Annotated in this window: 53 protein-coding genes, 4 tRNA genes and 1 pseudogene (1 of these 58 only partly in view); 33 read left to right on the top strand and 25 right to left on the bottom strand. The window is 62.0% G+C overall.

Annotated elements, in window-relative coordinates; translation table 11 throughout:
- A protein-coding gene (panB, locus tag NKI21_RS07960; protein ID WP_352629436.1) for a 3-methyl-2-oxobutanoate hydroxymethyltransferase crosses the window boundary here: on the bottom strand, nucleotides 1-89 show its beginning. 754 nt of this gene lie to the left of the window's left edge; 89 of the gene's 843 nt are visible here — the first part of the coding sequence; it begins with the start codon at nucleotides 87-89; its stop codon lies off the left edge, out of view.
- Between the two features lie 229 nt (nucleotides 90-318).
- On the opposite strand from panB, the gene NKI21_RS07955 reads away from it, so the two are divergent.
- From NKI21_RS07955 to NKI21_RS07945, 3 genes are all read left to right on the top strand, one after another.
- Entirely contained in the window at nucleotides 319-717 is a 399-nt protein-coding gene (locus tag NKI21_RS07955; protein WP_013531353.1) for an NADH:ubiquinone oxidoreductase subunit NDUFA12, read from the top strand.
- Nucleotides 718-840: 123 nt separating this feature from the next.
- Complete coding sequence (locus tag NKI21_RS07950; protein ID WP_023812136.1) at nucleotides 841-1434, top strand: DUF2155 domain-containing protein; 594 nt, start codon at nucleotides 841-843, stop codon at nucleotides 1432-1434.
- A gap of 75 nt (nucleotides 1435-1509) precedes the next feature.
- The gene (locus tag NKI21_RS07945) at nucleotides 1510-1896 is read left to right on the top strand and encodes a hypothetical protein (protein ID WP_023812135.1); all 387 of its coding nucleotides are present in this window, start codon (nucleotides 1510-1512) and stop codon (nucleotides 1894-1896) included.
- A gap of 28 nt (nucleotides 1897-1924) precedes the next feature.
- Here the strand turns inward: NKI21_RS07945 and aat are convergent, their stop codons facing one another.
- The 6 genes from aat to NKI21_RS07915 all read right to left on the bottom strand — a co-directional run bounded on the left by aat (nucleotide 1925) and on the right by NKI21_RS07915 (nucleotide 7236).
- Nucleotides 1925-2542, bottom strand: coding sequence for a leucyl/phenylalanyl-tRNA--protein transferase (gene aat, locus NKI21_RS07940; protein ID WP_023812134.1), 618 nt, complete (start codon nucleotides 2540-2542; stop codon nucleotides 1925-1927).
- 12 nt (nucleotides 2543-2554) lie between these two features.
- Nucleotides 2555-3898 (bottom strand): acetyl-CoA carboxylase biotin carboxylase subunit, encoded by a 1344-nt coding sequence (gene accC, locus NKI21_RS07935; RefSeq protein ID WP_023812133.1) that lies wholly within the window; start codon nucleotides 3896-3898, stop codon nucleotides 2555-2557.
- 10 nt (nucleotides 3899-3908) lie between these two features.
- The gene (gene accB, locus NKI21_RS07930; protein ID WP_023812132.1) at nucleotides 3909-4367 is read right to left on the bottom strand and encodes an acetyl-CoA carboxylase biotin carboxyl carrier protein; all 459 of its coding nucleotides are present in this window, start codon (nucleotides 4365-4367) and stop codon (nucleotides 3909-3911) included.
- A gap of 26 nt (nucleotides 4368-4393) precedes the next feature.
- On the bottom strand, nucleotides 4394-4828 hold the full coding sequence (gene aroQ / locus NKI21_RS07925; RefSeq protein ID WP_013531359.1) for a type II 3-dehydroquinate dehydratase: 435 nt from the start codon (nucleotides 4826-4828) through the stop codon (nucleotides 4394-4396).
- 148 nt (nucleotides 4829-4976) lie between these two features.
- Nucleotides 4977-5780, bottom strand: coding sequence for a DsbA family protein (locus NKI21_RS07920; RefSeq protein ID WP_352760332.1), 804 nt, complete (start codon nucleotides 5778-5780; stop codon nucleotides 4977-4979).
- A 61-nt stretch (nucleotides 5781-5841) separates the two neighbouring features.
- Complete coding sequence (locus tag NKI21_RS07915; RefSeq protein ID WP_352439931.1) at nucleotides 5842-7236, bottom strand: M48 family metalloprotease; 1395 nt, start codon at nucleotides 7234-7236, stop codon at nucleotides 5842-5844.
- 145 nt (nucleotides 7237-7381) lie between these two features.
- Between NKI21_RS07915 and NKI21_RS07910 the strand changes: the two genes are divergently transcribed.
- Nucleotides 7382-8530 (top strand): pyridoxal phosphate-dependent aminotransferase, encoded by a 1149-nt coding sequence (locus NKI21_RS07910; RefSeq protein ID WP_127291397.1) that lies wholly within the window; start codon nucleotides 7382-7384, stop codon nucleotides 8528-8530.
- Nucleotides 8531-8534: 4 nt separating this feature from the next.
- Complete coding sequence (locus tag NKI21_RS07905) at nucleotides 8535-9464, top strand: glutaminase (RefSeq protein ID WP_352865188.1); 930 nt, start codon at nucleotides 8535-8537, stop codon at nucleotides 9462-9464.
- Nucleotides 9465-9635: 171 nt separating this feature from the next.
- On the opposite strand, the gene NKI21_RS07900 is transcribed toward NKI21_RS07905, so the two are convergent.
- Entirely contained in the window at nucleotides 9636-12575 is a 2940-nt protein-coding gene (locus NKI21_RS07900; protein WP_352751390.1) for an Rne/Rng family ribonuclease, read from the bottom strand.
- 653 nt (nucleotides 12576-13228) lie between these two features.
- Between NKI21_RS07900 and NKI21_RS07895 the strand changes: the two genes are divergently transcribed.
- The 8 genes from NKI21_RS07895 (at nucleotide 13229) to NKI21_RS07860 (ending at nucleotide 21756) form a co-directional block, all read left to right on the top strand.
- A complete protein-coding gene (locus NKI21_RS07895; RefSeq protein ID WP_023812126.1) occupies nucleotides 13229-14491 on the top strand; it encodes an N-acetylmuramoyl-L-alanine amidase in 1263 nt (420 codons plus the stop codon).
- Between the two features lie 213 nt (nucleotides 14492-14704).
- Nucleotides 14705-17161, top strand: coding sequence for a penicillin-binding protein 1A (locus NKI21_RS07890; RefSeq protein WP_352795787.1), 2457 nt, complete (start codon nucleotides 14705-14707; stop codon nucleotides 17159-17161).
- A 118-nt stretch (nucleotides 17162-17279) separates the two neighbouring features.
- A protein-coding gene (gene prfB / locus NKI21_RS07885) for a peptide chain release factor 2 (protein WP_352865183.1) occupies nucleotides 17280-18411 on the top strand; the annotation gives its coding sequence in 2 pieces (ribosomal slippage) (nucleotides 17280-17345 and nucleotides 17347-18411; 1131 coding nt in all).
- A gap of 78 nt (nucleotides 18412-18489) precedes the next feature.
- The gene (locus NKI21_RS07880) at nucleotides 18490-18909 is read left to right on the top strand and encodes a GFA family protein (RefSeq protein WP_127291381.1); all 420 of its coding nucleotides are present in this window, start codon (nucleotides 18490-18492) and stop codon (nucleotides 18907-18909) included.
- Between the two features lie 286 nt (nucleotides 18910-19195).
- Entirely contained in the window at nucleotides 19196-19573 is a 378-nt protein-coding gene (locus tag NKI21_RS07875; RefSeq protein ID WP_128305863.1) for a hypothetical protein, read from the top strand.
- Nucleotides 19574-19730: 157 nt separating this feature from the next.
- A complete protein-coding gene (locus tag NKI21_RS07870; protein ID WP_352679403.1) occupies nucleotides 19731-20099 on the top strand; it encodes a GFA family protein in 369 nt (122 codons plus the stop codon).
- Between the two features lie 175 nt (nucleotides 20100-20274).
- Nucleotides 20275-20925 carry a YiaD family glycine zipper/OmpA-like lipoprotein gene (locus NKI21_RS07865; protein ID WP_013531371.1) on the top strand — a complete coding sequence of 217 codons (651 nt, stop codon included), beginning with the start codon at nucleotides 20275-20277 and terminating at the stop codon, nucleotides 20923-20925.
- A 225-nt stretch (nucleotides 20926-21150) separates the two neighbouring features.
- Nucleotides 21151-21756: a hypothetical protein gene (locus tag NKI21_RS07860; RefSeq protein ID WP_352865179.1), complete on the top strand. Its 606-nt coding sequence runs from the start codon at nucleotides 21151-21153 to the stop codon at nucleotides 21754-21756.
- Between the two features lie 73 nt (nucleotides 21757-21829).
- Here the strand turns inward: NKI21_RS07860 and NKI21_RS07855 are convergent, their stop codons facing one another.
- Both NKI21_RS07855 and NKI21_RS07850 read right to left on the bottom strand, forming a co-directional pair.
- A complete protein-coding gene (locus NKI21_RS07855; protein ID WP_352865176.1) occupies nucleotides 21830-23416 on the bottom strand; it encodes a DEAD/DEAH box helicase in 1587 nt (528 codons plus the stop codon).
- Nucleotides 23417-23618: 202 nt separating this feature from the next.
- Nucleotides 23619-24392: an NAD kinase gene (locus NKI21_RS07850; RefSeq protein WP_023812117.1), complete on the bottom strand. Its 774-nt coding sequence runs from the start codon at nucleotides 24390-24392 to the stop codon at nucleotides 23619-23621.
- A gap of 720 nt (nucleotides 24393-25112) precedes the next feature.
- Here NKI21_RS07850 and NKI21_RS07845 point away from each other — a divergent pair.
- The 4 genes from NKI21_RS07845 (at nucleotide 25113) to NKI21_RS07830 (ending at nucleotide 29835) form a co-directional block, all read left to right on the top strand.
- On the top strand, nucleotides 25113-26084 hold the full coding sequence (locus NKI21_RS07845; RefSeq protein ID WP_352865173.1) for an NAD-dependent epimerase/dehydratase family protein: 972 nt from the start codon (nucleotides 25113-25115) through the stop codon (nucleotides 26082-26084).
- A gap of 358 nt (nucleotides 26085-26442) precedes the next feature.
- The gene (locus NKI21_RS07840) at nucleotides 26443-27477 is read left to right on the top strand and encodes an extracellular solute-binding protein (protein WP_352865171.1); all 1035 of its coding nucleotides are present in this window, start codon (nucleotides 26443-26445) and stop codon (nucleotides 27475-27477) included.
- Between the two features lie 88 nt (nucleotides 27478-27565).
- Nucleotides 27566-28993 carry an amidase gene (locus NKI21_RS07835; RefSeq protein WP_352865168.1) on the top strand — a complete coding sequence of 476 codons (1428 nt, stop codon included), beginning with the start codon at nucleotides 27566-27568 and terminating at the stop codon, nucleotides 28991-28993.
- A gap of 140 nt (nucleotides 28994-29133) precedes the next feature.
- Nucleotides 29134-29835 carry a TetR/AcrR family transcriptional regulator gene (locus NKI21_RS07830; RefSeq protein ID WP_352865166.1) on the top strand — a complete coding sequence of 234 codons (702 nt, stop codon included), beginning with the start codon at nucleotides 29134-29136 and terminating at the stop codon, nucleotides 29833-29835.
- 5 nt (nucleotides 29836-29840) lie between these two features.
- On the opposite strand, the gene NKI21_RS07825 is transcribed toward NKI21_RS07830, so the two are convergent.
- The 5 genes from NKI21_RS07825 to NKI21_RS07805 are packed head-to-tail and all read right to left on the bottom strand — an operon-like array spanning nucleotide 29841 to nucleotide 34448.
- Complete coding sequence (locus NKI21_RS07825) at nucleotides 29841-30599, bottom strand: MBL fold metallo-hydrolase (RefSeq protein WP_352865163.1); 759 nt, start codon at nucleotides 30597-30599, stop codon at nucleotides 29841-29843.
- Between the two features lie 20 nt (nucleotides 30600-30619).
- Complete coding sequence (locus tag NKI21_RS07820; protein WP_352865160.1) at nucleotides 30620-31684, bottom strand: ABC transporter ATP-binding protein; 1065 nt, start codon at nucleotides 31682-31684, stop codon at nucleotides 30620-30622.
- The gene (locus NKI21_RS07815) at nucleotides 31681-32463 is read right to left on the bottom strand and encodes an ABC transporter permease (RefSeq protein ID WP_352865157.1); all 783 of its coding nucleotides are present in this window, start codon (nucleotides 32461-32463) and stop codon (nucleotides 31681-31683) included. Before NKI21_RS07815 ends, NKI21_RS07820 begins: the two co-directional genes overlap by 4 nt.
- 1 nt (nucleotide 32464) lies before the next feature.
- Nucleotides 32465-33343, bottom strand: coding sequence for an ABC transporter permease (locus tag NKI21_RS07810; RefSeq protein ID WP_352865154.1), 879 nt, complete (start codon nucleotides 33341-33343; stop codon nucleotides 32465-32467).
- 13 nt (nucleotides 33344-33356) lie between these two features.
- Nucleotides 33357-34448: a polyamine ABC transporter substrate-binding protein gene (locus NKI21_RS07805; RefSeq protein WP_352865151.1), complete on the bottom strand. Its 1092-nt coding sequence runs from the start codon at nucleotides 34446-34448 to the stop codon at nucleotides 33357-33359.
- Between the two features lie 91 nt (nucleotides 34449-34539).
- Here NKI21_RS07805 and NKI21_RS07800 point away from each other — a divergent pair, with 91 nt between their 5' ends.
- Both NKI21_RS07800 and NKI21_RS07795 read left to right on the top strand, forming a co-directional pair.
- Complete coding sequence (locus NKI21_RS07800) at nucleotides 34540-35154, top strand: TetR/AcrR family transcriptional regulator (RefSeq protein ID WP_352865148.1); 615 nt, start codon at nucleotides 34540-34542, stop codon at nucleotides 35152-35154.
- 124 nt (nucleotides 35155-35278) lie between these two features.
- Nucleotides 35279-35848 (top strand): DUF2569 family protein, encoded by a 570-nt coding sequence (locus NKI21_RS07795; protein WP_128305852.1) that lies wholly within the window; start codon nucleotides 35279-35281, stop codon nucleotides 35846-35848.
- 555 nt (nucleotides 35849-36403) lie between these two features.
- Here the strand turns inward: NKI21_RS07795 and NKI21_RS07790 are convergent.
- From NKI21_RS07790 to NKI21_RS07775, 4 genes are all read right to left on the bottom strand, one after another.
- A complete protein-coding gene (locus NKI21_RS07790; RefSeq protein WP_352439950.1) occupies nucleotides 36404-36787 on the bottom strand; it encodes a hypothetical protein in 384 nt (127 codons plus the stop codon).
- Nucleotides 36788-37288: 501 nt separating this feature from the next.
- A complete protein-coding gene (locus NKI21_RS07785) occupies nucleotides 37289-37561 on the bottom strand; it encodes a DUF6894 family protein (protein WP_023812099.1) in 273 nt (90 codons plus the stop codon).
- A gap of 515 nt (nucleotides 37562-38076) precedes the next feature.
- Entirely contained in the window at nucleotides 38077-38730 is a 654-nt protein-coding gene (locus NKI21_RS07780; RefSeq protein ID WP_128305850.1) for an outer membrane protein, read from the bottom strand.
- Between the two features lie 457 nt (nucleotides 38731-39187).
- Nucleotides 39188-39263: transfer RNA gene (locus NKI21_RS07775), tRNA-Thr, on the bottom strand.
- A gap of 155 nt (nucleotides 39264-39418) precedes the next feature.
- Between NKI21_RS07775 and NKI21_RS07770 the strand changes: the two genes are divergently transcribed.
- The 3 genes from NKI21_RS07770 (at nucleotide 39419) to NKI21_RS07760 (ending at nucleotide 40797) form a co-directional block, all read left to right on the top strand.
- Nucleotides 39419-39586: a hypothetical protein gene (locus NKI21_RS07770; RefSeq protein WP_352439964.1), complete on the top strand. Its 168-nt coding sequence runs from the start codon at nucleotides 39419-39421 to the stop codon at nucleotides 39584-39586.
- A 239-nt stretch (nucleotides 39587-39825) separates the two neighbouring features.
- Nucleotides 39826-40044 carry a hypothetical protein gene (locus NKI21_RS07765; RefSeq protein WP_352439965.1) on the top strand — a complete coding sequence of 73 codons (219 nt, stop codon included), beginning with the start codon at nucleotides 39826-39828 and terminating at the stop codon, nucleotides 40042-40044.
- Between the two features lie 447 nt (nucleotides 40045-40491).
- Nucleotides 40492-40797: a BA14K family protein gene (locus tag NKI21_RS07760; protein ID WP_023812095.1), complete on the top strand. Its 306-nt coding sequence runs from the start codon at nucleotides 40492-40494 to the stop codon at nucleotides 40795-40797.
- A 78-nt stretch (nucleotides 40798-40875) separates the two neighbouring features.
- Here NKI21_RS07760 and bhcR read toward each other — a convergent pair whose 3' ends face one another.
- Nucleotides 40876-41697, bottom strand: coding sequence for an HTH-type transcriptional regulator BhcR (bhcR, locus tag NKI21_RS07755; protein ID WP_127295745.1), 822 nt, complete (start codon nucleotides 41695-41697; stop codon nucleotides 40876-40878).
- A 214-nt stretch (nucleotides 41698-41911) separates the two neighbouring features.
- Between bhcR and gcl the strand changes: the two genes are divergently transcribed.
- From gcl to NKI21_RS07740, 3 genes are read left to right on the top strand one after another with little or no spacing between them, the layout of a single operon-like run.
- Nucleotides 41912-43693: a glyoxylate carboligase gene (gcl, locus tag NKI21_RS07750; protein ID WP_352439967.1), complete on the top strand. Its 1782-nt coding sequence runs from the start codon at nucleotides 41912-41914 to the stop codon at nucleotides 43691-43693.
- A 10-nt stretch (nucleotides 43694-43703) separates the two neighbouring features.
- Entirely contained in the window at nucleotides 43704-44501 is a 798-nt protein-coding gene (gene otnI / locus NKI21_RS07745) for a 2-oxo-tetronate isomerase (protein ID WP_352439968.1), read from the top strand.
- A gap of 42 nt (nucleotides 44502-44543) precedes the next feature.
- On the top strand, nucleotides 44544-45461 hold the full coding sequence (locus tag NKI21_RS07740) for a 2-hydroxy-3-oxopropionate reductase (RefSeq protein ID WP_352439969.1): 918 nt from the start codon (nucleotides 44544-44546) through the stop codon (nucleotides 45459-45461).
- Between the two features lie 209 nt (nucleotides 45462-45670).
- On the opposite strand, the gene rlmB is transcribed toward NKI21_RS07740, so the two are convergent.
- Nucleotides 45671-46519 (bottom strand): 23S rRNA (guanosine(2251)-2'-O)-methyltransferase RlmB, encoded by an 849-nt coding sequence (gene rlmB, locus NKI21_RS07735; RefSeq protein WP_352439970.1) that lies wholly within the window; start codon nucleotides 46517-46519, stop codon nucleotides 45671-45673.
- A 198-nt stretch (nucleotides 46520-46717) separates the two neighbouring features.
- Between rlmB and NKI21_RS07730 the strand changes: the two genes are divergently transcribed.
- Both NKI21_RS07730 and NKI21_RS07725 read left to right on the top strand, forming a co-directional pair.
- Nucleotides 46718-46802 (top strand) — tRNA-Tyr (locus tag NKI21_RS07730).
- A gap of 89 nt (nucleotides 46803-46891) precedes the next feature.
- Nucleotides 46892-46965 (top strand) — tRNA-Gly (locus NKI21_RS07725).
- Between the two features lie 74 nt (nucleotides 46966-47039).
- On the opposite strand, the gene NKI21_RS07720 is transcribed toward NKI21_RS07725, so the two are convergent.
- Nucleotides 47040-47504, bottom strand: a complete 465-nt coding sequence (locus NKI21_RS07720; protein WP_352439971.1) for a YidB family protein — start codon at nucleotides 47502-47504, stop codon at nucleotides 47040-47042.
- 130 nt (nucleotides 47505-47634) lie between these two features.
- Here NKI21_RS07720 and NKI21_RS07715 point away from each other — a divergent pair, with 130 nt between their 5' ends.
- Complete coding sequence (locus NKI21_RS07715; protein ID WP_023812088.1) at nucleotides 47635-47892, top strand: GlsB/YeaQ/YmgE family stress response membrane protein; 258 nt, start codon at nucleotides 47635-47637, stop codon at nucleotides 47890-47892.
- 78 nt (nucleotides 47893-47970) lie between these two features.
- On the opposite strand, the gene NKI21_RS07710 is transcribed toward NKI21_RS07715, so the two are convergent.
- Together NKI21_RS07710 and NKI21_RS07705 are read right to left on the bottom strand one after the other, a co-directional pair.
- A complete protein-coding gene (locus NKI21_RS07710; RefSeq protein WP_164778452.1) occupies nucleotides 47971-48108 on the bottom strand; it encodes a hypothetical protein in 138 nt (45 codons plus the stop codon).
- 175 nt (nucleotides 48109-48283) lie between these two features.
- Nucleotides 48284-49171: a DMT family transporter gene (locus NKI21_RS07705; RefSeq protein ID WP_352439972.1), complete on the bottom strand. Its 888-nt coding sequence runs from the start codon at nucleotides 49169-49171 to the stop codon at nucleotides 48284-48286.
- 312 nt (nucleotides 49172-49483) lie between these two features.
- On the opposite strand from NKI21_RS07705, the gene tuf reads away from it, so the two are divergent.
- The 4 genes from tuf (at nucleotide 49484) to NKI21_RS07685 (ending at nucleotide 53268) form a co-directional block, all read left to right on the top strand.
- Nucleotides 49484-50659 carry an elongation factor Tu gene (tuf, locus tag NKI21_RS07700; protein WP_095090666.1) on the top strand — a complete coding sequence of 392 codons (1176 nt, stop codon included), beginning with the start codon at nucleotides 49484-49486 and terminating at the stop codon, nucleotides 50657-50659.
- 155 nt (nucleotides 50660-50814) lie between these two features.
- A complete protein-coding gene (locus NKI21_RS07695; RefSeq protein ID WP_023814282.1) occupies nucleotides 50815-52470 on the top strand; it encodes a COG3904 family protein in 1656 nt (551 codons plus the stop codon).
- Between the two features lie 101 nt (nucleotides 52471-52571).
- Entirely contained in the window at nucleotides 52572-53054 is a 483-nt protein-coding gene (locus NKI21_RS07690) for a group II truncated hemoglobin (protein WP_023814283.1), read from the top strand.
- A 138-nt stretch (nucleotides 53055-53192) separates the two neighbouring features.
- Nucleotides 53193-53268, top strand: a tRNA-Trp gene (locus NKI21_RS07685).
- Nucleotides 53269-53611: 343 nt separating this feature from the next.
- Here the strand turns inward: NKI21_RS07685 and NKI21_RS07680 are convergent.
- On the bottom strand, nucleotides 53612-54691 hold the full coding sequence (locus NKI21_RS07680; protein WP_023814284.1) for a LacI family DNA-binding transcriptional regulator: 1080 nt from the start codon (nucleotides 54689-54691) through the stop codon (nucleotides 53612-53614).
- Between the two features lie 215 nt (nucleotides 54692-54906).
- On the opposite strand from NKI21_RS07680, the pseudogene NKI21_RS07675 reads away from it, so the two are divergent.
- A pseudogene (locus tag NKI21_RS07675) lies at nucleotides 54907-55748 on the top strand (ABC transporter substrate-binding protein).
- The last annotated feature ends 106 nt before the right edge of the window (nucleotides 55749-55854 follow it).

Genomic DNA, 55854 nt, shown 5'->3' with positions numbered 1-55854 from the left:
GTCAGGCAAACGATCGGCGTGCCGCCCTTGCGGTGGCGAATCGCCTCGGCGCTGATGCGAATGTCGGTGGTCGGCAATTCCGTGGCCAATCGTCACCTCCTTTGGCCTCAAGCCGGGCTGGATGCAGGCATGGGCGCGCAGAGCTTTAGAAATACCGTAAAGGCTTGGCAAGCGTGCATGCAGTGACCGGCAGGATCACAGGCTTGTGTCGGGTTTCCGGCAAGCCATTTGCGCGCACGCCGTGGCAAAAGCCTTGCCTTCGGCAAGGCCTGACGCCATAAGCAGGAAAACGGGCGCTGCCGGCGCGAGGGTTTTGAAATGAAGACTTTCCTTACGCAGTTTTTCACCTGGTGGAACAGCCAGACGATTGGAACGCGCCTGCACACCTGGCGGTACGGCAAGAAGGTCGGCCAAGACGAAACCGGCAATTTCTACTACGAAGGCGGCATCGATTCGGAAGGCCGCACGCGCCGCTGGGTCATCTACCGCAATTATTCGGAAGCTTCGGCGATACCGCCCGGCTGGCACGGCTGGATGCACCACCGCGTCGACGTCGCGCCGTCCAGCGAGGACTACAAGCCGCGCGACTGGCAAAAGCCGCATCAGCCCAATCTGACCGGCAGCCCGGCGGCCTATCGCCCGAAGGGCTCGGTGCTGACCAATCAGCATCGTCCGCAGGTTACCGGCGACTACGACGCCTGGACGCCCGGGTCGTAATGGTAGGGTGCAGGCCGGTGCTTTATCGCCACAATTGGTGTTTAGCTGCTTGCTGATCAGAAAACGGCGACTAGCCTTGGCGATCGACAGAATCACCCGGGCGCGAACCACCGGTATCCTTGCATGAGCTTTTTCAACCTGACATCGATGGGCGGTCTGACGCTAGCCGCCGGTCTTGCCGTCAGCACCGCGGCGTTTGCCGCTTCGCCGACCCCCGCCGCCCCCGCGCCGGCGCCAGCCCCGGGATCGGACCGGGTTACCAACGCCGTTGCCGAGTTTGCCGGTATCGACAAGATCACCGGCCGCATCATCACCTTCGATGTCTATATCGACGAGACGGTGCAGTTCGGTGCTTTGCAGGTGACGCCGCGCGTCTGCTATTCGCGGCCACAGACCGAAGAACCGAAGACAGATTCCTTCGTCGAGGTCGACGAGATCACGCTGGACCGCAAGATCCGCCGCATCTTCACCGGCTGGATGTTTGCCGAAAGCCCCGGCCTCAATGCCGTCGAGCATGCCGTCTATGACGTCTGGCTGAAGGCTTGCAAGCAGAAGTCGGATGTGCCGGCGCCCGATGGCGCCAAGGCAGACTCGACCAAAGCCGAGGCGCCCAAGCCCGCCGCGGCCAAACCGAAAGCCGCGACCGCTCCGGACGTGACAGAGCCTGGCGTGACGGAGCCGGACGCTTCGGACCCCGATACGACCGACACCAACTGATCCTCCGGAACCGTCCTTGCCACCATACGTTGGGGCACGGATGAGCGCGCATTTATGCGCAGGGAGGATCTTCCGATGTCAGACAGCAAGCGGATCACGGCCGGCAAGACAGAGTTGCTGGAACTCGAAAAGGGATTCTGGACGGGCGACGCGGCCTACTATGCGGCCAATGCCGACACCGAATGCTTGGTGGCGTTTCCGCAGATGGCACAGGCGATGGACAATGCGGATCTCGCCAAGACCGCAACCAAGCCCAACCGCTGGCGCGACCTGAAAATCGACCTCAAGGGTATTATCGAGCCGGGCAGCGACATCATCATGCTGACCTACGAGGCACATGCGACACGCGAGAACGGCGAACCTTACGCCGCGCTGGTCAGCACCGGCTATGTCCATCGCGTCAACGGCTGGAAGATGATGTTCCATTCGCAGACGCCATTGGAAGCCGCCACTGGGAAGTAGGCTCAATCTTCAGGGATAGAATTGGGCGTCAGGGATAGAATACGGCCTCGCCCTTCAGCGCGTCGGCCAGCATCTTTTCATATTTGCCGCGCGGCACGTCGACGGCGCCGAAGCGCTTGAGGTGCTCGGTGGTGAACTGCGTATCGAGCAGCGCGAATCCGCGTGCCTTCAAGCGCTCCACGAGATAGAAAAGGCAGGTCTTGGAAGCGTCCGTCTCCCTGGCGAACATGCTCTCGCCAAAAAACACCCGGCCGAGCGACACGCCATAGAGGCCACCGACCAGCCGGTCCTCGCGCCACGCCTCGACCGAATGACAATGGCCTATCCGATGCAACTCGACATAGGCTTCGCGGATCGGCGCATTGATCCAGGTCGAGCGCCGTTCCACCCGCTTCTCGGCGCAACCGTCGATCGTGGCTTCGAAATCGAAATCGAAACGGATGTCGAAGGGGTTCTTCTTGATCGTTTTCCTCAGGCTCTTCGGTGCGTGAAAACCATCGAGCGGGATGATGCCGCGAGTCTCCGGCCGCACCCAGAACACCTCCGGGTCGCCGGCACTTTCTGCCATTGGGAAGACGCCCGAGGCGTAGGCCTTGAGCAGCAGGTCGGTGGGGATGCGATAGCCGGGCGCGTAGGGGCGGGTCATCGCGTCTCCGCGCTACTCTTCCTTGGCCAGATATTTTTCCAGCCAGTGGATGTCATAATCGCCATTGGCGATGTCGGCATTGCCGACGAGATCGCGAAACAGCGGCAGCGTCGTCTTGATACCGTCGACGACGAACTCGTCCAGGGCGCGGCGCAGGCGCATCATGCACTCGACGCGATTACGCCCATGCACGATCAGCTTGCCGATCAGGCTGTCGTAATAGGGCGGGATCTTGTAGCCGGAATAGACGCCGGAATCGACGCGGATGCCCAGGCCGCCCGGTGTGTGGAAATGGGTGATCGTGCCGGGCGAGGGGGTGAAGGTGCGCGGGTCCTCGGCGTTGATGCGGCATTCGATGGCGTGGCCGTTGAACTTTATGTCCTCCTGCTTCACCGAGAGGCCGCCGCCGGAGGCGACGCGGATCTGCTCGTGCACGAGATCGATGCCGGTGATCGCTTCGGTCACCGGATGCTCGACCTGCAGGCGCGTGTTCATCTCGATGAAGTAGAACTCGCCATTCTCGTAGAGGAACTCGATCGTGCCGGCGCCGGAATAGCCGAGGTCGGCGATCGCCTTGGCGCAGATGCCGCCGATGCGGGCGCGCTCTTCGGCATTGAGGGCGGGAGAGGGCGCCTCTTCCCAGACCTTCTGGTGGCGGCGCTGCAAGGAACAGTCGCGCTCGCCGAAATGCACGCCGCGGCCAAAGCCGTCACCAAACACCTGGACTTCGATATGGCGCGGCTTTTCCAGATATTTTTCAATATAAACGGCATCGTCGCCGAAGGCGGCACCGGCTTCGGTGCTCGCCGTCTGCAGGGCGATCTCCAGGTCAGCCTCGGTGAGGGCGACCTTCATACCGCGCCCGCCACCGCCGGCCGATGCCTTGATGATCACGGGATAGCCGATCTCGGCGGCAATGCGCCTGGCTTCCTTCTGGTCGGTGACGGCGCCGTCCGAACCGGGCACAACCGGAATGCCGAGGCGCTTGGCGGTTCGCTTGGCCTCGATCTTGTCGCCCATGATGCGGATATGGTCGCCGGACGGACCGATGAAGGTGATGTTGTGCGCGGCCAGTATGTCGGCGAACTTGGCGTTCTCCGACAGGAAGCCGTAGCCCGGATGCACGGCGTCGGCGCCGGTGATTTCGCAGGCCGCAACGATCTGATGGATGTTGAGATAGCTGTCGCGCGATGGCGGCGGACCGATGCAGACGCTCTCGTCCGCGAGCCGCACATGCATGGCGTCGGCATCGGCGGTCGAATGCACCACCACCGTCTGGATGCCGAGTTCCTTGCAGGCGCGCAGCACCCGGAGGGCGATTTCGCCGCGATTGGCGATGAGGATCTTCTGAAACATCAGGCCCGCTCTACTCGATCACGACGAGCGGCATGCCATATTCGACCGGCTGCGAATCCTCGAAAAGGATCGCGGTCACCGTGCCGGCGCGTGGCGAGGGGATCTGGTTCATCGTCTTCATTGCTTCGATGATCAGCAGCGTCTGGCCTTCCTTGACCTTCTGGCCGACTTCGATGAATGCCTTGGCGTCCGGCGACGGCGCCAGGTAGGCCGTGCCGACCATCGGCGAGGTGACTGCGTTCTTGGAAATATCTGCCACAACGGGCAGAGCTACGGAGGCAGCTTGCGCTGCTGCCGGCGCATAGGCCTGCTGCGGCGCTGCGATTGCATGAACAGCCGGCGCCTGCCGCGAGACGCGCACCTTCAGGTCGCCCAGTTCAACCTCGATCTCGGTGAGGTTGGTGTCGTTCAGTATGCCCGCCAGATCGCGAATCAGTTGCTGGTCAACACCGGTCTTCTTTATCGACATTTTCGAGCCTTCTGTTTGTTGGCCGGTCATAGGCGTGCGGCCAGCGCCTGTAGCGCCAGCGTATAGCCGAGCGGCCCAAAGCCACAGATCATGCCGACGGCGACCGGCGCGACCATGGAGACGTGGCGGAATGGTTCCCGCGCATGGATGTTGGAAAGATGAACTTCGGCCACCGGCAACGGTGCGACGGCGCGGATGGCGTCGTGGATGGCAATCGAGGTGTGGCTGTAGGCGCCCGGATTGATGACGATGCCGACAGCCTTGTCGCCGGCTTCCTGAATCCAGTCGACAAGGTCGCCCTCATGGTTCGACTGGCGGAAATCGATCTCGAACCCCAGCGCCGTGCCTGCCTGCTTGCAGTCGTCGGCGATCGCGGCAAGCGTCTTGCCGCCATAGATGCCCGGCTCGCGCTTGCCGAGCGCGTTGAGATTGGGACCGTTCAGGACGAAAACCGTTTTCAAAAAGCCGACCTTTCCCGGCGCCGTCATCAAGCCGGCGCGCTGGGCCCTCTATAATGGGCATAACCGCCCGCGGAAAGAGCGCAAGTGCGTTCTTTCACTGTCCACAACAGGCGGAAATGTGCCCGTGAGAAATAGCTGGCGAGCAAGATCAGAGCGCGGCTTTCGCCGCCTCGATCTTTTCAGCCAGCACTTCCTGCCCGAGCGCCCCGAACACCACCTCGTTGCCGACGACATAGGACGGCGTTCCGGTGATCGCCAGCTTGTTGGCAAGATCGTAGGTCTTGGCGAGGGCCTCGTTGATTGTCGGGTCCTTCATCTTCTCGCGCAGCGCCGCTTCGTCGGCACCGAGCGATAGCGCGACCTTCATGGCCGCCGCCTCGGTGGCGCGCCCCTGGCCACCGAGCAACGCATTGTGGAACTCGCCGTACTTTTCCGGGTGCATCAGGTGGAAGGCCATCGAGACCACGCTCGCCTTCTGCGAATCCGGTCCGAGGATGGGGAATTCCTTGAGCACGAAACGCAGGTCCGGATCGGTCTTGGTCAGCGCCTGCATGTCGTCGATGGCGCGTTTGCAGAAGCCGCAATTGTAGTCGTAGAACTCGACGATGGTGACCTTGCCGTTGGGATTGCCGACGACGCCGTCGAAGGCGGAGTTGAAGATCTGGTCCTTGGCATCCTTGATCACGCCGAGATGAGCGATGCGCTGCTCTTCCTTCTGCTTGGCCTCAAGCGCATCCTGGACCTCCAGGAGGACTTCCGGGTTTTTCAACAAATAGTCGCGGATGATGCCTTCGACCTCGGTGCGGTCGATCTTGGTATCGGCCGCGGCCGTCTCGACCGGCTGCGCGGTACCGGCCTTGGCGATCTGCGGGTTTCCGGCAACGAATCCGAAAGCCAGCATGGCCAGGGCGGCCGCAACCCCCGTGGTGCCCAGCAGCAGTGCCTTTTTCATCGTTCCTGTTCCTTCTACCTGTTTTCCGGTCTGGCTATGTCGTGGCGCGCGACCGGAAGGTTCACTTGATCTTGGTTGACGGCCTGTAGTTTATGATATCCTGGGCGCGAAGCCAGCGCGGCTCGCCGCGTTTCATCTGCTGTTGCGCCCGCATGGCGAAAATCTTCGCATCCTTGTAGTTGCCGGAATAGAAATGGCTTTCGGCGGTGGCAAGTTCAGCGCCCGGTATGTCGCCCAACTCGCCATAGGCCTGTGCCAGATAGCGATATCCGGCTGAATTTTCCTTGTCGCGACCGAGGCCATTGTTGATCTGCACGACGGCTTTTTTGAGGGAGTCGGGCGTGCCGACGGCCATCAGCGCCTGACCCACTGACACCGGCAGCAGACCGGACCGAGCCGAATCGAGGCTGACCGCCTTGGCGTAAGCGTCCGCAGCTTCCTTGGGTTTGTTTGCTTTCATCAGGATGTCGCCGCGCAGTTCCTGGAAGTAGGCATTTTTCGGCTGCGCTTTGATCAGTGCATTGGTCTTGGCGAGAGCGGCGGCGATGTTGCCGAACAGGTAGGTCGACTGGGCGTCGCCGTACTGCGCGGCGAGGGTTCCTTGCATCTTTCGCATCAGCCGCGACGCGGCCGCCTGGCCTTCCATGTAGACGGCGATCTTCACCCGCATCATGTCATGGCGCTGCTGCAGCGCGGGCGGGTCCGGCCTATCGACATTGGGGTCCTGTTTCACCAGCACTTCGAGATTGGCGATGCGGTCCTGCGGCATCGGATGGCTGATCCGATACGGATCGACCTGGGCGCCCGAAAGCGACAGTGCGGTCTGGAAGCGGCGGAATGTCTTCAGCATGCCCATGCCGGACTGGCCGGTGGCGTTGAGATAAGTGATCGCCGAGCGGTCGGCCGTCATCTCCTCGGTGCGCTGGTAGGCGAGGATGCTGCGCTGTGCCATCTCGCCGCCGCCAGCGGCCACGCCCATGCCAGCGCCGGCGAGACCGCGGCTGCTGGTTGTGGCACCGGCGACAATGGCGCCGGCGCCAAGCAATGTCGCGATGACGGCCATCGTCTTGGCTCGTTCGAGTTGGTCGCGCAGCTTCTGCTGGTGGCCGCCGGCGATATGGCCGGCTTCGTGCGCGATGACGCCGATGATCTCGTTGGGCGTTTCAGCCGTCATCAGCGCGCCGGTGTTGATGAACAGCCGGCGCCCGGTGACGAAGGCGTTGAAACTCTGGTCGTTGACCAGAACGATGTCGATGCCGTCATTCGCCAGGCCGGCCGCCCTGAAGATCGGCCGCGCGTAGTCGCGCACCAGCGCCTCGATCTCGGCGTCGCGCACCACCGGCACGTTCTGGGCGAAGGCACTGACCGAGCTCGCCATTGCAACGGCAACGCCAAGCGAAAGCGTCGCGAAGACGCGCGCTGCCTGGGCAATCGTCGATCTGGGTCGGCTCAACATGATGGCTCCACTGGTAGACGAGCGGGCGAAAGATGAAAAGTCGGCGCCGGAAACTTCCTCAACTTGTGATCCTCACATCAATCGGGCATTTGTGCGGCACATGCGCCAGTGCCTGGCGCCGTCAGTCATCGGGAATACTGGTTAAATGGTCGTTTCGCTCTCACGCCGTGGCAAAGTCGAGCCCTTCCATGCTATGGACATTCTGGCAGAGGCGAACCGGCTGAAGTCCCAGGGCGTGCCGGTTGTTTCGATGGCCGTCGGCCAACCCTCCGATCCCGCACCGGTTCTGGTTCGCGCCGCAGCCGCCAAGGCGCTGCAGGATGGGCGCATCGGCTACACCGACGCGCTGGGACTGGCAGGTTTGCGCAAGGCGATCGCCGGACACTACGCCGATCACTACGGGCTTGATATCGAGCCCAGCCGGATCGCGGTGACCACTGGATCGTCGGCCGCCTTCAACCTTGCCTTCCTGGCGATGTTCGATGGGGGCGACCGGGTCGCCATCGCGGCACCCGGTTATCCTGCCTATCGCAACATCATGGCTGCACTCGGCATCGAGGTGGTCGAGATCGAGCTCGGCGACGCCGCCTACCTGCATGCCGGCCATCTCGAGACCGCGCATCGTGAAAAGCCGCTGAAAGGCGTTCTCTTCGCCAGCCCCGCCAATCCAACCGGCGCGGTCATACCGGCCGATGAACTGGCGGTTCTGGTGAGGACGGCGCAAGACCTCGGCATCGCCGTCATCTCCGACGAAATCTATCACCGGCTGGCCTATGCCGCCCCCGACACCACGGCGCTGGCCTATGGCGGCGACGTGACGGTGATCAACTCCTTCTCCAAATATTACTGCATGACGGGCTGGCGCATCGGCTGGATGGTGCTGCCGCAAGAGCTGGTGCGGCCGGTCGAGCGCGTCGCCCAGAGCCTCTACATCTCGCCGCCGGAACTGTCGCAGATCGCCGCGATCGAAGCGTTCAGGGCGACCGAGGAGCTGGAGGCGGTAAAAGGCCGCTACGCCTGGAATCGCGAGCTTTTGATGAAACGCCTGCCGGAACTCGGCTTTCCGCTGGCGGCGCCCATGGACGGCGCCTTCTATGCCTTCTGTGACGTCACCAGGCATACCAATGACAGCATGGCCTTCGCACGCAAGATGCTGGCTGAGGCGCATGTGGCGGCAACGCCCGGCCGCGACTTCGACACTCAGGCTGGGCACCGGACGATGCGGTTTTCCTATGCCGGCAGCCACGACGACATGGTCGAGGCAATAACGCGCATCGAACGCTGGTTGAGGTAGCAACATGCCGGAACTTGATCAGGCATTGGCCGAAGTCGCCGCCGAAATGGCCGATCGCACCGATCGCGGTGATGTCGCTTCCTACATTCCGCAGTTGGGCAAGGTCGATCCGAAGAAATTCGGCATCGCAGCGGTCACCAATGACGGCCGCGTGCTGATGGCGGGGGACGCCGACCAGGCCTTTTCCATCCAGAGCATCTCGAAAGTGTTCACCCTGACACTGGCGCTCGGCAATGTCGGCGACGCGCTGTGGCAGCGGGTCGGGCGCGAACCGTCAGGCAATCCGTTCAACTCGATCGTGCAGCTCGAGCATGAGAACGGCATTCCGCGCAATCCGTTCATCAATGCCGGCGCCATCGTCATTTCCGACATCCTGCTTGCCGGCCACCAGCCGCGCGAGGCGATCGGCGAGATCCTGCGCTTCATCCAGTTTCTCGCCGACGACGAGACTGTTATCATCGACCGCGAGGTCGCGGCGTCCGAACGGGCCACCGGCTATCGCAACTTCGCGCTTGCCAACTACATGAAATCCTTCGGCAATCTCCACCACGCGCCGGAGCTGGCGCTGGGCGTCTACTTCCACCACTGCGCCATCGCCATGAGCTGCCGGCAATTGGCGCTCGCCGGCCGTTTTCTCGCCAATGGCGGCAAGAACCCGGCGACCGGGCATTCCGTGGTGTCGGCCGAACGGGCGCGCCGCATCGGCGCGATGATGCTGACCTGCGGTCACTATGACGGTTCCGGCGATTTCGCCTTCCGCGTCGGCATTCCCGGCAAGAGCGGCGTCGGCGGCGGCATATTGGGCATCGTGCCGGGCGTGGCGTCGCTTGCCGTCTGGTCGCCGGGCCTCAATGCCAACGGCAACTCCAAGCTGGGGTCGATCGCGCTGGAAAAGCTGGCCAGGATGATGAACTGGTCGATCTTCGCGCCGTGATGCATGTCGCCCAAAAGTGCGCAGCGGTTTTGGGACAACGACATGCTTGGAATCAAAGAAGCGTTTTAGCCTTTCGCGATCCAGCATAACGCCAGATAAGAAAATCCCGCACCGTCTTCGAGACGGCGCGGGATTTTTTTGTCAAAGAACTAGCTCATGCGATTGAAAGGCTTAGAAAAAGCCCTTCCGCTGCCACCATCCGCCGCGTTTCGGCTTGTCCTCGGTCTTGTCCTCAGCCTTGGCCGCGGGTTCTTCCGCTACGGTCGAAGACACCACGGGCTCGACCGGCGCATTCACCGCCGCCGGCTTGCGCCGCGACGGGCGGGCCTTCGGTGCCTTCTCCACAGCCGCTGCTTCGTCGGACGCCGTGGCCGGCGTCTCGACCGGTGCTTCCGCCTCGGCAGCCGGCTCTTCGGCGACGATTTCGGCCGCGGCCTTCTTCGGCTTGGCGGCACGACGTGGCTTCTTCGGCTTCTCCGTGCTCGGCGCGTCGTCATTGGCCGGAGCAAGCGCCACCGGCTCTTCGGCTGGTGCAGCAACGACCGGCTCGCTGGCGATCACCTCGGTTGCCGAGACTTCGCCTTTGGACGCGTCGGCTGCTTCGCCAGCACTTGCCTCGGCCTCGCCTTCACCGTCTTCGCGGCGATTGCGCTTGCCGCCGCGCTTGCCGCGCCGGCGCTTTTTGCCTTGGCCTTCGTCCGAAGCCTCAACTGTCTCGGACGTTTCGGCAACACCAACAGGGGCGTTGTCGTCCGTTTCCGTGTCGCCGTCGCTGGCGGCCGAGTCTGGGTCCGAAAACTCGCCGGCCGGAGCCGAGACGGAAGCACCGTCCGCCGGGGCGCCATGTTCGCGATCGCGATCCTTGCCGCCGCGCCGACGCCGGCGCTTGCGGCGCTTGCGGTCGCGGCCTTCGCCTTCCTCGCCACCGGCGGCAGCAGGTCGGGGTTGTTGCTGCGGCTGCTGGCGTGGCTGTTCGGCCTGGACCGGCGCCTCGTCATCCTCCTCCTCGGCGACGACAATCTCGTCCTCGGGCTCTTCCGGCTCGACATAGGCCGGGAAGCTGCGCGCCTCGACAAAGCCTTCCGGCTTTTCAGCCAGCGCGCCGCGGAAGATCGCATAGTGCTGCGAACCGACCGAATCGTCGGCCTCGACGGTGATCGTCAGCCCGAAGCGGCTTTCGAGTTCGACCAGCGTGCCGCGCTTATGGTTGAGCACGTAGAGTGCGGTCGCCGCCGGCGTCCGTACCGTGATGTGGCTGCGCGAATCCTTGAGCAGGAATTCCTCGATCGCCCGCACCACCATCAGCGCGACCGACGAATCGGAGCGCACATGGCCGGTGCCGCCGCAATGCGGGCAAGGCTTCATGGTCGATTCCAGCACGCTGGCGCGGATGCGCTGGCGGGACATCTCCATCAGGCCGAAATGCGAGATGCGGCCGACCTGGATGCGCGCACGATCGTTCTTGAGGTGATCCTTCAACCGCTTCTCGACGGAGCGGTTGTTGCGGTTCTCCTCCATGTCGATGAAGTCGATGACGATTAGGCCGGCGAGATCGCGCAGCCTGAGTTGACGCGCGACTTCCTCGGCCGCTTCCAGATTGGTGTGGAGCGCGGTGTCCTCGATCGAGTGCTCCTTGGTGGAGCGGCCCGAATTGACATCGATGGCAACCAGCGCCTCGGTCTGGTTGATGATGATGTAGCCGCCGCTCTTCAGCGTCACCTGCGGCTGCAGCATGCGGTCTAGCTGTGCCTCGATGCCGTTGCGCACAAAGATCGGCGTCGTGTCGCGGAACGGCTGAACCACCTTGGCGTGGCTCGGCATCAGCATGCGCATGAAGTCCTTGGCCTCGCGGTAGCCTTCCTCGCCGGAGACAAGAATCTCGTCGATATCCTTGTTGTAGAGGTCGCGCACCGAGCGCTTGATCAGGCTGCCTTCCTCGTAGACCAGGGCAGGGGCCGTGGACTGCAAGGTGAGATTGCGGACATTTTCCCAAAGCCGCATCAGATATTCGTAATCGCGCTTGATCTCGGCCTTGGTGCGGCTCTCGCCGGCGGTGCGCAGGATCACGCCCATGCCCTGCGGCACTTCGAGATCGGCAACGACCTCCTTCAGGCGCTTGCGGTCGACCGCGCTGGTGATCTTGCGCGAAATGCCGCCGCCACGCGCCGTGTTCGGCATCAGCACCGAATAGCGGCCGGCAAGCGACAGGTAGGTGGTCAGTGCCGCACCCTTGTTGCCGCGCTCTTCCTTGACGACCTGCACCAAGAGGATCTGCCGGCGCTTGATCACTTCCTGGATCTTGTACTGGCGGCGCACCGGCTTGCGGCGGTTGCGCACTTCCTCCAGCGCGTCCTCGGCGCCGACCGATTCGACCTCGTGATCGTCCGGATGCGAGGACTGCACTTCTTCCAGCATGCCGCGATCATTGTCGCCGGAGGTCGCTTCGCTGCCTTGTTCGGCCTGCGGAACGGCTTCGGAAACCACATCGGCCTCGACCGAGGCGGCGATCGACGTCGGGCCGCCTTCGCGGGTTTCGCCTTCGTCCTGCTCGGCGGAATCCTCGCCATGTTCGGACGCATCGGCATGTTCGGACGTATCGGCCGCATGTTCGATGATCTCGGACGTGTGCGAGATCTCTTCGAAACCAGCGTCGGCCCCTTCTTCTGCCTCGTCGGCAGCGTCGTTTGCCTCGCCGGAATCGGCTGCATCGCGCTTGTGCTCACCCCGGTCACGGGGCTTTCCGCCGCGCCGGCGGCCGCGCCGTCCGCGATCGCGGCTCTGACGGTCATCGCCGTCGCCGTCCTCGTTCTCCTCGTCCTCGGCCTCCTGCGCTTCCGCGCGTAGCAGTGCCTGACGATCGGCGACCGGAATCTGGTAGTAATCGGGGTGAATTTCACTGAAGGCGAGAAAACCGTGGCGGTTGCCGCCATATTCGACAAAGGCTGCCTGAAGGGAGGGCTCTACGCGCGTTACGCGGGCTAGGTAGATGTTTCCTTTGAGCTGCTTCTTGTCCTGGGATTCAAAGTCGAATTCTTCAATACGGTTACCGCGTACGACGACAACGCGTGTTTCCTCCGGGTGGGAGGCGTCTATCAGCATTTTGTTGGGCATTATTTCGTTTCCCCCCGGCAGCCGTCAGCCGCAGCTTGCGAGGCAAAGCCTGCTGCTGCGTGTCTGGAATGTGGGTGCCGGATATTTGAACGTCCGCCGGCCGCCGCTTGAGCGCCATGGCGGTGCCGCCCGCAGCCATAATGGCGCGGTTTGATGCGGACCTTTCCATGATTGCGCTTGAAGCCATCGTCACCAACAGAACCTTTTGAACCAAAGCCCGGATGAACCGGACCAGCTTGTTTGCTCATACAGAGCCGGCGCGGGAACAAACCCGGCCGTTTTCCTCACGCAGGCGATTCCCCCGCCACGGGAGCACGCCTGCGAAATTCGTCGCGATCACCTGAACCCTTTTCGCCTGAAGCGAAAGGAGCCGCCTTTACATCTGACCCTGTAGCAAGAAGCTGCGGAGGAGGGCGGTTCCAGGATTGCAGTGATCCACTATCGCTTTTATGATTTGGCGGGATGGAAGGCAACCCCGATTTCCGATGCCGGCAAAAAGCCGTTCCGTAGCGTAAGCCAGGCTTGCGGCCTTGCATGAAAAGGCTTGGTTAACCTTCTCTGGATACCAATCGTTAATCGAGTTCGCGGCCTAACCGGCATATGGACGAAATGACCGGGCGCCGGGCGCCAAACCGGGAGCGACTGGAAGAGAGATGGGATTGGCGGACTTCACAGACAAGGGATGTCGTGTCGGCGGCCGGATCCTGGCCGCTTTCTGCCTCTTGCTGCTGCTGGCGGTCTCATCTGCCCTGTCCTCAAATGCCAATGCCGCCGACGCTCCGCTCGTGGCAAAAGGTTACAAGATGGCCGGCGATGCCACCAAGATGCGCATCGTCATGGACTTCGATCGCGAACCCGGTATCAAATGGTTCCTGCTGCGCGGTCCCAACCGTCTTGTCATCGATCTCGCGAATACGAGATTCGCCGTTGATGCCAAGGATTTGAAGGCGCGGGGCCTGGTCAAGAGCGTGCGCCTGGGCGCCCTCGGCGAGGGCGTTTCGCGGCTGGTCCTCACCGGCAAGGGTCCCTTTGCGGTCGACAAGCTCGATGTGCTCAAGAACGAGGACGGTACCGGCTACCGCATTGCCATCGACATGTCGGCGGCATCCGAGCGCGAGTTCGATGTGGCGCTGGCCAATCAGGCGCTGACCACCGGATCGACCGTTTCGACCGACAAGGGAGGGCGGGTCGGCACCGGGCCGGTCTCCAATCCAGGCCATCGGTTCACCGTCGTCATCGATCCCGGCCATGGTGGCATCGACGGCGGTGCCGAGGGCCTGAACGGCACCATCGAGAAGAATGTCACGCTGGCCTTCGCCACGGAGCTGCGGGACAAACTCGCAGCCATCGGCAATTATGATGTGTTCATGACGCGCGACACAGACGAATTCCTGCGTCTGGACGATCGCGTGCGCATTGCCCGTCAGCATGAGGCCGACCTGCTTATTTCGATCCATGCCGACACGATCAGCGTCAAAGGCATTCGCGGCGCCACCGTCTACACCGTCTCCGACAAGGCTTCGGATCCCGAGGCGCAGGCGCTTGCCGACCGAGAAAACCTCTCCGACCAGTTCGCCGGCATGGAAATCAAGAACGACAACAAGGAAGTCACCGACATCCTGATCGACCTGATCCGCCGCGAAACGCACAATTTCTCGATGAGTTTCGCCCACACGCTGGTCGGCCAGTTGTCGACCAGCGTCGGCCTGATCAACAATCCCCAGCGTTCGGCGGGCTTCAAGGTGCTCAAGGCACCCGACGTGCCGTCAGTGCTGGTCGAACTCGGTTATCTCTCGAACGCCAAGGACGAGGCGCAGTTGCTCAACGCCGACTGGCGCGGCAAGGCGGCCCAGAGCATAACCAACGCCGTCGCGCTGTTCGCGTCGGCCAAGGCCGGACCGGGAACCGGAGGTTGACATGACCGGCGGCGCCTGCAACCAGAGGCGGCGTTGCGCGACGACAACACCCAGTGCTTTTATTTCCGGCTCGCGACCGCGAAATCAGGCATTGCCGTATTTTGTCCACATGGCGGCGACAAGGGTTTTCGATTACGGATTGGGACCGGCTCGAAAGCTTGCGCGAAAGGCGGCTTCGTTTAGGAAATTCCCGAACCAAGGACTGGAGCGGGTATGATTCGTCTCATTGGCTATTTTTTCGGCATCGGCACGACGCTGGCCCTTCTGGTCGCGGCGGGCGTTGCCATCTATATCGGCCATTTGTCGAAGGATCTGCCCGACTACGAGGTGCTGGCCAAATACGAGCCGCCGGTGACCACCCGCATCCACGCGTCTGACGGCGCGCTGATGGCCGAATACGCGCGCGAACGGCGCCTGTATTTGCCGATCCAGGCCATACCGGACCGCGTCAAGGCGGCCTTCCTGTCGGCCGAAGACAAGAATTTCTACAACCACCCAGGCATCGATGTGACCGGCCTCGGCCGCGCCATCATCGTCAACCTGCAGAATCTCGGCTCGGGCCGGCGTCAGGTCGGTGCCTCGACGATCACCCAGCAGGTGGCGAAGAACTTCCTGTTGTCCTCGGACCAGACCTACGAGCGCAAGATCAAGGAGATGATCCTCGCCTTCCGCATCGAGCAGGCCTATCCCAAGGATCGCATCCTGGAACTCTACCTCAACGAAATCTTCTTCGGCTTCGGCGCCTATGGCGTCGCCGGTGCGGCGCTGACCTATTTCGACAAGTCGGTCAACGAACTGTCCGTGGCCGAGGCCGCCTACCTGGCCTCGCTGCCCAAGGGGCCGAACAACTACCACCCTTTCAAGCATGCCGATCGCGCGATCGAGCGCCGCAACTGGGTCATCGACCAGATGGTCGAGAACGGCTACGTCACGCGTGAGGAAGGCAACAAGGCCAAGGCCGAGCCTCTGGGCGTGACGCCGCGGCGCAGCGGCACCTATCTGTTCGCCGGCGAGTATTTCACCGAAGAGGTGCGCCGTCAGATCATCGCCCGCTACGGCGAGAATGCGCTCTACGAAGGCGGCCTCTCCGTCCGCACCACGCTCGATCCGAAGATCCAGCTCATTGCCCGCAAATCGATGCAGAACGGGTTGATGAAATACGACACGCTGCGCGGCTATCGCGGGCCCGTGACATCGATCGACGCCTCGGGCGACTGGGGCGTGCCGCTTGGCGCCGTCAAGGGGCTGGAGGATGTCCCCGAATGGTCGCTCGCCGTCGTGCTCGACAGTTCGGCGACCGGGCTGTCGATCGGCCTGCAGCCGGCACGGCAGGCGTCGGGCGAGATCGTCAAGGAGCGCGTCGAAGGCACCATCAGCAAGGAGGACATGGGTTTTGCCATGCGCCATGTGGTTGCCGGCAAGACCGTCAAGGCCAAGTCGCCGGCGGAGGTGCTGAAGCCGGGCGACGTCATCTTCGTGCAGAAAAACGATGGTGCCGATGGCGCCTACAGCCTGCGCCAGGTGCCCGAAGTGGAAGGCGGCCTGATCGCCATGGACCCGCACACCGGCCGCGTGCTGGCCATGGTCGGCGGCTTCTCCTATGCGCAGTCCGAATTCAACCGCGCCACGCAAGCCATGCGCCAGCCGGGCTCCTCGTTCAAGCCGATCGTCTATTCGGCCGCACTCGACAATGGCTATACGCCGGCCTCGGTGATCATGGACGGGCCGATCACGATCCAGAGCGGTAACACGAGCTGGACGCCGAAGAATTACGACGGCACCGTCGCCGGTCCGGCGACCCTGCGCTCCGGCATCGAGAAGTCGCGCAACCTGATGACGGTGCGGCTTGCCAATGACATGGGCATGAAGCTGGTCGTCGAATATGCCGAGCGCTTCGGTGTCTACGACCATCTGGCACCCTATCTGCCGATGGCGCTGGGTTCCGGCGAAACCACCGTGATGCGCATGGTGTCGGCCTATTCGATCATGGCCAATGGCGGCAAGTCGATCAAACCGTCGCTCATCGACCGCATCCAGGACCGCTACGGCAAGACGGTGTTCAAGCAGGACGAGCGTGGCTGTCAGGGCTGCAATGCGCCCGAATGGCAGAACCAGCCGGAGCCGGAACTCGTCGACAATTCCGAGCAGGTGCTCGATCCGATGACGGCCTACCAGATCACCTCGATGATGGAAGGTGTCGTGCAACGCGGCACCGGCGCGACCATCAATGAACTCGGCCGTCACATCGCCGGCAAGACCGGAACGACCAACGACGAAAAGGACGCCTGGTTCATCGGTTACACGCCCAACCTCGTCGTCGGCCTCTACATGGGCTACGACACGCCGCGCGGCCTCGGCCATGGCGCCACCGGTGGTGGTCTCGCGGCGCCGATCTTCAAGGACTTCATGCGGGTGGCGCTGGACGGCACGCCCAATGTCGACTTCAAGGTGCCCGAAGGCATGAACCTGGTTGCCATCAACCGCAAGACCGGCATGCGTGCCGCATCGGGCGATCCCGGAACCATCATCGAAGCCTTCAAGCCGGGCACCGGTCCCGCCGACAGCTATTGGGTGATCGGCATGGGCGCCGACGGCTCCAATGCCACCGGTGGCGCGCTGTCGCCGCAGGCCAATCAAGCCATCCAGTCCGGCGGCGGCGGCCTCTACTGATGATTTTCAGGAGCGGATGGGCTGGCCTTGGCGCCAGCCCATTTTGCTTTACAGCCGGCGGCGGCCTGCCTATGTATCGCGCCAACCGACTTCAGCAAACAGGACAGAACAGCCAGCCATGCGCGCGGAAACGCAGAATATTGTCGACGAGATCAGGCAGGCGATAACCCTGCTGAGGAGGCATCTTTGACTGGGATCAGGCCATAAGGCGGCTTGAATACCTCAATGTGCGCGCCGAGGACGCCAGCCTCTGGAACGAGCCGCTGGAAGCGCAGAAGCTGATGCGCGAGCGCCAGGGCCTCGAAGAGGGCATCGCCTCGGTGAAAGGCCTGACGCAGGCGCTGGAAGACAATATCGGACTGATCGAGCTCGGTGAGGAAGAGCGCGACGAGGGGGTGATCGCAGAGGCGGAAGCCGCGATCCGCTCGATGCAGGGCGAAGCGAAGGCCCGCCAGGTCGAGACGCTGCTGTCGGGTGAAGCAGACTCCAACGACACCTATCTCGAAATCCATGCCGGCGCCGGCGGTACCGAAAGCCAGGACTGGGCCTCGATGCTGCTGCGCATGTACACGCGCTGGGCCGAGCGCCGTCGCTTCAAGGTCGAAGTGCTGGAAATGCATGACGGCGAAGAGGCCGGCATCAAGTCCGCAACGTTGATGATCAAAGGCCACAATGCCTATGGCTGGATGAAGACGGAATCGGGCGTTCATCGCCTGGTGCGTATCTCGCCCTATGACAGCAATGCGCGCCGGCATACGTCCTTCGCCAGCGTCTGGGTCTATCCGGTCATCGACGACACGATCGAGATCGACGTCTCCGAATCCGATGTCCGCATCGACACTTATCGCTCGTCAGGCTCGGGCGGCCAGCACGTCAACACCACCGATTCGGCGGTGCGCATCACGCATCTGGCCACCGGCATCGCGGTCGCATGCCAGGCTGAACGTTCGCAGCACAAGAACAAGGCCAAGGCCTGGGAGATGCTGCGCTCGCGCCTTTACGAGGAAGAGCTGAAAAAGCGCGAGGCGGTTGCAAACGCCACCGAAGCGTCGAAAAGCGATATAGGCTGGGGTCACCAGATCCGCTCCTATGTGCTGCAGCCCTACCAGTTGGTGAAGGATCTCCGCACCGGCGTCGAGAGCACCAGCCCGTCGAGCGTGCTCGATGGCGACCTCGACGATTTCATGGAAGCCTCGTTGTCGCAGCGCATCGAGGGCGGCGCGGGCGAAGCCGTAGCAGACCTGGATTAGGATATGTCCATGTTCAGGTGAGTTTAGCTGACCTCAATCTGAACATACCCCTGCGCACCACAGCGACGGAGGAGTGTGTTGCCGAGCAAGCTCACCGGAAAGTGCTTCTGCGGTGCGGTTCACTACGAGGTCACTGACGAATTCATCTATGCCGCGAATTGCCATTGTTCGGACTGCCGGCGCACCACCGGTTCGGCCTTCAAGCCTTTCGCCGGTATCGAGCGTGAAAAGCTTGTCCTCACCGAAGGCGAGGACAAGCTCCTGATCTTCGGCGACGAAAGCGGCCATAACGCGCATTGCGGCCGGTGCGGCTCCTTGCTTTATTCGCTCGTGCGCGACGGGGCCTACGTCCATGTCGCCATGGGAACCCTCGTCGACGACCCATCCATCCGCCCGACCGCGCACATCTTCGTCGGTTCGAAGGCCGGCTGGTTCACCATCACCGATGACCTACCGCAGTATCAAGAGCACGTGATTGCCGGCTCTGACCAGCAGTAGGCTGGAACCACAGCGGGCCTATTCCGTTTATCCGACGCCCGTTTGCCGGGAATTGACCTTGGCCTCATCTCGTCGGCGGTAGCGGATACCTGACGTCCATAGAACGATGTCGGGAATGCATCGTCTTGCGCCGACCAAGGAATCAGCCCAGCATCCAAGGGCTGGGAGAGAAAAAGCATTTATGGCCGGACGCGGCATATCTGCGACCCGACGATCCGGCCACTGGGAAGATACGTTCCGGGAACGGGCAAGCGAAACGCTTGAGCTCGTTTGAAAGGAACGCGTCATGTCTGCTGCCACACTTAGATCGGCCAATGCCGTTCAACCGGCTGGCCGACTTTTGTTTTCCCTGTTCGCGATCGGCGCGATGGCAATGCTGACGACACCTGCCTTCGCGCATGACGCCACGCCCACGGCGGCAAAGCCACAGGGCTGGAGTTATCCGTTCGCATGCTGCGCCAACTATGATTGTCGCACGACCCATACAGGCGAAGTGCTGGAGAAACCCGAGGGCTATGTCATCGCCGGAACGGGTGAGATCGTTCCAATGACCGACAAGCGTGTCAAGGACAGCCCGGACGGCGAATTCCATTGGTGCGCGCACCAAGCGGGCCTCGACGCCGGCAAGACAATCTGCCTGTTCGTGCCGCCGCGCTCCTATTGACGACAGGACGGCGGTCGGACGTCCGCGGTCGCGTGTGACCGGAGCCGCAGGCCGGGTTTGCGCGGTTCGGGTGTGCCTGCTGACAGACAGTTGTCAGGAGCACCTCTTTATGGTGCCTTTGTCGCATAGGGTGGCGGGCGACAGGAGGAGTTCGTTGATGACCATCAAGGCAAGCTGTCATTGCAAGGCGACGACACTCGAGGTTTCGCAGGCACCGCAGACGGTGACGCAATGCACTTGTTCTTTCTGCTCGAAGCGCGGCTCGCTCTGGGCCTACTACGTGCCTTCGCAATTCAAGCTCACCAGCCCGATGGAGAACGTCTCTTTCTACCGCTGGGGATCGAAAACCGTAAAGCACGGTTTTTGCGCCACCTGCGGCTGCGGCACCTTTACCGAAACGCCGGACTGGTCGACCGGCGAGCCGGATTTTGACAATCCCAAGATCAGCGTCAATGCGCGGCTGTTCGATGATTTCGATCTCGACAAGGTCGAAGTGGTTGTCATAGACGGCAAGAACCTCTGGTAGCCTGATCCAGACCATTCCGGCACGGCGATGCGGCGCCACCGCCGGGTATTATCTCTCGGGAAAAGCCGTGAGCGGCGCTTTCGCCATTCCGCTTTTCGCCGCAATTCGTGGTACAAGTCGCGGGAAGGGCTGATTTGGCGCCACCGCAAGGCGTGACTTGGAGAGGGACCATCCTATGAAAAAGACTGTGCTCGTCGTCGTGGCGACGGCTGTGCTCGTGAGCGCCTGCACCACCACCGATCCGTATACGGGCGACCAGAAGATTTCCAACACGGCGGCCGGCGCCGGCCTTGGCGCCCTAGCGGGCGCCAGCCTTGGCCTGCTTGCCGGCGGCAATGACCGCCGCAACGCACTGATCGGCGCCGGCATCGGCGCGCTGGCTGGCGGCGCCATCGGCGCCACCATGGACCAGAACGAGGCCGAACTGCGCCGGCAGCTCGAGGGCACCGGTGTCAGCGTCACCCGCAGCGGCGACCAGATCATTCTCAACATGCCGTCCGACATCACCTTCAACTCGGATCAGGATGCGGTGAAGCCCGGCTTCTACCAGGTCCTGAACTCTGTCGCGCTGGTGCTGAAGAAGTTCAAGCAGACCACGGTCGACGTGTTCGGCCACACCGATTCGACCGGTGGCGACCAGCACAATTTCGATCTGTCGCAGCGTCGTGCTTTGGCGGTCGCGAACTATCTGTCCGGTCAGGGCGTGGATCAGCGGCGCTTCGCAGTCACCGGCTTCGGCAAGACACGCCCGGTCGCATCCAATGCCACGGCCGAAGGCCGCGCCCAGAACCGCCGCGTCGAAATCCAGCTGTCGCCGCTCACCTGATCCGTTCGGCAAATCAAGCGAAACGGCTCCCATGGGGGCCGTTTTTGTTTGCGCGGATATTGGCGTTGTTGAATTAGCTATTGCTAAAATATAGCTTTCCCGGAGCTATGGAAAGGAATAGCATCATCGCTGTTCCTGAGGGGATGAGGCGGTGTCACTGGCCGCGCAATCAGCATTTTTCCGCCTCGGTCTTGCACGGCCAGATCAGAAATCTGGGAGGAATGCATGACAAGAACAGCCAGCCTTGGGCGCTGCGGCGTCCTCGTTTTGACAGGTTTGGTGGGCGCGTGGCTGAACGTTGCTTCGGCTCGGGCCGAGGACGCCAACAAGGCCGACATCGAAGCCTTGAAAAAATCGCTCGCCAAATATGAGGATTACACCGTCGCCGTCCGCGACCTCTATCTGTCGACGGTCGGCTGCGTCTACTACAGCGGAGAAAAGATAGCGGGTGCGATGGACTACCCGAAGGGCGCCATGGGTATCCACTTCGTCAATGTCCCGAGTGTCGGCCAGAAGCTCGATCCGATGAGGCCAAACGTGCTGATCTACGAGCCGACCAAGAAAGGCCTGAAGTTGGTCGGCGTGGAATGGCTGGTGCCTCTGACGCCGGACATCAAGGAGCCCCCGAAGCTGTTTGGCCAAACCTTCATGGGGCCTATGGAGGGGCACTACCCTCTCATCCCGAAGGAGTTCGTCCACTACGACCTGCATGCCTGGCTCGGGGACAATCCGAACGGCATGTTCAGTCCGACGAATCCGAACGTGAAATGCAACAAGGCCGAGTTTCCGATGCTGGAAAAACCGACCAAGATGATGCCTGGGCCGATGTAACGGGCGAGCCAGGCAGGAACCTTTGCCGAGAAGACAAGCCGGATGGCTGGCTTGCCTTTGAAGCGGTCGGGAATCAGACCTTGGCGACGATCCGCATGAAGGCCGGCATGTCATCGCCGAAGCCGACGGTGGAATCATTGTCTTCCTGGTGTCGTTGGCGGGCAGGGCGGCTGTTGTCGCGCTGCGGCCTCGTGTCGCCGCGTTCCGGTGCGCGCTGTTCATTGCGATCGGATGATTTGCGGTCGGTGTTTTCCGAACGGATCGCTTCCTTGCGCGAGCGCCGTTCGCCGACGTCGGCGGCTGCGGCCTCGGCCACCGGCTGATCCTCGCGGACTGTTTCCGGTGCCGTGTCTTCGCTGCGCTTGGCGTGGCGTTCGCGCGGTTTGCGCTCGCCGCCCTTTTCCCTGCCGCGGTCGTCGTCCTTGCGGCCGGCACGGCGCGGCGCGCCCTTGCCACGGCGCGGAGCGTCGTCCTCGCCTTCGCTGGCAACCACCGTCGACAAGTCGCCGTCATGCCATTCGATCTTGTTGCCGATCAGCCGCTCGATGGCGTCGATGTATTTGGTGTCCGACTTGGTCGCGATGGTGAAGGATTTTCCGGAGCGTCCGGCGCGGCCGGTACGGCCGATACGGTGGACATAGTCCTCGGCGTGGATCGGCACGTCATAGTTGAAGACGTGGCTGACATCGGGGATGTCCAAGCCGCGCGCGGCGACGTCGGAAGCGACGAGGTAGCGCAGCTTGCCGTCGCGGAAATTGGCCAGCATCTGCATGCGCGCGCGCTGGTCCATGTCGCCATGCAGCGCACCGGCGTCGAAATCATATTTCAGCAGCGAGCGGAACAGCTCCGCCACTTCGACCTTGCGGTTGCAGAAGATGATGGCGTTCTTCAACTCCGCGTCTTCGGCCTTGATCAGATTGCGCAGCGTCTCGCGCTTGTCCCATGGCTTGGAGCCTGATTTGACCAGCCGCTGGATGATGTTGGTGGCGGCGGATGCTGCCTTCGAGACCTCGACGCGCACCGGCGCGTGCAGGAATTTCTCGGTCAGCTTGGTGATTTCCGGCGGCATCGTCGCCGAGAAGAACAGCGTCTGCCTGGTGAACGGGATCATTTCGCAGATGCGCTCGATATCGGGGATGAAGCCCATGTCGAGCATGCGGTCCGCTTCGTCGATGACGAGGATCTCGACGCCGTTGAGCAACAGCTTGCCGCGCTCGCGGTGATCGAGCAGGCGGCCGGGCGTCGCGATCAGCACGTCGACGCCGCGCTCCAGCTTCTTGTTCTGTTCGTCGAATGAGACACCGCCGATCAAGAGCGCGATGTTGAGCTTGTGGTTCTTGCCGTAGCGGATGAAATTCTCTTCGACCTGCGCGGCGAGCTCGCGCGTCGGCTCCAGGATCAGCGTGCGCGGCATACGGGCGCGGGCCCGACCGTTTTCGAGGCGGGTCAGCATCGGCAGCACGAAGGAGGCCGTCTTGCCAGTGCCGGTCTGGGCGATGCCCAAAATGTCCTTGCCGAGCAAGGCGTGCGGGATCGCACCAGCCTGGATCGGCGTCGGCTGGGTATAGCCGGCGTCGGTGACTGCGGAAAGGACCTTCGGCGACAGGCCGAGGTCTGCGAAGGTCAACGCTTCTTGAGCGGTCGTGGTGTCTGAGGACAAGTGTTGTTGTCTTTGGCTGGTTCGGGGAAGCGCAACGGCGTCTAATGGCGTCTGTCGCGGCAAGCGCCACGCGCCTGCAAGATTGGTATTGCAATTAGGAGCAAGCCCTCGATTTGTCAACAGAAACGGGCAGCAATGGCACGATTGTGAAGTTGTAACCTTAATCGGGATGCTTAATCGACCTGTCGGTCGCAGCGCCGGCTCAATAGCGGAACTGTTCGGCGAGAATACGCTCGTTCCAGGAATGATTGGGATCGAACAGCAACGTTGCTGTCGCCGTGGGTGATTCTCGCACCGTTACCGAGGTCACGGCCTTGACCTCGGTATGGTCGGCGGCGGCGTTCACCGGCCGCTTTTCCGGCTCGCGGATATCGAAGCGCACGGTCGCCTTGTTGGAGAGCAGCGCGCCGCGCCAGCGGCGCGGGCGAAACGGGCTGACCGGGGTCAGCGCCAGCAGCGGTGCGTCGAGCGGCAGGATCGGTCCATGCGCCGAAAGATTGTAGGCGGTGGACCCGGCCGGGGTTGCGATCATGACGCCGTCGCAGTTCAGTTCCTCAAGCCGGACCTGTTCGTCGACGGTGATGCGGATCTTGGCCGTCTGGTAAGACTGGCGCCACAGCGCCACCTCGTTGATCGCCAGTGCCGAAATCGTTTCGCCTTCCGAGGTCACGGCCAGCATCTCCAGCGGGCGGATCGTTTCGGCGACGGCTGCTTCGAGACGCTCCGTCAGGCCACCGGAACGATACTCGTTCATCAGGAAGCCGATGGTGCCACGGTTCATGCCGTAGACCTTCTTGCCGGTCCCCATCGTGTCGCGCAGGGTCTGCAGCAGGAAGCCGTCACCCCCAAGGGCAACGACGATCCCGGCCTCCTCGACGGAAGACTGGCCATAGCGCGCCGAGAGGCTTTCCAGCGCCGTCTTGGCGTCAGCGGTGTCGGACGAGACGAAGGCGATGCGGCTGGCGGCTTTGCTCATGGCTCCCCGATGACGACCGATTGGCAGCGGCAGGGCCGCGCCAGCGCCGGGGTAGCATGGGCGGGGTACGTCTGCAAAGGGAGCTGTCATCCCGGATGCGACCCATGCCGGATGGCAAGGCGGCCGCAGGACGGCGGATGCGGACTTGCCGTTCGCGTATCATGTCAAAGGCTACGCGAATGTGATGGTTAAGATCGGTCTTAAAGTCTCGTAAAGCCGGATCGGTCATGTTAGCCGGCAGTGGATGGGTGGCGTGGGGGCTAGCCAGTCGAGGCCGACATATTGCCGGTAACACGCCTGATCATCGTCTTTCTGATGCTGGGAAGCTTCGCGCTGCTCTTTGCCGAACTGGTGCGCCAGTCCGAAGAAACGAGCTTCCGACCGCAGCCCACGGCGTCGCGCTGTGGTGACGCAGCCGGAGCGCCATGTCCGCAAAGGGCGCTGTAGCGCTGTAACCTGATCATCCTTTCGGATGACCGGCGGCATTGGCGGCCGCTTCGGTGCGCGACATCGCGCGGCAGTTTCTCTCTTAAAAGCAGAGGCCGGTCGGCCGCCGCACATTCCATCGTGAAGGCTTGCTGTTTGCACGCGCGGCGCTTGGCGGTGTAGATGGGTGCATCGATTGGCGGAAGGGCTTTTGGGTAGCCTCGTATCCGCTGTTGTTTTGAAACAAGCCCTGTGGCTCGTTGACTGGCCGGGTGTCTGGAGCGGGGGTTTTCCATGTCACGCAGCGTGTTGGTCTCTGGCGGCTGCGGTTTCCTGGGCTCGCATCTGGTCGACCGTCTGTTGCGGCGAAGCGATCTGGAAAAGCTGGTCGTCGTCGACAATCTTTGGACCGGGACGCGAGACAACATCGCGCATGTCGCCGATCCGCGTTTCGATCTGCAGATTGCCGACGCCGAAAGCTTCTCATCCCTTCAGCGCTTCGATGAGATCATCCATCTCGCGTCGCCGGCTTCGCCTCTTTGGTACATGCGCGAGCCGGTACGCACGATCAAGGCCAACATCGGCGGCGCGCTCAATCTTCTGACGCTGCTCAAGCCCGGCGGTCGCTTCTGCTTCGCCTCGACCTCGGAAGTCTATGGCGACCCCCTGGTTTCACCGCAACCCGAGAGTTACAGGGGATCGGTGGACTGCACCGGTCCCAGGGCTTCCTATGATGAAAGCAAGCGCTGCACCGAGGCATTGCTGTTCGAGCAGCAGCGGGTTGGCGGGCTCGACATTCGCGTCGTCAGGATATTCAACACATATGGGTCGCGAACCCGCATCGACGATGGACGCGCCGTCTCGAATTTTGCCGTCCAGGCTCTCACAACCGGGGTTCTGACGGTTTATGGCGACGGCTCCCAATCGCGCAGTTGGGGTTATGTCGACGACATCGTCGAGGGGCTGGAACGTTACTTCTGGCGCGACGGCATCTCGCATCGCGGCCCTCTGAACATCGGCAACGACCACGAGGTTTCGGTCCTGCGCATCGCGGAATTCGTCAGATCGCTTGTCCCCGGCAGCCGCATCGAGCACCACCCTCCGGCTCCCCAGGATCCGACAAATCGGTGTCCGGACCTGACTTTGGCGAGGCATGTCCTTCCTGGCTGGGAAGCCAGGACGAGCTATCAGGAAGGCATCGGGCGCACCTTCGATTGGTTCCGCCAGCGAATTGCGGCCGCGGGCATTTCGGCCTCAACGGCCTGACGCGTCCGGTATCGCGGCCAGGTTCTTTCCTAGCTACCCACTGAGTCACCACCGCATCGGGCGCATGATCGGCGAGCCATGGCCGTATCCGCGGAAAGATATTGACTGTATGTTTAGTCATAGTTACTTCTGAGGTCGAGAATTGAGTTGGACAGCCGGGTTCCAGCCGGTGAATGGCCACCATGAAAGAGGGGAATATCTTGACTGCCATGCGGCTTGCCGTTGCCGGCGCGCCGCAAATGCGATGTCGACGGCCGTTCTCGTGCTGTCGGTCGGCATCGTCGCGGCCATCTTTTCGTCAGCAGGAAACGGACTTGGGGCCGTAGTGCCGCCGGTCCCAACAATGGGAGCATGCAGCATGAACTGGAAACTGACCGCGACGGCCATCGGCCTGTCGTTGCTGACTGTCACGGGCGTGGCCCGTGCCGACGGCGAGCTCAACATCTATAATTGGGGCAACTACACCAGCCCCGACCTGATCAAGAAGTTCGAGGAGACCTACAAGGTCAAGGTCACCGTCACCGATTATGACTCCAACGATACCGCCTTGGCCAAGGTCCGGCAGGGCGCCTCCGGCTATGACATCGTCGTGCCCTCGGCGAGCGTCGTGCCGGTCTGGATCAGCGAAGGTCTGCTCTTGGAGACCGATCCCAACAAGATGGAAAACTTCAAGAACGTCGATCCCAGGTGGGTCGATGTTCCATTCGATCCAGGCCGCAAATATACCGTTCCATGGCAGTGGGGCACGACCGGCATTTCGGTGAACAAGTCGGTTTATGCCGGCGACCCGAACACATCGGCGATCTTCCTCGACCCACCCCCCGAACTCGTCGGCAAGATCAATGTTGTACCCGAAATGGGTGACATCATGTTCCTCGCCATTGCTTACGAGGGTGGCAAATATTGCAGCAGCGACATGCAGATGCTGAAAAAGGTGCATGACAAGCTGGTGGAGGCGAAGGCGAAATGGCTTTCGCTCGACTATGCGGCTGTCGATGGTCTGGGCAGGGGCGACATCGCCGCGGGCGTCAACTGGAACGGCATATCGCTGCGCGAGCGGCTTGAGAACGACAAGATCGTCTATGGCTATCCCAAGGAAGGCTATCCGATCTGGATGGACAATGTCGCTGTCCTCAAGGACGCCAAGAATGTCGACAACGCCAAGCTGTTCCAGAACTTCATCATGGATCCGCAGAATGCGGCGCTGATCTCAGCCTTTGCGCGTTATTCGAACGGCATCAAGGGCTCGGAAGCCTTCATGCCCGACGACATGAAGACCGCGCCGGAAGTCAACATTCCCACCGAGTTTGCCGCCAAGGGCCAGTTCATGCAGGCCTGCCCGCCCGACGTGCAGGCGCTCTACACGAAGATCTGGACCGACCTGCAGAAATGACCTGAGCAGGCGTTCCCGCGCCGCTGCACGCGGCGCGGTCATCTCCCGTCCATGCCAAACGCGATGCGCAGATCGCAGGAGACTTCCCATGACCGATCTCGACCTTTGCTACATGCCGGCCAGCGAGGCGCTGCGGCTGTTCAAGGCGAAGAAGCTTTCGCCTGTCGAACTGATGCAGGCCACCATCCACCGCGCAGAGGCAACCAAGGCGACGATCAACTGCTTCACCTTCACGCATTTCGACGAGGCGATGGACCTGGCTGGGAAGGCCGAGGCGAAATACGCCAGGGGCGCCCGGACCGGGGCGCTCGAGGGGCTGCCGATCGGCATCAAGGACGAGAGCTATATCAAGGGCAAGCCGACCTCGCATGGCTCGCTGCTGTCCGGGGACGCCATCGGCGGCCATACCTCGACGATGAACGAGCGCATCATCAAGGCCGGCGGCATTGTCCATGCCCGCACGGCGACGCCTGAATTCAGCTGCGCCGGCTACACCTGGTCGAAACGCTGGGGTGTGACGCGCAATCCGTGGAACCCGGATTTCACGCCCGGCGGTTCGTCGGGTGGTTCCGCGGCGACGCTGGCATCCGGCACGTCGTCGATCGCCACCGGTTCGGACATTGCCGGATCGATCCGGATTCCCGCGTCGGCCTGCGGTCTTGTCGGCTTCAAGCCGCCTTACGGGCGCAATCCGGACGAGCCGCCGTTCAACCTCGATTTCTACTGCCACACCGGACCTTTGGCACGAAACGTCAGGGATGCGATCCTGCTGCAGAACGTGATTGCCGGGCCAAGCCCGCTCGACATCGCCACGCTGCGCCCCAAACTGCGCCTGCCCAGCGACTACAAGCCGATCAAGGGCTGGAAGATTGCTTTCTCGATGGACCTCGGTTCTTTCGAAGTGGACGCCGATGTGCGCAAGAACACGCTTGCCGCCTGCGACGTGTTCCGCTCGCTCGGCGCCACGGTCGAGGAAGTCGATCTGGGCTGGGGCGACGACGTGCTCAGGGCGGGCATGGCCTATCTCGAACATCTCTTCGGCGCTTCGCTGTCGCAGCTGCTCAAGGAGCACGGCAAGGACATGACGACCTATGCACGTCAATTCGCCGAGGACGGGCAGAAGTCCAAAGCCACGGATTTTGTCGGAACCCTCGATGTGGCGGCCAGGATGTACCAGACGCTGGGGCCGCTGCTTGAGACCTATGATGTGCTGGTCTGCCCGACCAACGCGCTTCCCTCCGTGCCGGCGGAGTTCGATCAGACCACGGGCACGGTCGAGATCAACGGCAAGCAGGTGAACCCGTCGCTTGGCTGGGTGATGACGACGCCGTTCAACATGATGAGCCGTTGTCCGGTCCTGTCCATCCCTTCGGGCCGGGCGGCAAGCGGCGTGCCGACAGGCATCCAGATCGTCGGCCGCACCTATTGCGATACCGATGTTTTCCGAGCGGCCATGGCCTATGAGAGGGCCAAGGGGCAATGGTACACAAACGCCGAAACGCGTCCGTCGCTATAACAGGGCGATGCGGCTCTTGCCGCGATGGTGGTTGATCTGCGGTCTCGGTTGTGGTGAGCCGACGCCGGACACCTCGAATAGACGGATCCGTGGCGGCGCCGGCGATCGCCGCCAGAAGGTCCGAAAGGAGCTGGACGAAGATGGCGCAACAAAAGGCTGCGGCGGCAAAACGCAAAGGCGCAATAGCGAAGAATGGAAGTGCGGCAAACGATCCCGCGCCGCCCAAGGACCGTCGGCGCGAACGCGGCGAAGCCAGCGTACAGCGGATCATCGACGCCACCATCGAGCTCATCGCGGAGGAGGGGCTGGCAAGCGTCACCATGCAGCGCATCGCCGAACATGTCGGCTCGTCCAATGCCTTGGTCGTCTTCCATTTTCGCAGCAAGGAGAACCTGTTTCGCGCCGTCCTGCAGTATCTCAGCGATCGCTATGACGAGCTGTGGGTGACGTTGGTGCGGGCGCCCGGCCTGTCTCCGGTTGAGCGGGCCCTGGGCGCGGTCGATTGCGCGCAACGTTTCGCCCGCCAGCACCCGAAATGGGTTTCGGTCTTTGTCGTGTTCTCCAGCGACCGCAAGAGCATGCAGATCTACAACGAGATCGGCCTTCCGAGCGATCTCGCCTACACCGCCGAGGCGCGCGAGCTGCTGATCGAGATTTCGTGCAGCGGCGGTTATACCGGCGTCGACATCGACACGCTGTCGGAGAGCCTGAATTATCTGGTTCATGGCGCCTGGTATTGGGATCATCTCAATCCGTCCAGCCGTGACACCAACGTGCTGCGCAAGACCATGCTGCTCCTGCTGCATCAGGCGTTCCCGCGGCATTTCGAACTGATGCGCTAACTGCTTCAGGGCTGCCGCAGATGGCAGCCGGCCTGCCGCTTCTGCGCCAGATACTCGTCGACAAGCTGGCGGTAGCGCACCTTGCCGAAGCTGGGGAAATGGCCGCCATGCACGACCGAGACATCGAGGTCGCGCATACGCAGCAGCGTAGCGACATAGTCATCGACAACCGAGTGGTAGACGTCGTCGATCAGCGGGCCGTCATAGATGATGTCGCCGGATAACAGGATGCCCGTCCTGTTTTCGTAGAGCGCGATGCCGCCGGGCGAATGGCCGGGCGTGTGGATCGCCTCGAAGGCCCGGTCGCCGAGATCGACGACGTCGCCATGGTCGAGCAGACGGCCGGCCGGTGCGGGCAGGATGCCGTAGCGCGCCGTGTCCCAGCCTTGCGGCATGCCATCGAACATCTCGTCGGTCGCATAGGTGCCGGCTGCCGTCCATTCGTTGCGCGGATCGGCGAGGATGTCGGCCTCGGCGGCGTGTACGCAGCGGTCCGGAAATTCGTGATGGCAGCCGATATGGTCGAAATGCGTGTGGCTGGCGACGCAGGTCAGCTTGCGCTCGCTGACCAGCGGCACATGACGCCGAAGGCTGAAATGGCCGAGCCCAGTGTCGAAGAGGAGATCGCGGTCGCGGCCGCGCACATGCCACATATTGCAGCGGAAGAACGGTTTTATCCATGGCTCGTGGATCAAGGTCACGCCATCGCTCATGCGGATGGTTTCGTACCAGTCCGGTGCCTTGATGAGCGGAAGTGTTGCCATTTTCAACCCGTCAGAAAAGTTCAGTCCGTCAGCAGGATGATCTGGTCGGTATCGCACGAAACGGCAACTGTGTCGCCCGGCCGGGCGGTGGCTGTCGCGGGCAGCCTGGCGATGAAGTGAAGCGAGGGGTCTTCGACGGAGACGGCAAGCACGCGCTTGAAGCTGCCCTGGAAGACGACGTCGCTCACTCTGGCCGTGCCGAGCCTGACACAGCCGCTGGCCTCGCCGAGGACAAGATGCTCCGGCCGTATGGCCAGCGCAACGGCAGAGCCGACCGGCAAGGCGCCGGGCAGCGAGATCGGCCCGACGGGCGTGGCGACGGTGCTTGTCCTCTCCTTCGCCTCCGTGACCGTGCCGGCAAGGATCGTGCTTTCGCCCATGAAGGTCGCCGAAAAGCGCGTCGCCGGCCGTGCGTAGACGCGCTCGGGCGGACCTTCGTCCTCGATGCGCCCGTCATTCATCACCACGCAATGGTCGGCCAGCGCCATCGCTTCTTCCTGGTCGTGGGTGACGTGGATGAAGGCGGTGCCGACGCGCTTCTGGATTGCCTTCAACTCGTCCTGCATCTGCCGGCGTAATTTGAGATCGAGCGCGCCGAGCGGCTCGTCGAGCAAAAGCACCGCCGGCTCGATCACCAGCGCCCGCGCCAGCGCCACGCGCTGCCGCTGGCCGCCGGAGAGCTGGTGCGGTTTCTTGTCGAAAGCAGCGGCGAGACCAACCAGGGCCAGCGCCTCGCGCGCCTTTGCCGCGCGTGTCGTGCCGTCGACCCCCTGCATGCGCAGGCCGAAGCCGACATTGCTGCCGACGCTCATATGCGGGAACAGCGCATAGTCCTGGAACACCGTCGTCGTCGGCCGCTTGGCCGGCGGCACCGAAGTACAGTCCTCGCCACGGATGAACACCTTGCCTTCGCTGGGCGTGACGAAGCCGCCCAGAATGGACAAGAGCGTCGTCTTGCCGGAGCCGGACGGCCCGAGCAGGATCGTGTAGCTGCCCGGCTCGATCTGCAGCGAGACATCCTTCAGCACGGTGTGCTGGCCGAAGCGGTGCGAGACGGCACGAATATCGACCAAAGGCGCGGTCATGCCTTTCTCCTGCGCAGCAATGTCAGTTCGAACAGCACGACCAGCACGATGGAGACGGCGAAGACCAGCGAGCCGACGGCGTTGGTCTTGGGGTTGAGGCCGGAGCGCAGCAGGTTCCAGATCTCGACCGGCAGCGTGGTGTCGAAGCGGGTGAGCAGGAAGGAGATCACGAACTCGTCCCAGGAGAAGGTCATCGACAGGAAGAAGCCGGCGAAGATGGCAGGCGCCATGACCGGCACTGTGATCAGCAGCAGCACCTTCCATTCCGGCGCGCCGAGGTCGCGCGCGGCGCGTTCGATGTTGATCTGGTGATCGCCCATCTGGCTGTAGATGATGGCAAAGCACAGCGGCAGGTTGATCACGACATGGCCGATGCCGGCGGCAAGCAAGGATTTCGGTACGCCGGCCCAGTTGAACAGCACCAGCAGCCCCATGCCGATGATGAGATAGCTGACCGTCAGCGGCAGGGTGATCAGCCCGCGCAGCAGGCCGGAGCCAGGCAGGACGAAGCGGGCAAAGCCCCAGGCGGAGAGAAAGCCGAGCGTGACGGCTGCGAGCGAGGAAATGGATGCCACCAGCAGCGAGTTGACCAGCGCCGAGGTCAGCCGCGTGTCCGAAAGAACCGCCTCGTACCAGCGCAGCGACGGGCCGGTGAAGGGCGGGATCGGGAACGACGTCGCCTGCAGCGAAAACAGCACCAGTACGACGACCGGCAGGAAGATGAAGCCGTAGACGGCGATCGCGTAGAGCCAGGAGGCGATGCGGACAATCCTGCGCATCTCAGCCCCGCTCGATCTTCAGCCAACGGGCGCAGGCGAGGTAGGCGATGGTGACGACCGCCATCAGGATGATCGACAGCGCTGAGGCCAGCGGAAAGTCGCCGCGCCGGCCGATCTGCATCATCACCAGCTGCGGCATCAGCAGCTCGTTGTTGCCGCCCAGGATCTGCGGCGTGATGTAGTCGCCGATGCACAGCACGAAGGTGAGGAAGGCGCCGACCATGATGCCGGGCAAGGTCAGCGGCAGCACGACATGCAGGAAGGTGCGCACCGGCCCGGCGCCGAGATCGGCGGCGGCTTTGCGATAGCTCGGACTGAGCTGCTTGAGGTTGGCAAAGATGGTCAACGTCAACAGCATGACGAAGAAGTGCACGAAGCCGGTGACGGTGGCGAAACGCGTGTTGGCGAGTTGCAGCGGCTCGCTGATCAGGCCAGAGCCGGTCAGCGCCCGGTTGACGACGCCGTTCTGCGCCAGCACCAGCAGCCACGAGTAGGAGCGCACGACATAGGATGTCCAGAACGGCAGCACGGCCAGCATCAGCGCCAGCCGCTGCCAGCGTTCCGGCACCTGTTCGGCGAGGATCCAGGCAAAGGGGTAGGCGAGCAGCACCGAGATTACGGTGACGATCGCGGTCACCTGCAGCGAGTTCACCATCGCCTGCCAGTAGGAGGGGTTGGTGAAGAACTGGCTGTAATTGGACGCCGTGAAGCCGCCGCCCTCATGCGCCGTCAGGCTGGAAAACCCCATCGCGACGAAAGGCAGCACGAAGAACAGCAGCGTCCAGCCGAGCGCCGGCGTGACCAGCGCCCAGGGCAGAGTAGAACTCGCCCGGGGCAGAGCACGGCCCGCCCTGGGGAGGTTGTTTGCCGAGGTGCTCATGAGCGGTTACAGCTCATTTTGCCTGCAGCATTTCGGTCCACATGTCCTGCATCTTCTTGTCGAGATCGGCATTCGGCGCTGGATAGGCCTGGGCGCGCGCCAGGAAGCCCGGCTGCTCGTCGAAACGCAGGACCTTCTTCTGGTCGTCGGTGAGCGCTGCCTTGGTGTTCGCCGGCATGCCCCAATAGCAGGACGAGGTGGCAAGCCGCGCCTGGCCTTCCGGGCTCATAATGTACTGGATGAACTTCAGCGCCATGTCCTTGTTCTTGGAATCCTTGAACATGGCCAGCGACTGCGACCACAGCACCGCACCCTCCTTGGGGATGGAGAAGTCCAGCGCGGGGTTCTCCTTGGCCAGGCCCGCCGTCACCCATTCGCCACCGCCGACCAGAATGTCGACCTCGCCGGTCGCCAGCGCCGTCTGGCTGGCGGTCACTTCGCCGACCAGCTTGGCGTTCGCCTTCATCTTCAAAAGCTCGTCCTTGAGGGCGGGCAGGTCGGCTTCGGTGAGATCGGCCGTCTTCTTGCCGATGGCCAGCGCGGCCATGCCGATGACCGGCAGATAGTAGTCGTAGATGGCGACCTTGCCCTTGTACTTGTCGCCGGTGAGCGCGGCCATCGACTGCATGTCGGCCGGGTCGACCTTGGTCTTGTTGTAGCCGATCGTGTTGTAGCCGAATTTCTCGGTAATGCCGTAGCGTTTGCCGCCGACGACGGTGGAGCCGTCCATCTTCACCTGCGCAAACAGGTCGGCCAGTGGCAGCTTGTCTTCCGGCAGCGGCTCGAACAGGCCCTTTTCGACGCCGCGCGGTATGTCGATGCTGTCGATCACCATCACGTCCCAGTCGCCCGGCTGCGACTGTTCGACGATGGCCAACCCGGCGCCGGTGCCCTCGAATTCCTTGACGTTGACCTTGACGCCATTGGCCTCCTCGAACGGCTGCAGCAATGCCGGATCGGCATGATCGCACCAGATCAGCGCGTTGAGGTCGGCGGCCCGGGCGGCGCTGCCGGCTCCGAGCAGCAGCGTCGTGGCGGCGCACGCTGCATGCAGATGGCTCTTCAGGATGGAAAGCGGATTCCTGGATGTAGGTTTAGCGGACATCGAGTGTTCTCCCTTGCCTTTGTGGCTTCTTGCAAAAAATTGAACCAATTCTAAAATTGAGTCAATTCTGTTTTTATGGCAAGAGGCTGATATGAGCGGATTGCGGGCAAGGCAAAAGGCGGACCGGCACAGGCGCATCATCGAGGCGGCGGCGGAACTGTTTCGCGAGGCCGGCTACGAAGGCGCCAAGATCGAGGCGATCGCCGCCCAGGCCGAGGTCTCGGTCGGCACCATCTACAATTACTATGAAAACAAGGGCGACATCCTCGGCGCCATCGTCTCGCTGGAGGTCAACGAGGTGCTGAATGCCGGTCAGGGCGTCGTCGCCCGGCCGCCGGCCAATGTCGGCGACGCGCTGGACACGCTGATCGGCATCTATATCGAGCACTCGCTGCACTATCTCAGCAAGGAGATGTGGCGGCAGGCGATGGCGATCTCAACGCAACTGCCCGATAGCCCGTTCGGCCAAGCCTACACCGCGCTCGACCGCGCGCTAACGGAACAGATCCGCGCTCTGATCGTCCGCCTGCAAGCGCTCGGCCTTGTGCGGCAGGACATAGACGGGGCGGCGCTCGGCGAACTGATCTTCAACAATATGAACATGATGTTCATCGAATTCGTGAAGCGCGACGCGGCGAGGATTGCGGAATTGCGGGCGGCGGTACGGAGGCAGAACAGGATATTGGTGGCGGCGATTGGGGTGTGAGTGGCAGGAAAGGGCAGGAGAAAGCGTTGCTTCCGCATAAGACCTGGTTTCAGATGCATGTCGGCTCTTGAGTTGAATTTAAAACCTGATACAACTTATAGGAGCAAAAACGGGGGAGGGGTAAATGGGGACGTTTTCTATCTGGCATTGGGCGATCTTGCTGCTGTTGATCGGCGTGCCTGTTTTCTTTGCTGTTCGATCAGCCGCGAAGCCGTCGCAGAATCCCGAGGCTCTTGTGGGCTTCGGCGGCTGGTTAATGCTGCTGGCGATCGGTCAGACGTTATCACCGTTGCGCACACTTGCCGACTTCGCCAATTCGGCCGACGGCTACCAGCAACTCATGACCCTCCCGAACGGACCCCTGGCGGTGTATGGCGAACTTGCTCTCAATCTGGCATTTCTGGCGCTTCAGCTGGTTGTGCTCGTTTCGATGCTGCGGCGAAGCCACCGCTTTCCGCAATTGTTTCTGCTCCAGTGGCTGGCGATTCCTGTCGTTTTCATCCTGGACACGATCTGGGTTGCGTCAGTTCTGGGCGTTCCGGTGAGCCTGGTGCTCGCAGGCGATGCGCTGGTGGCCCCGATAGTCTCGTTTGTGCTGACAGGGCTCTGGGTCGCCTACGTCTACAAGTCCGTCAGGGTCCGGAACACGTTCACCGGGGTTGGGGCATCCACCCAGGTCGCGAGCGTGTCATAAAAGACAGCAAACTTGGAATATTTGGAGCATCACGGGCTCGGCGAACTGATGTTCATCGAATCCGTGAAGCGCGAGGGGGGAGAACCCGAACTGCGCGCGGTGATCGGCAGGCAGAATCGGATTCAGGCAGAATCGGATTCAGGCAGACGCGCGTCCTGCATGAGGTGCTGTTAAACGCGTTGCGGGAAGTCACCGGGAAGGAAGTCGAGTTCATCCGGTGGAACATTACTGGGCCGGTGCCTCCTACGGCGGGGTAGAACCGACTGCAAAGGCGACGGCTGTGCCCCATAACGGGTCAAAAAGTTTGGCATCTAAATTGCTCTGACAGGTATGGGGTGGGCGAGAGCCCGTCGCTTCGCAAATGGAGCGGCGGGTCTACTCTACCAGCGACTGTCGAATGGCCACGGCAGCAGAATGTACCCGCTTGTCAGCAGAAGCTGACGGAACAACCGTGCGCGCACAAAGTTGGATTGCAGGAAGCACCGCATGCCGGCTTCCGCAGCCCGTTTCGTGTCACCGGCAATGTGGGCGGGACGGGCTGTTTTGCGTTGGTGACTACTTGTGGGTGATCCAATCCAACAGGCCAACGTCGATCTGCTCGCACCCGACATATTCGCGGACCAAGCTCTCAGCCAAATCGCGCCATTGACATTCAGGCACGCTCATATCCCTGACCAGGGCTCGAAATGCAGAGCGAAGAATATCAGCATCGAAGGCGGAGACGGAAGCAGGAGTCGGGCCCGGATCTTCCCACCCCTGGGCCATGTCATCGCGGTGACGTTGGCGAAGGCGCTTGAGCAGTTCGCGTGATGCCTCGATTGCACGTCGGGAGTGATCCATATCGCGGCGAAACGAGGCAGTTCCGGCCAGGGAATGGTGCCGCAACCGAAAGCTGGTTTCGATAGCCGCGCATGCGACTTCCATATGCGTTTCAACCATCGCGGCCTCCCTTGCTGCGAAGGGATTTATTTACTCTCTTCTCACGCGTGACCCAAGAAGGATTCAACGTACGGTTTGATACGCAAGGGCCGCGCGCAGATGGGCGCGGATCGCGGCGGCGTCTCTAACGAGCATTCGGGCGTGAGTAAGCTGTTCAAACAAGACGTGCATTCGCGCTCGCTCATGAGCCAGGCGGGCACGCAGGGCACTCGCTAATACAATCTCATCGAAGGCGTCGAGGGGGATAGACCGTCGCGGACAATCTTGCCTGACCTCGGCGGCGTTCAATTCAAAATCGCCTTGCCGGGATGTTCCGCTTTCGCCATCAGCTTGTTGAAGGCTGCGGCTTCATCCGCCGTGTCAAACGGCGCCGCCGTGATTGCTCCATCCACCGTCAAAGTGGCAGCTAGATATGGGAGGCCAGGCAGTGGCGGAAGGTAGACCATGTAAGCTGGGCGGGGAAATTTCATCCCCTATGTAGCACGGTCTGCCGGTCATCTCCTAATCGGGCGGAACGCCGCTTTGCTCCATTTCATCGCTGCCCAATCGTATTAGCTCGAACGTGACCTTAACGACCAACAAAGCGGCGTTGGTATCGTCGCGAACGTGGAACGCTACCTGACGATGAGTGCCGTCCGGCATCGCGTCTTTCGCTATTTCCAAAAGCGCCCGTGCGGCCTCGTCTTCCACGGCCTCCACGCTCGGAAGCTCTGTGCCCTTGGTGTCGGGATAGAATTCGCCGTTGTCGGTCAGATCAAAGTAGAAGCGGGCCATGCAAACCCGACAATGTCGATGCCTCCAAAAAGGTTTCCCAGTGCAATCATTTTAGTGCTTTGGATTCCCATCGTGGGCGTGATGCGTCCGGTGCTTGCCATTCGAAGTTCATCCTCCGATGGAGCCCGAGCAGGTCCACACGCCGCCGCTGGGCGAGGCGGCTTCAAAAGAGCATCGTGCAGCCGCTTCTATCGCCAAGCTGCGATCATTGCCGATCGCTCCAAGCAGTGCATGAGGTGCTGTTGAAATCCATCAAGGAGATCACCGGCGAGGAAGCGTCGTTCATCATCAGGTGGAATTGACCGCCCAGCACCACAAGGGCCGGAGCACCCGGCAGAAGAGCCGCATAGCATGGTCCCAAACGGAGGAAGGGCCTGAACCGCGAACTATTTGCGATCCAGACCCCTGGCCGTCGGGTTCTTGGCGACATTGCGCCCGCGGAAGGCCGTTCGCAAGCTGGACCTTGGTCTTGCTATTCCTGCGGAGCGCGTCAACGTCGGAGACGCGCTGAACAGTTAGAATTTCATCGCGATGCCGACGCGGAAATCGTGCGTCTGAAGCGTGTGTTCCAGCGTGCATCCGCCGCCGCAATATTCAAGCGACTTCTTGCCGAAGAAGGAGAAATCGTATTCGCCTCGCAAGAACACGTTGTGTGTGAGAGCGACGTCGATGCCTGCTCCAACAATACCACCGACCAAAGTTGCATCCCGCTCGGCGTTTCCACCTGGATAGAACGTCTTCAGCTTTGCGGCGGTTACACCAGCCGTGACAAACGGCATGTAGGCTCCCATGTCCATGCCAACGCGACCCTTTACGGATCCGAACAAACCTGTGGAGGCGTCGAGAACGCCTGGGCCTGGAATATCGTCGAAGGTGTTCTTCTTAAAGCGGTAGCCAAGCTCGCCTTCAACGCCATAGACAATCTTGCCGGACTGGAAGTTATAACCTGCAAAGCCGCCGACCGCGGCCGAGCCGACGTTGTGCGTTGCGCCAGCCTGGGCGCCCGGCTCATAGATCTTGTAATGTTCCAACGTTCCGGCGCCGAACACGCCGGCGTATGGCCCTTGCCAGGTCCATTCATGGGTGTCGACAGGAGCGGTCATCATATCGGCAGCGATGGCCGGAGCCGCCGAAAGCGCAACGAATGAAGCGAGCAAAAAAGCTTTCATGAAATCCCCATCAAATCGCCAAGCGCTTTATATCGATGAGCCTGCAACTTTGTATGTAGCTAGGAAGTCACACCTGTGGACTAAGTTGCTGCGCCTGAATTCGGCGACTAGGTATCAGGAAGGCCGGTGCAAACAGGCATCCCTCGAGGAGTTCCGGACTTCCGCGGCCGAACACCGGCGCCGCCACAACCTCTGGAATGAAACTCAACGCCGGCGAGGAATGGCAGTCAGGTTTCGACGCGGGCATTATCCGGAAATTCGAGAGCGGAGCGTGGAAGGTGCCGTTCTAATCTTCAATAAATCCCGCCGCCGCACGGTGGCGGGCTTTCCACATGGTGATGCTCCGGGGCGGATATTCTCGCCGGTAAGTGCATGATTTCCAAGGTGGATCAGGCGGCGGATCGAACTCGAGGACAATAGATTAACTATCTGAATTTACTCAATTGCCGCACTTTGCTGGTGCCCCCGGACGGAATCGAACCGCCGACCTTCGGTTTACAAAACCGCTGCTCTACCAGCTGAGCTACAAGGGCACGGCGCTCCGGTTAGCATATTTGTTGCGCCAGTAAAGACAAAACTCCGTTTTTCTCGGCATGCGGCATAGGCTGTCGGGGCAGGGCATCCTGAAAAGCGCCGGATCGCTTCCTACATCTAGGGGAGGTGCAATCGCTTCGAGCAGGGGTGTCGCATGATCAGATTTGTCGTCATTCTCCCGATCATCTTCGTGGCCTGGATGCTGCTGGTGAAGATCATCAGTGATGTGAAGAAGGCCAATGTCGACTGGACCGGCGTCACCACCATCATCGGCTTCATCGCGCTGGCGTTCTGGCTGCGCCATGTCACGGGGATGGGGTGAGGGAATAGGGGAATAGGGAATAGGGAATAGGGAATAGGGAATAGGGAATAGGGATTGCATCGTTCGGATGCGCATGGTGCCGTTTCACTACTGCCTACTGCCTACTGCCTACTGCCTACTGCCTACTGCCTACTGCCTTCCGAAAAATCTCCAAGACCTTTCGAACCTTTTGCCGCGCCGCGCCGACTGATGGTTAGAGGCGAATGGGTCGCCTCGATCAAAAGATCCAGGAGATCATCATGTTGAAGCGCACTCTTACCTCAGGCCTCGTCGCCATCTTCGTCGCCACCGGCGCGCTCGCCGGCACTGTCGGCACGTCGTCAGCCCACGGCATGCACGGTCATCATCATCACCACCACAACCATCACAAGAAGCACTTCAAGAAGTTCTGGTGGAAGCACTACAACCACCACCACAACCATCACCACAGGCACGGCAGGGTGATCATTTTCCTTTGATGGAGGGACCCAATTTCCCAAAAGGGCGGCTTCGGCCGCCCTTTTTGCGTTGGGCGATCACTTTGTGAAGTGGGGACGGCAAAGCTGCCGATCTCCCCCTTTGCGGGGGAGATGTCCGGCAGGACAGAGGGGGGTGTGAAGGATCACCGGCTTCCCCATGAACTTTCTCTATTTTGTCCGTGCGGTTGCCTCGCCCTGATTGGTTGACAAGCTGGCGGGACAGCACCCCCCTCTGCCCTGCCGGGCATCTCCCCCGCAAGGGGGGAGATCAGCCGCATCAACTTCTTCGCCAAGCTCTCGCAAGGTCGCCGTCAGCATGACCTCGGTCGATCCGATTTCTCCGATCCCAGAAAAATCGAAAAAAGATTCGAACCTTTTTCCTGGCCGCGACGACAGATGATCAAGAGGCGGATGGATCGCCTCGGTCAACGAAGCAAGGAGATCGTCATGTTCAAGAGCACACTCGTTTCCGGCCTCATCGCCACTGCAGTTGCCGCCGCCACGCTGGCCGGCACCGTCCAGCCCTCGGCCGCCCACAGCCATCACCACAACCGCGAAATCGGCATCGGCATTGCCGCCGGCGTCGGCGGCTTCGTCCTCGGCAGCCTGCTCGCCCAGCCGCGTACCGTCTATGTCGACGAAGGCGGCGGCTCGTGGCACGTCCGCCGCTGCTATGACCGCTACCAGAGCTATGATGCGGACTCCGACACCTATCTCGGCCACGACGGCTATCGCCACTACTGCCGTCTTTGAGAGGAGGAGGCGTTTCAATCAGCCAGAAGAGGGGCGCCCCGCAGCCCCTCTTTCGCTGTGCTTGAAACGATCGGACCGTCAGGTCGCCCTGATGCCGCCGATCATCCGGGTCACCTCGGCCGCGGCATCGCGCACCAGCGGGCCGATCTCGGCCAGCCGCTCCGGCGTCACCCGCACCGTTGGCCCCGACACCGAAACGCCGCCAATCGGCTCGCCGAATTCGTTGAAGATGGCGGCCGCCACGCAGCGCATGCCGGGATGCCGCTCCTCGTCGTCGACCGACCAGCCGCGCAGCTTGATCCGCGCCAGATCGTGGGCAAGCGCTGAAATGTCGGACAGCGTCCTGTCGGTGAAGCGCTGCAGTCCGGCCTTGCGCAGGATGGTTCCGACGCGCTCCGGCTCGAGATGCGCCAGCACCGCCTTGCCGATGCCCGACGCATGGAACGGGCTGCGCGTGCCCGGCCGGAAGAAGGCGCGGATCGCCTGGTGCGTCTCGACCTGGCTGACGAAGACCACGCAATCGTCCTCGGCGACGCCGAGATTGGCGGTCTCGCCGGTTCTTTCCATCAGCTCCTGCATGACGACACGGGCGCGGTCGACCAGTTTGCGGCGGCGCAGGAAGGCCGCGCCCATGCGGTAGGTCTCGACGCCGATCGACCAGAGCTGGTCTGATGTGTCGAATTCGACCATGCCGTGGTTTTGCAGCGTCGTCAGCATGCGATAGGCGGTGGACGCGGCAAGGCCGCTCTGCGCAGAGATCTCGCTCAGCGACAGGCCGCTGCCTTCCGCGACAATGGCCAAGATGCGCAGCGCCCGGTCGAGCGACTGCACCGAGCTGGCCTCCGACGGCCCGTTGAAAGCGCGCGGCCGTCCGCGCTGGCGTTTTTCGGTGGTTTCCATGCAGTCAATCTCGGCCGGTTTCGCCAAATGCACAATGAAAAAGTTTTTCACTACGTTCGCGGGTCGGATTCCTGGAAAACACAAAATCAAATAAAATCAAGAAAGTGACGCCGTTTTCTAGAAATGAAAAAATATTCTGAAAAAATTGAAAAATAACCGGCGTGCTGACATCCTTGGCCAATCCAACAATGACAAACCCGTGGAGGGCTGGAAAATGGCCAGGATGCGCGCTGTCGATGCCGCGGTTCTCGTTCTCGAAAAGGAAGGCATTTCCTGCGCTTTCGGCGTGCCGGGCGCGGCGATCAATCCGTTCTATTCGGCAATGAAGGCCAGGGGCACGATCCGCCATGTGCTTGCCCGTCACGTCGAGGGCGCCTCGCACATGGCGGAAGGTTTCACCCGCGCCAAGGCGGGCAATATCGGCCTGTGCATCGGCACTTCGGGTCCAGCCGGCACCGACATGATCACCGGGCTCTATTCGGCCGCCGCGGATTCCATTCCGATCCTGTGCATCACCGGTCAGGCGCCGCGGGCGCGGCTGAACAAGGAGGATTTCCAGGCCGTCGACATATCAGCCATTGCCGCGCCGGTCGCCAAATGGGCAGTCACCGTCATGGAACCCTATCTCGTCCCCATGGCGCTGCAGAAGGCGTTTCACCTGATGCGCTCGTCACGTCCCGGCCCGGTGCTGATCGACCTGCCGGTCGACGTGCAACTCGCCGAAATCGAATTCGACATCGACGCCTATGAGCCGTTGACGCCGTTCAAGCCGGCCATGACACGCGCCCAGGCCGAAAAGGCGTTGACGATGCTCAACGCCGCCGAAAAGCCGCTGATCGTCGCCGGCGGCGGCATCATCAACGCCGATGCATCGGATCTGCTCATCGAATTCGCCGAAATTTCAGGCGTGCCGGTCATCCCGACCTTGATGGGCTGGGGCGCGATCCCCGACGACCACCGGCTGATGGCCGGCATGTGCGGGCTGCAGACCTCGCACCGCTATGGCAATGCGACGATGCTGGAAGCCGACTTCGTCTTCGGCATCGGCAACCGCTGGGCCAACCGCCACACCGGCTCGGTCGACGTTTATACAAAGGGCAAAAAATTCATCCATGTCGACATCGAGCCGACGCAGATCGGCCGCGTCTTCGCGCCGGATCTCGGCGTCGTCTCGGATGCTGGCGCGGCGCTGAAGATGCTGCTCGACGTCGCCACCGAATGGAAGACGGCGGGCAAGCTGCGCGACTGGTCGATCTGGGCGAAGGAATGCCAGGCCCGCAAGAAGACGATGAAGCGCAAGACGCATTTCGACCAGGTGCCGCTGAAGCCGCAGCGTGTCTATGAGGAGATGAACAAGGCGTTCGGCCGCGACGTCACCTATGTCACCACGATCGGCCTGTCGCAGATTGCCGGGGCGCAGTTCCTGCATGTCTACAAGCCGCGCAACTGGATCAATTGCGGCCAGGCCGGCCCGCTCGGCTGGACCTTGCCGGCTGCCCTTGGCGTTCGCGCCGCCGACCCGGACCGCACCATCGTGGCGCTGTCGGGCGACTATGATTTCCAGTTCATGATCGAGGAACTGGCGGTCGGCGCACAGCACAAATTGCCCTATCTGCATGTCGTCGTGAACAACGCCTATCTCGGCCTGATCCGCCAGGCGCAGCGTGGGTTTTCGATGGATTTCGAGGTCGATCTTGCCTTCGAGAACATCAACCGGTCAGGCGATCCCGAGGCCGGCTATGGCGTCGACCATGTTGCCGTCGCCGAGGCGATGGGCTGCAAGGCGGTCAGGGTGCGCAAGCCCGAAGAGTTCGCCGGTGCCTTCAAGGAAGCGCAGCGGCTGATGAAGGAGCACCGGATTCCGGTCGTTCTCGAATTCATCCTCGAACGCGTCACCAACATCTCCATGGGTACCGAGATCGACAAGATCACTGAATTCGAGGAGCTTGCCGAACATCAGGAAGATGCGCCGACGGCGATTGTGATGTTGGATTAGGAGAAAAAGAATGCCGCGTTTTTCAGCCAATCTGTCGATGCTCTTTGGCGAGCATGAGTTCCTCGACCGTTTCGATGCCGCCGCCCGCGCCGGCTTCAAGGCCGTCGAATATATCGGCCCCTATGACCATGCCCCCGATGTCGTCGCGGCCCGGTTGAAGAAGAACGGCCTGACCCAGGTGCTGTTCAATCTTCCAGCCGGCGACTGGGGCAACGGCGAACGCGGCATTGCGGTGCTGCCGGACCGTGTGCCGGAATTCCGCCAGGGCATCGCCAAGGCGATCACCTACGCGCAGGCGCTCGGCTGCCAGCAGGTCAATTGCCTGGCCGGCATCGCGCCGGCCGCCGCCGACCGCAAGGTGCTGGAGGATGTCTTTGCCGAAAACCTCGCCTTCGCGGCGGAGAAGCTGGAGCAGGCCGGCATCAGGCTGCTGATCGAGCCGATCAACACGCGCGATATTCCGGGCTTCTTCCTCAACTATTCCGATCAGGCCTTGGCGCTGATCGATCGCGTCGGCTCGAAAAACCTGTTCCTGCAATACGACATCTATCACATGCAGATCATGGAGGGGGATCTCGCCAGGACCATCGAGGCTAACCTTGGCCGCATCGCGCATATCCAGCTTGCGGATAATCCCGGCCGTCACGAGCCGGGGACGGGTGAGATCAATTATCCCTTCCTCTACGAGCATATCGACCGCATTGGTTATTCCGGCTGGGTCGGGGCGGAATACAAGCCGAAAGCGGGTACGGAGGCCGGGCTGGGGTGGTTCAACGAACTGGCCGGGCAGGGAAGTGCTGCGGCGTAAGCACTAGAGGGGGCGTTTCACACAGTCATTTGGAGAACCACAATGGAAACCATCGGCTTCATCGGCCTCGGCATCATGGGCGCGCCGATGGCGGGGCATCTGCTGGACGCGGGTTACAAGGTCATCGCCAGCGACCATCGCTCCAAGCCGCCGGCCGATATCGTCGCCAAGGGGCTGAAGTCAGTTACCGGCCATGCCGCCGTTGCCAAGGCTGCCGACATCATCATCACCATGGTGCCCGACACGCCGCAGGTCGCCGACGTGCTGTTCGGCGACAACAGCGTCGCGTCCGGCCTGTCGAAGGGCAAGCTGGTCATCGACATGAGCTCGATTTCGCCGATCGAGACCAAGGTGTTCGCAAAGAAGATCAACGATCTCGGCTGCGACTATCTCGATGCGCCGGTCTCGGGCGGCGAGGTCGGTGCCAAGGCGGCGTCGCTCACCATCATGGTCGGCGGCGAGGAAAAGCCTTTCGAGCGCGCCAAACCCGTCTTCGAGAAGATGGGCAAGAACATCACCCTGGTCGGGCCGAACGGGGTTGGCCAGACCACCAAGGTGGCCAACCAGATCGTCGTTGCGCTGACCATTGAAGCCGTCGCCGAAGCGCTTGTTTTTGCGTCGAAAGCCGGCGCCGATCCGGCCAAGGTCAGGCAGGCGCTGATGGGCGGGCTGGCGGCTTCGCGCATTCTGGAAGTGCATGGCGAGCGCATGGTCAAGCGCACCTTCGCGCCTGGTTTCCGCATCGAACTGCACCAGAAGGATCTGAACCTCGCGCTGGAGGGCGCGAAGGCGCTCGGCGTTTCCTTGCCCAACACCTCGACGACTCAGCAGCTGTTCAATTCCTGCGCGGCCAATGGCGGCGCCAAGGAGGATCATTCGGCGCTGGTCAGGGCGCTGGAGCGGATGGCCAATTTCGAGGTCGGCAGCGAGGCAGCCGACGCCAGGGGCAAAGCGGCATAGGTCAGGAGAGGGCGGCGCAACGTTCCCAAGCCGCAAACTCCTGGCCCGTCGAAGAACGGGTTTCAGCGTCTGTCGGAACCCGTTTCTCGTTTCGAGATATTTTTGGCTTAGAGCATTCCACCGTTTCACGGAAATGGCGAAATGCTCTAACTCTTTGTTTTGACGCAATTCTGGAAGGAAAACCGCTTCACACTTTTCCTAGAATTGCTCTAGCCGCGCTTCAAAAATGTCCGCGCCACGTAAAGGCTGATCGCCGCGGCATTCGACACGTTGAGCGAATGGATGGCGCCGGGCATGTCGAGCCGCGCCAGCGTGGTCACCGTCTCGCGCGTCTTCTGGCGCAGGCCCTTGCCTTCGGCGCCCAGCACCAGGGCGATCTTTTCTCCGGCAAAGCTCTTTTCGAGTTCGGCCGGCGCGTCCGAATCAAGTCCGATGGTGCGGAAGCCGGCCTCGTGCAGCTGGCCGAGTGCGTCGGCGAGGTTCTTCACCTCGATCTGGTCGATGTGCTCCAGCGCGCCGGAGGCGGATTTCGCCAGCACGCCCGATTCCTGCGGGCTGTGGCGGGCTGTGGTGATCAGCGCGCCGGCGCCGAAGGCGACCGCCGAGCGCAGGATAGCGCCGACATTGTGCGGGTCGGTGATCTGGTCGAGCACCAGCACCAGCTTCGCGTCGCCAAGCGCATCGAGCCGCTTGGCTTTCAGCGGCTCGGCCTCGATCAGCACACCCTGATGCACGGCGTCCGACCCAGTGATCTTGTCGATGTCCCTGGGTTCGACCAGTTCCGTCTTGAAGGGCAGGGCGGCGAGATCGGCGATTTCCAGTCGCTCGGCCGCGTTGCGCGTCACCAGCATCTTCCTAATCTTGCGGCGCGGATTGTCGAGTGCGGCGCGCACGGTGTGCAGGCCGTAGAGCCGCACCAGGCCATCCGCGGCATTTTCGCCCGGCGGAACCGGCTGTCGGGGCCGGAACGCCGGCGCGCCGCCGCTTTTCTCGTCGCGATAGGCGCGGCGCAGCTTGGCGTAATGGGTGTCTTTGGGGGTGTTGGTTTTATCGCTCATGGCTGGCTTCTATAGCTGTCTCCTCCGGCCAAGGATATGGCCCGCCGTCACAGCCGGCGAACAGAAACGAAAAACCATGGTTGCGCGGTTGACACCCAATGGGCTTGCCGCCATAAGGCGCTGCGCTGGTTTCGGAGAACACATAACTCGGGTCCGGATCGGCGTGAATGCCTCGTTGCATGGCTCCGGCGGCAGACTGGAGAGGTGCCCGAGTGGTTAAAGGGGACGGACTGTAAATCCGTTAGCTTAGCTTACGTTGGTTCGAATCCAACCCTCTCCACCACTGCCGGCCCGGAAGCCCTGAAACGTGACAAGAATCGGACCGAAAAGTGCATGGCGCTTTTCGGATGAATCCGGTACTTGAGGAACGGCGCGGGTATAGCTCAGTGGTAGAGCAGCAGCCTTCCAAGCTGAATATGCGGGTTCGATTCCCGCTACCCGCTCCAGACACTCATCCCATCCGGCAAGTCGAAACACTGCGCACGAGGCGCAGCGCTCCAATTGTGGTGGCTGCGCCGCGTCAGCTGTTGAACGCGGTGGCGACCTGGTGCTGCTGCGGCACCTGGCCGTTCGGCGTCAGCCTGTCGACGATGCCGGGCAGGGCGGTGGACAGTTGCTTGAGCAGTTCCTGCTCGTCCAGCCCGGTCCGTTGCGCGATCTCGCGAATGATCTGCGGTCCGATCGCGGCGCCAAGATCGTTGGCGTTGATCGGCTGGTTCTGCCCGGTGCCGACCCAGGAGTCGGCGGCATTACCGTGGCCGGCATTTCTGAGCTTGTCGAGCAGACCGCCCAATCCGCCAGCCAGGCCACCATCGGCGGATGTGGTTTCCGTCGGGACGGGGGCGGTCGGAGCGGGCGCGGGAGACTGCTCTGGCTCTTCGGCACTTCTGCCGCTCAGCATCTTGCCGACCAGCAATGCGCCGAGCGCGATCATCAGGGGTTTGGTGATGTTGCCGCCGGGAACGGCATTGTCAAAAAGTCCCATAGTGGATCCTCCATAGCGACCAAGCCCGTCCCATCTTCAACAATGAAGTATTCGGGCGGAATTTCAAGCTGGCTTGAGGTTTTGACAATCCTATGAAAATGTCGGCTGGCGAGGGGATGGAGAGGAAAAAATGGGTATCATCAGTTGGATCATTCTGGGCGCCATTGCCGGCTTCCTGGGCAGCAAGATCGTCAACAAGACCGGCCAGGGCCTGATCATGGATATCGTCCTCGGCATCGTCGGCGCCATTGTCGGCGGTGTGATCTGCAGCCAGATCTTTGGCGTGGGTGTCACCGGTCTCAACATCTCCAGCCTGATCGTCGCGGTGGTTGGAGCGGTGGTCGTGCTGTGGGCCTACCATCAGTTCAGCGCAAGGCGGACGCTTTAGGCGCCTGCGGGGTCGACCGACGTTTCGAAGTCCTGCTGAGGCAAGACCGGCTTCGGGCCGGTACGTGCAGAGGCTCGTCTATGGCATCAGCACTGCATCGGCGGCGACGAAAAAGATCAGCGTTCCCGCGATGAACACCGCCCAGCCGACAAGCGACTTGCGGATAGCGGCCTTGTGCTCGGCGTCGGAGCTCTTGTTCTGGTCAAAATCGGTCACGGGGAACTCCCTTGGCTGATTGATCATCTCGTCGTCGATCGAACTATGCTTCGCCGATTAGACGATCTTTTTCGGCGCGGCAACTGCTCATCCGCGCATGCGTGGATGCGGAGGCTCCAGGTCTTTGTTTATGCATGTCGTTCTCCCAAATCCGGGGCACTTTGGGCGACATGCATCAGGCGACGACGGCCAGCCGGCGCTGACGCTGATCCAGCGACACGATGGTCAGCCCGCTGCCGACCACCAGCAGGATGCCACAGATCGCCAGTGTGTTTGGGAATTGCCCGAACACCAGCAGGCCCGAAATCACCGCCCAGACGGTGAAGCAATAATAGAACGGTGCCACGGCGCTGGTCGGTCCGACGCGATAGGCCATGAAGATGAAGAAATGGCCGAAGATCAGGAAAAATCCAGCACCCGCCATCAGCAGCAGGTGATGTGCCCCGGGCATGACCCAGCGCTCTGAAACCAGATGCGCGGCGCCGGCGCCGATCAGCACCACCACGACTGCGGAAATCGCCACGATCATCCCCGGCACCTCGACCGCGACCCGCCGACCGGCAAGGTCGCGCGCCGCCGCAAATGTGGCATTGCCGAGCGCCAGCAAGGCGTAGACCGAAATGCCTTGCATGCTCGGCTGCGCCACCATCAGCGCTCCGACGAAGCCGAGCCCGATCAGCGCCATGCGCCGGCCGCCGATCCGCTCGCCAAACAGGATCGAGGAGCCGACCAGCATCAAGAGCGGCGTGATCTGGCCGAGCGCGGTGGAATCGGCAATCTGCATATTGGCGAGCGCGATCACATAGCAAAGGATCGCCGCCAGCTCGAGCATGTTCCGGCTCAGTACGCGCTTGTCGAAGATCAGCGGGATCTGCTTGCCGTAGCCCAGCGCGAACAACAGCGGGAAGCCCCAGAGCGCAGCCGCGGCACCCCGCAGAAACAGCACTTCGTAGGACGGCAGGCCTGCCGTCGCGAGTTTCATCATCGTGTCGTTGACGAGATACGATCCCGTCGAGACGATCATGAACAGCGGGCCGCGGATAGAGGCAGGGATGAAATGCATCTGGCCACAAGATCAGAGGCGGGTGGTGGCGGCAATGGTCCATGGCCTGGCCATGAATCAGACAGGGCCGGGCAAGCAAGCCAGCGCTTTCGCGGCCTCGATCGGTCGGCCCGCTACCCCTTCATTTTGCCCAGAGCCTTCCTATATCTTCGTCATATCCCCGCAATCGGATCGATGGTTCGGACTGAGTGAGACGGCACCCGGCCAAAAGACGCTTGTGTTTTTTGGCCTTTGTCGCTAATCGCCCCGCATTCGACTGAACTGAAGGTCTTCGACCGAACTGAAGATCCGGGCCGTCCAAGGAAAGAGACAATGGCAAAAGGTAAATTCGAGCGTAACAAGCCTCACGTGAACATCGGCACGATTGGCCACGTCGACCATGGCAAGACGTCGCTGACGGCGGCGATCACCAAGTATTTTGGCGAATACAAGCGCTACGACCAGATCGACGCTGCCCCTGAAGAAAAGGCGCGCGGCATCACGATCTCGACGGCGCACGTCGAATACGAGACGGCTGCCCGCCACTACGCTCACGTCGACTGCCCCGGCCACGCCGACTATGTGAAGAACATGATCACCGGTGCCGCGCAGATGGACGGCGCGATCCTGGTCGTGTCGGCTGCCGACGGTCCGATGCCGCAGACCCGCGAGCACATCCTGCTGGCCCGTCAGGTCGGCGTGCCGTCGATCGTGGTGTTCTTGAACAAGGTCGACCAGGTCGACGACGCCGAGCTGCTCGAACTGGTCGAGCTCGAGGTTCGCGAGCTTCTGACCAAGAACGAGTTCCCCGGCGACGACATTCCGATCGTCAAGGGTTCGGCTCTGGCTGCCCTGGAAGACAGCGACAAGAAGATCGGTGAAGACGCGATCCGCGAGCTGATGGCTGCGGTCGATGCCTACATCCCGACGCCGGTTCGTCCGCTCGACAAGCCGTTCCTGATGCCGATCGAAGACGTGTTCTCGATCTCGGGCCGCGGCACGGTCGTGACCGGCCGCGTCGAGCGCGGCGTGGTCAAGGTCGGCGAGGAGCTGGAGATCATCGGCATCCGTCCGACGACCAAGACGACCTGCACGGGCGTGGAAATGTTCCGCAAGCTGCTCGATCAGGGCCAGGCTGGCGACAACATCGGCGCGCTGCTGCGCGGCGTTGATCGCGAAGGTGTCGAGCGCGGTCAGGTTCTGGCCAAGCCGGGCACGGTGAAGCCGCACAAGAAGTTCGTGGCCGAAGCCTACATCCTGACCAAGGACGAAGGTGGCCGTCACACGCCGTTCTTCACCAACTACCGTCCGCAGTTCTACTTCCGCACGACGGACGTGACCGGCATCGTGTCGCTGCCGGAAGGCACCGAGATGGTGATGCCGGGCGACAACATCACGGTCGATGTCGAGTTGATCGTGCCGATCGCCATGGAAGAGAAGCTGCGCTTCGCTATCCGTGAAGGCGGCCGCACCGTCGGTGCCGGCATCGTCGTCACCATCAAGGAATAATCGAGCCCGGCATTTGCCGGATCGACAAGAAAAGGGCGGTCTTCGGGCCGCCCTTTTTTGTTTGCCGGGCTATCGGCTACCGCCCTGTCGCTCGACCCTGTTGCAAGCCCTTGGACCTCGTCTAGTATAGGTTGCATCAAGGGGCTTTTTGCAGAATGGTTTCAGGGCGCCTTCACCGTTGTCGGGCATTGTGGTCGCTGGCCTTGATCTGCCTGCTGGCATTGCTTGCCGCGGGCCCGGTAGCCTTTGCGGCGGATGCGGCGCCGGATCTTGGGCCGACGATGCGGTTCGGCATTGTCCGCAGCAACGCACCGGGGTGCGAGCCGATCTGCCCGGAATGGATATCGGCCGAGGGCTCCATAGAAGCCGGCACGCCGGCACTCTTCAAACGCATGCTGAAGACGCTTGGCGGGCGGAAACTGCCTGTTGTCGTGGATTCTCCCGGCGGCAATGTCGAGGCGGCGCTGACGCTTGGCCGGCTGATCCGCAAGAACAAGCTCGATATCGCCATCGGCAAGACGGTGTTTTCCAGCTGCCAGCCCGGTGCGAAGGGATGCCAGGACCGTGACGCCCGCTACTTCGGCGATGTCATCGACTATGGCGCCATGTGCAATTCCGCCTGTCCTCTGATGTTTGCCGGCGGTATCAGGCGGGTGGCCGGCGAATGGGCCTATCTCGGCGTCCATCAGATCACCACGACCTACATCCGCACGAAATTGCAATACCGCACCACCTACCGCATCGTGGGGGGCAAGAAGAAGATCCTCAACACAAAGATCGTCAGCCGCAAGAACGCCGGCAGCTACAAGACCTACGAGATGAGCAAGTCGGTGGAGAAAAAGCTGGCGGCCTATCTCAACCAGATGGGCATCGAACAAGGCATGCTCGAAACGATGAAGGGCACGCCGGCCAGCGAAATTCACCAGATCGCCCTCGACGACATGCTGGCGATGAAGCTGGTCACCAGCACGGACGCTGTAGGCCTGTTGACCGCGGCAAGCCTGTGCGAGCCCGGCCGCCTGGCCACGAATTGCCGGGAAATGCCGGGGGACAAGCCTGATGGCCTGACGGCGACCGCGGCCAAGCCTGCTCCGCCGGCGATCGAACCCGAGCCGGCGCGACACGATGAAGAGCGGCGCGATGAAGACATGCGCTTCGTCGTCGTTCGCGGCACCAATCCGCTCTGCAATCCAGACTGCCCGGAATGGATCTCGGCGGAAGGCGCGATCACTCCCCAGACCCCGCAGAAGCTGCGCCAATTGCTCGCCACGCTCGGCAAACGGCAACTGCCTGTCGTGGTCAGTTCGAGGGGAGGCGACCTGTTCAGCGCCCTGGCGGCGGGACGGCTAATCCATGAAAGGAAGCTCGACGTCGCGGTTGGCCGCACCGATTTCGTCGGCTGTGACCCGGGAGCGTGGAATTGCCTGGCCAAAGAGGGCGCCTATGCCGGGCTGAGCATCGATGCGGGCGTGGAGTGCGATTCGGCCTGCGCGCTGATGCTTGCCGGCGGCATCAAGCGGCTTGTCGGTCCCCAGGCGCGACTTAGCCTCTACCTGATGGGGCAAAAGCAGATGGTCAAGGCCTATCTCGACGAGATGGCGATCGCTCCCGCCCTGTTCGCGGCGATCGAGCGTCGCTCGGTCGAGCGCCGGCTGGAACCCGGCATGATGCTGAAGGTCGGACTGACGACGAGCCTGCAATCGGTCGACGCGCTGACCGGCGCCACCATTTGCGAGGCGGTGCCAAGACCCGAGAATTGCCGGATCCGGCCCTCCGCCAATGCCGAGGCTGACGCGCCGGCCAAATTGTAGACCGCGGCGAAGCCGGAACTGGCCATCGAGGCAGGTTGAGACACTTCCGATTGTTCCGCTATCGTCGCTGCTGGCGGCGCCAGGCAGGCGGAGGATCGAGAATGAGCCAGGATATCCCGACCCTCTACGAATGGGCCGGCGGCGGCGAGGCCCTGAACCGGCTGACCCAGACTTTCTACGACAAGGTGGCGCAGGACCCGATCGTCGGGCCGGTGTTCAAGACCATGTCGCCGGATCATCCCGCCCATGTCGCGGCCTTCATCGGCGAGGTTTTCGGCGGGTCAAAAACCTACAGCGAGCAGTTCGGTGGCCACCGCGAGATGGTCATGCACCATCTGGGCAAGCATCTGAGCGAGGAGCAGCGCCGCCGCTGGATTAGCCTCCTGGCCGATGCAGCCGACGCGGTCGGCCTGCCTGACGATCCGGAATTCCGTTCGGCCTTCATGGGCTATGTCGAATGGGGATCGCGTCTGGCCAAGATGAACTCCAATCTCGGCGAGACGTGCGATCCCGAGACGGAACCGATGCCGGCCTGGGGCTGGGGCGTGCCGGGCGGACCCTATCGGCCGCTGAAAACAAAGTAACCTCTCGCCGAACGAGCTGGTCGTCAGCTGTCCCGATTTCTGGCGCAGGGGGGGTGAAGGTACGTTTGCTTGCAAACCACCCTTTACAGAGCGTGCGGAAGCTTTTAGGAAGCGCCTGCTGCGCCGACATGCGCACGTACGGGCATAGCTCAGTTGGTAGAGCGGCGGTCTCCAAAACCGCAGGTCGTAGGTTCGAGCCCTGCTGCCCGTGCCATTTCCAAAGGGAAATCAGGCACTTAGAAATAGCGCTACTCGGTTGAGAAGCCAAAACGACTGCTGCACATCTATTGCACGGACATGCACGTCCGCGGGCAGCGTCCGACGGTGGCGTAAAATCACACGATTCTGGTGGGCAACTTCACCGTAACGACAGCCTGGTTTGGCGCTGCTCGAGGTTCCACAAAGGTAAAAATTGGCGGGTTGGCACCAAGGAAGCTGGCTTGGCTCGAGTCGAGATTTGCTCCTTTGGTCCGAAGGATGCGGGCGCAGAATACAAACCATCCGACGCTCGGGCATAGGCTTCCATGCTATGCTTTGGACCGCTCGGCTTTGAGAATCTACAGCTTGTAGGCAGCAGGCGGACCAACGGATCCGCGTTCGATGATTGTGGTCGGCAGAATGAGCCTTTCAGCTGGCCGTGCTTCGCCCTTCAAGCGGCGGATGAGCAGTTCCGCGACGCTTTTGCCCAGCGCATAGACGGGCTGGTCGACGACGGTGATGGGCGGGGTCGTGACGCTCGTCCAGTCCGCGTCATGGAAAGTGATGAGCGAGATGTCTTGTGGAATGCGCAGCCCGCGCTGGCGCATGACCTTGAAGATCTCCAGGGCTATGAGACTGTCGGAGGCAAGGATTGCGGTCGGTCGATCTGGCCCCGACAGCAGTTTGTCGGCGAGCTTTCGCGTCTCGTCGGGGCTTGTCGCGCCAAGGCGAATATGACGTTCCGGTCGATCAATTCCGGCGTCCCGGCACACCTTGAGAAAGCCGTCGATGCGCTCACGGACCGATGAGGTGTAGATTTGTCCTAGGTCGCGATACTCATTGCCTTCGGCGTCAACCGCGGTCACATAGGCGATTTTGCTGTGGCCGGCGTCGACAAGGATACGGGTCGCCCGCATGGCGATGTCTCGATCGTCAACCGTAACCGTGTCGACATCGAGATCAGGCAGCGCCCGGTCAAGCAGGGCAAGCGGCCGGCCTGAACGGTGGATGTCGCGCAGGTGTGAGATGTCACGCGATTCCGACGGCGTGACGATCAGTCCGTCGACGCGCTTGCCGATCAACAGCCGCACAGCTGCCCTTTCCGCGTCGATCCGCTCGCCGGAGTTGGCCAAGATGACGTTGAAGCCAGCCGCCCTTGCCGCGTCGCTGATTCCACGCACCGCCAGGCTGAAGAACGGGTTTTCGATGTCTCCGACCACCACGCCGATGATGCCGGACCTGCCGGTCGTCATGCTTCGGGCCAGTTCGTTCGGACGGTAGTCAAGGGCCTTGGCGGCGGCCATGACATTGGCGCGGATCGTGTCGCTGACGACACCGTATCCGCCGAGCACGCGCGCGGCCGTCGCTTTGGACACATTGGCCACTCGGGCGACATCGCTGACCGTTATCGACTGGGTCTTGGGTGCGGTTCTTTTCATTGGATGAACGACTACAAGAGTTGTTGACGGAAGGTCAATCTGGCGATAACGATTATCAAAGAGACCGGTCTCAATCAATAAGAGACCGGTCTCTTTTAGAAAATTGCGGGCCGAGAGGCGCATGCCGCGGTCGCGGCGGCGGGCGATGTCAAGCGTGGGATTGCCGGCTCGACGTCAATACCAAGAAGAACAGACCTTCAGAGTGGAGAGAAGACATGAGCAGGATAGGAATTCTCAAGTCGTTGATGTCACCGGTCCGGGCCGGCGCAATGGCTCTTATGGCTGTGTGCATCGGCGCGGGTTTTGTTTCCGGAGCAGCCGCCGCGGATGACAATCCCTATGGTCTTATTGATGCGAAAGTCATCAGCGTTGGTACCATGGGTGATGCCAAGCCTACGCTTTCACCCAGGCGGACGGCACATTCACCGGGTTCGACATCGAATTGTTCCGCAACGTCGCGAGCCGCCTTGGCTTCAAGCCGGACCAGGTGATCTTCACCGGTCAGGAATTCTCGGCGCTGATGCCTTCGGTTGCCAACGAGCGCTTCGATGTCGCGGTCGCGGCAATCGGCACGACGGAAGCGCGTAAGAAGACCGTCGACTTTTCCGACGGGTATCTTGCAGGCTATCTCTCCGTGCTTACGTCAGACAAGGCGATCACGTCGGCCGACGGGCTCAAGGGCAAGCGTCTTGGCGTCGTGCAGGGTACGCTGCAGGAAATCTATGCGGCGAAGAATTTTGTCGGGACTGATCTCGTCAAATTTCCTGACAACAATTCGGCCGTCTCGGCGCTCAACAATGGCACGGTCGACGCTCATTTCCTCGATTACGAGGCAGCCAAGGACTATGGCGTTCGTTATCCGGACTTGAAGATCGCGGTTAACATCCCGTCCTTCGACGCGCCGGCAGGCTTCGTCTTGCGCAAGGGCAACGACAAGCTTCGCGATGCGCTGAACACCGCCCTGCATGCGGCCATGCAGGACGGCACCTGGAAGACGCTTTATGAGAAGTGGTTCCCAGGCTCGCCGATGCCCGATCAATACCTCCCCAAGAAGTAACCGCACCCGGGGGCCCCCCGTTGTGGCGGGCGCCCCCCCCACCCCCGCCCCCGGAGAGGTTGGGAGAAGAGCGCGGAGGAACCCCAAACGGGCCCGAAAAACAAGG

The sequence above is a fragment of the Mesorhizobium sp. M0715 genome, from assembly GCF_040320355.1.
In the GTDB taxonomy this organism is placed as follows: Bacteria; Pseudomonadota; Alphaproteobacteria; order Rhizobiales; family Rhizobiaceae; genus Mesorhizobium.
This window is presented reverse-complemented; position numbering and strand designations above follow the sequence as displayed.

Bases quoted from the DNA above. Each gene is read 5' to 3' on its own strand.
- NKI21_RS07955 (WP_013531353.1), top strand. From the start codon at position 319: ATGAAGACTTTCCTTACGCAGTTTTTCACCTGGTGGAACAGCCAGACG.
- NKI21_RS07950 (WP_023812136.1), top strand. From the start codon at position 841: ATGAGCTTTTTCAACCTGACATCGATGGGCGGTCTGACGCTAGCCGCC.
- NKI21_RS07945 (WP_023812135.1), top strand. From the start codon at position 1,510: ATGTCAGACAGCAAGCGGATCACGGCCGGCAAGACAGAGTTGCTGGAA.
- aat (WP_023812134.1), bottom strand. From the start codon at position 2,542: ATGACCCGCCCCTACGCGCCCGGCTATCGCATCCCCACCGACCTGCTG.
- accC (WP_023812133.1), bottom strand. From the start codon at position 3,898: ATGTTTCAGAAGATCCTCATCGCCAATCGCGGCGAAATCGCCCTCCGG.
- accB (WP_023812132.1), bottom strand. From the start codon at position 4,367: ATGTCGATAAAGAAGACCGGTGTTGACCAGCAACTGATTCGCGATCTG.
- NKI21_RS07920 (WP_352760332.1), bottom strand. From the start codon at position 5,780: ATGAAAAAGGCACTGCTGCTGGGCACCACGGGGGTTGCGGCCGCCCTG.
- NKI21_RS07915 (WP_352439931.1), bottom strand. From the start codon at position 7,236: ATGTTGAGCCGACCCAGATCGACGATTGCCCAGGCAGCGCGCGTCTTC.
- NKI21_RS07910 (WP_127291397.1), top strand. From the start codon at position 7,382: ATGGTCGTTTCGCTCTCACGCCGTGGCAAAGTCGAGCCCTTCCATGCT.
- NKI21_RS07905 (WP_352865188.1), top strand. From the start codon at position 8,535: ATGCCGGAACTTGATCAGGCATTGGCCGAAGTCGCCGCCGAAATGGCC.
- NKI21_RS07900 (WP_352751390.1), bottom strand. From the start codon at position 12,575: ATGCCCAACAAAATGCTGATAGACGCCTCCCACCCGGAGGAAACACGC.
- NKI21_RS07895 (WP_023812126.1), top strand. From the start codon at position 13,229: ATGGGATTGGCGGACTTCACAGACAAGGGATGTCGTGTCGGCGGCCGG.
- NKI21_RS07890 (WP_352795787.1), top strand. From the start codon at position 14,705: ATGATTCGTCTCATTGGCTATTTTTTCGGCATCGGCACGACGCTGGCC.
- NKI21_RS07875 (WP_128305863.1), top strand. From the start codon at position 19,196: ATGTCTGCTGCCACACTTAGATCGGCCAATGCCGTTCAACCGGCTGGC.
- NKI21_RS07870 (WP_352679403.1), top strand. From the start codon at position 19,731: ATGACCATCAAGGCAAGCTGTCATTGCAAGGCGACGACACTCGAGGTT.
- NKI21_RS07865 (WP_013531371.1), top strand. From the start codon at position 20,275: ATGAAAAAGACTGTGCTCGTCGTCGTGGCGACGGCTGTGCTCGTGAGC.
- NKI21_RS07860 (WP_352865179.1), top strand. From the start codon at position 21,151: ATGACAAGAACAGCCAGCCTTGGGCGCTGCGGCGTCCTCGTTTTGACA.
- NKI21_RS07850 (WP_023812117.1), bottom strand. From the start codon at position 24,392: ATGAGCAAAGCCGCCAGCCGCATCGCCTTCGTCTCGTCCGACACCGCT.
- NKI21_RS07845 (WP_352865173.1), top strand. From the start codon at position 25,113: ATGTCACGCAGCGTGTTGGTCTCTGGCGGCTGCGGTTTCCTGGGCTCG.
- NKI21_RS07840 (WP_352865171.1), top strand. From the start codon at position 26,443: ATGAACTGGAAACTGACCGCGACGGCCATCGGCCTGTCGTTGCTGACT.
- NKI21_RS07835 (WP_352865168.1), top strand. From the start codon at position 27,566: ATGACCGATCTCGACCTTTGCTACATGCCGGCCAGCGAGGCGCTGCGG.
- NKI21_RS07830 (WP_352865166.1), top strand. From the start codon at position 29,134: ATGGCGCAACAAAAGGCTGCGGCGGCAAAACGCAAAGGCGCAATAGCG.
- NKI21_RS07825 (WP_352865163.1), bottom strand. From the start codon at position 30,599: ATGGCAACACTTCCGCTCATCAAGGCACCGGACTGGTACGAAACCATC.
- NKI21_RS07820 (WP_352865160.1), bottom strand. From the start codon at position 31,684: ATGACCGCGCCTTTGGTCGATATTCGTGCCGTCTCGCACCGCTTCGGC.
- NKI21_RS07815 (WP_352865157.1), bottom strand. From the start codon at position 32,463: ATGCGCAGGATTGTCCGCATCGCCTCCTGGCTCTACGCGATCGCCGTC.
- NKI21_RS07810 (WP_352865154.1), bottom strand. From the start codon at position 33,343: ATGAGCACCTCGGCAAACAACCTCCCCAGGGCGGGCCGTGCTCTGCCC.
- NKI21_RS07805 (WP_352865151.1), bottom strand. From the start codon at position 34,448: ATGTCCGCTAAACCTACATCCAGGAATCCGCTTTCCATCCTGAAGAGC.
- NKI21_RS07800 (WP_352865148.1), top strand. From the start codon at position 34,540: ATGAGCGGATTGCGGGCAAGGCAAAAGGCGGACCGGCACAGGCGCATC.
- NKI21_RS07795 (WP_128305852.1), top strand. From the start codon at position 35,279: ATGGGGACGTTTTCTATCTGGCATTGGGCGATCTTGCTGCTGTTGATC.
- NKI21_RS07790 (WP_352439950.1), bottom strand. From the start codon at position 36,787: ATGGTTGAAACGCATATGGAAGTCGCATGCGCGGCTATCGAAACCAGC.
- NKI21_RS07785 (WP_023812099.1), bottom strand. From the start codon at position 37,561: ATGGCCCGCTTCTACTTTGATCTGACCGACAACGGCGAATTCTATCCC.
- NKI21_RS07780 (WP_128305850.1), bottom strand. From the start codon at position 38,730: ATGAAAGCTTTTTTGCTCGCTTCATTCGTTGCGCTTTCGGCGGCTCCG.
- NKI21_RS07770 (WP_352439964.1), top strand. From the start codon at position 39,419: ATGATCAGATTTGTCGTCATTCTCCCGATCATCTTCGTGGCCTGGATG.
- NKI21_RS07765 (WP_352439965.1), top strand. From the start codon at position 39,826: ATGTTGAAGCGCACTCTTACCTCAGGCCTCGTCGCCATCTTCGTCGCC.
- NKI21_RS07760 (WP_023812095.1), top strand. From the start codon at position 40,492: ATGTTCAAGAGCACACTCGTTTCCGGCCTCATCGCCACTGCAGTTGCC.
- bhcR (WP_127295745.1), bottom strand. From the start codon at position 41,697: ATGGAAACCACCGAAAAACGCCAGCGCGGACGGCCGCGCGCTTTCAAC.
- gcl (WP_352439967.1), top strand. From the start codon at position 41,912: ATGGCCAGGATGCGCGCTGTCGATGCCGCGGTTCTCGTTCTCGAAAAG.
- otnI (WP_352439968.1), top strand. From the start codon at position 43,704: ATGCCGCGTTTTTCAGCCAATCTGTCGATGCTCTTTGGCGAGCATGAG.
- NKI21_RS07740 (WP_352439969.1), top strand. From the start codon at position 44,544: ATGGAAACCATCGGCTTCATCGGCCTCGGCATCATGGGCGCGCCGATG.
- rlmB (WP_352439970.1), bottom strand. From the start codon at position 46,519: ATGAGCGATAAAACCAACACCCCCAAAGACACCCATTACGCCAAGCTG.
- NKI21_RS07720 (WP_352439971.1), bottom strand. From the start codon at position 47,504: ATGGGACTTTTTGACAATGCCGTTCCCGGCGGCAACATCACCAAACCC.
- NKI21_RS07715 (WP_023812088.1), top strand. From the start codon at position 47,635: ATGGGTATCATCAGTTGGATCATTCTGGGCGCCATTGCCGGCTTCCTG.
- NKI21_RS07705 (WP_352439972.1), bottom strand. From the start codon at position 49,171: ATGCATTTCATCCCTGCCTCTATCCGCGGCCCGCTGTTCATGATCGTC.
- tuf (WP_095090666.1), top strand. From the start codon at position 49,484: ATGGCAAAAGGTAAATTCGAGCGTAACAAGCCTCACGTGAACATCGGC.
- NKI21_RS07695 (WP_023814282.1), top strand. From the start codon at position 50,815: ATGGTTTCAGGGCGCCTTCACCGTTGTCGGGCATTGTGGTCGCTGGCC.
- NKI21_RS07690 (WP_023814283.1), top strand. From the start codon at position 52,572: ATGAGCCAGGATATCCCGACCCTCTACGAATGGGCCGGCGGCGGCGAG.
- NKI21_RS07680 (WP_023814284.1), bottom strand. From the start codon at position 54,691: ATGAAAAGAACCGCACCCAAGACCCAGTCGATAACGGTCAGCGATGTC.